56 protein-coding genes (1 of these 56 only partly in view) are annotated in these 55,248 nt (G+C 69.4%); 30 read left to right on the top strand and 26 right to left on the bottom strand.

Annotation, left to right across the window (positions count from 1 at the left end; translation table 11 throughout):
- On the bottom strand, positions 1 to 430 hold the 5' portion of the coding sequence (locus AB7I40_RS18875; protein WP_428346799.1) for a DNA polymerase IV. Its footprint begins 872 nt before the window's first position; only the first 430 of its 1,302 coding nucleotides appear in the window; its start codon is at positions 428 to 430; its stop codon lies beyond the left edge, outside the window.
- Between the two features lie 133 nt (positions 431 to 563).
- Here AB7I40_RS18875 and AB7I40_RS18870 point away from each other — a divergent pair, with 133 nt between their 5' ends.
- A complete protein-coding gene (locus AB7I40_RS18870; RefSeq protein WP_428346798.1) occupies positions 564 to 1,559 on the top strand; it encodes a DUF4192 domain-containing protein in 996 nt (331 codons plus the stop codon).
- Between the two features lie 37 nt (positions 1,560 to 1,596).
- The gene (locus AB7I40_RS18865; RefSeq protein WP_428346797.1) at positions 1,597 to 3,066 is read left to right on the top strand and encodes a glutamate--cysteine ligase; all 1,470 of its coding nucleotides are present in this window, start codon (positions 1,597 to 1,599) and stop codon (positions 3,064 to 3,066) included.
- Here the strand turns inward: AB7I40_RS18865 and AB7I40_RS18860 are convergent.
- Entirely contained in the window at positions 3,051 to 3,500 is a 450-nt protein-coding gene (locus AB7I40_RS18860; RefSeq protein ID WP_428346796.1) for a hypothetical protein, read from the bottom strand. The two genes, AB7I40_RS18865 and AB7I40_RS18860, sit on opposite strands and share 16 nt — an antisense overlap.
- 130 nt (positions 3,501 to 3,630) lie before the next feature.
- Between AB7I40_RS18860 and AB7I40_RS18855 the strand changes: the two genes are divergently transcribed.
- The 6 genes from AB7I40_RS18855 to menC all read left to right on the top strand — a co-directional run bounded on the left by AB7I40_RS18855 (position 3,631) and on the right by menC (position 8,897).
- Positions 3,631 to 4,035, top strand: coding sequence for a universal stress protein (locus AB7I40_RS18855; protein ID WP_428346795.1), 405 nt, complete (start codon positions 3,631 to 3,633; stop codon positions 4,033 to 4,035).
- 30 nt (positions 4,036 to 4,065) lie between these two features.
- Positions 4,066 to 4,629 carry an HhH-GPD-type base excision DNA repair protein gene (locus AB7I40_RS18850; RefSeq protein ID WP_428346794.1) on the top strand — a complete coding sequence of 188 codons (564 nt, stop codon included), beginning with the start codon at positions 4,066 to 4,068 and terminating at the stop codon, positions 4,627 to 4,629.
- A gap of 134 nt (positions 4,630 to 4,763) precedes the next feature.
- A complete protein-coding gene (locus tag AB7I40_RS18845; protein ID WP_428346793.1) occupies positions 4,764 to 6,254 on the top strand; it encodes an RNA polymerase sigma factor in 1,491 nt (496 codons plus the stop codon).
- 102 nt (positions 6,255 to 6,356) lie between these two features.
- A complete protein-coding gene (locus AB7I40_RS18840) occupies positions 6,357 to 6,911 on the top strand; it encodes a hypothetical protein (protein ID WP_428346792.1) in 555 nt (184 codons plus the stop codon).
- A 28-nt stretch (positions 6,912 to 6,939) separates the two neighbouring features.
- On the top strand, positions 6,940 to 7,794 hold the full coding sequence (locus AB7I40_RS18835; RefSeq protein WP_428346791.1) for a GNAT family N-acetyltransferase: 855 nt from the start codon (positions 6,940 to 6,942) through the stop codon (positions 7,792 to 7,794).
- Positions 7,791 to 8,897, top strand: coding sequence for an o-succinylbenzoate synthase (gene menC / locus AB7I40_RS18830; protein ID WP_428346790.1), 1,107 nt, complete (start codon positions 7,791 to 7,793; stop codon positions 8,895 to 8,897). The genes AB7I40_RS18835 and menC overlap by 4 nt, the downstream gene beginning before the upstream one ends.
- A gap of 1 nt (position 8,898) precedes the next feature.
- On the opposite strand, the gene AB7I40_RS18825 is transcribed toward menC, so the two are convergent.
- The 3 genes from AB7I40_RS18825 to AB7I40_RS18815 all read right to left on the bottom strand — a co-directional run bounded on the left by AB7I40_RS18825 (position 8,899) and on the right by AB7I40_RS18815 (position 10,517).
- On the bottom strand, positions 8,899 to 9,726 hold the full coding sequence (locus AB7I40_RS18825) for an EamA family transporter (RefSeq protein ID WP_428346788.1): 828 nt from the start codon (positions 9,724 to 9,726) through the stop codon (positions 8,899 to 8,901).
- Complete coding sequence (locus tag AB7I40_RS18820) at positions 9,726 to 10,202, bottom strand: DUF456 domain-containing protein (RefSeq protein ID WP_428346787.1); 477 nt, start codon at positions 10,200 to 10,202, stop codon at positions 9,726 to 9,728. Before AB7I40_RS18820 ends, AB7I40_RS18825 begins: the two co-directional genes overlap by 1 nt.
- Positions 10,203 to 10,298: 96 nt before the next feature.
- Positions 10,299 to 10,517: a DUF7455 domain-containing protein gene (locus tag AB7I40_RS18815; RefSeq protein ID WP_428346786.1), complete on the bottom strand. Its 219-nt coding sequence runs from the start codon at positions 10,515 to 10,517 to the stop codon at positions 10,299 to 10,301.
- Between the two features lie 296 nt (positions 10,518 to 10,813).
- On the opposite strand from AB7I40_RS18815, the gene AB7I40_RS18810 reads away from it, so the two are divergent.
- Positions 10,814 to 12,916, top strand: a complete 2,103-nt coding sequence (locus AB7I40_RS18810; RefSeq protein ID WP_428346785.1) for a DNA gyrase/topoisomerase IV subunit B — start codon at positions 10,814 to 10,816, stop codon at positions 12,914 to 12,916.
- 52 nt (positions 12,917 to 12,968) lie between these two features.
- On the opposite strand, the gene AB7I40_RS18805 is transcribed toward AB7I40_RS18810, so the two are convergent.
- Entirely contained in the window at positions 12,969 to 13,463 is a 495-nt protein-coding gene (locus AB7I40_RS18805) for a beta-class carbonic anhydrase (RefSeq protein ID WP_428346783.1), read from the bottom strand.
- A 78-nt stretch (positions 13,464 to 13,541) separates the two neighbouring features.
- Between AB7I40_RS18805 and AB7I40_RS18800 the strand changes: the two genes are divergently transcribed.
- On the top strand, positions 13,542 to 14,402 hold the full coding sequence (locus AB7I40_RS18800) for an alpha/beta hydrolase (protein ID WP_428346782.1): 861 nt from the start codon (positions 13,542 to 13,544) through the stop codon (positions 14,400 to 14,402).
- Here the strand turns inward: AB7I40_RS18800 and AB7I40_RS18795 are convergent.
- Genes AB7I40_RS18795 through AB7I40_RS18785 form a run of 3 tightly spaced genes read right to left on the bottom strand, consistent with a single transcriptional unit; the run spans position 14,382 to position 19,328 of the window.
- On the bottom strand, positions 14,382 to 16,148 hold the full coding sequence (locus AB7I40_RS18795; RefSeq protein WP_428346781.1) for an MFS transporter: 1,767 nt from the start codon (positions 16,146 to 16,148) through the stop codon (positions 14,382 to 14,384). The genes AB7I40_RS18800 and AB7I40_RS18795 overlap by 21 nt on opposite strands.
- Positions 16,145 to 16,846: an LppX_LprAFG lipoprotein gene (locus AB7I40_RS18790; RefSeq protein WP_428346780.1), complete on the bottom strand. Its 702-nt coding sequence runs from the start codon at positions 16,844 to 16,846 to the stop codon at positions 16,145 to 16,147. Before AB7I40_RS18790 ends, AB7I40_RS18795 begins: the two co-directional genes overlap by 4 nt.
- Positions 16,847 to 16,850: 4 nt before the next feature.
- A complete protein-coding gene (locus AB7I40_RS18785) occupies positions 16,851 to 19,328 on the bottom strand; it encodes a DNA gyrase/topoisomerase IV subunit A (RefSeq protein WP_428346779.1) in 2,478 nt (825 codons plus the stop codon).
- A gap of 96 nt (positions 19,329 to 19,424) precedes the next feature.
- On the opposite strand from AB7I40_RS18785, the gene AB7I40_RS18780 reads away from it, so the two are divergent.
- Genes AB7I40_RS18780 through AB7I40_RS18770 form a run of 3 tightly spaced genes read left to right on the top strand, consistent with a single transcriptional unit; the run spans position 19,425 to position 23,884 of the window.
- Entirely contained in the window at positions 19,425 to 22,139 is a 2,715-nt protein-coding gene (locus AB7I40_RS18780; RefSeq protein WP_428346778.1) for a GNAT family N-acetyltransferase, read from the top strand.
- Positions 22,140 to 22,157: 18 nt separating this feature from the next.
- Positions 22,158 to 22,754 (top strand): DUF5998 family protein, encoded by a 597-nt coding sequence (locus tag AB7I40_RS18775; RefSeq protein WP_428346777.1) that lies wholly within the window; start codon positions 22,158 to 22,160, stop codon positions 22,752 to 22,754.
- Entirely contained in the window at positions 22,751 to 23,884 is a 1,134-nt protein-coding gene (locus tag AB7I40_RS18770; RefSeq protein WP_428346776.1) for an alkaline phosphatase family protein, read from the top strand. Before AB7I40_RS18775 ends, AB7I40_RS18770 begins: the two co-directional genes overlap by 4 nt.
- An 11-nt stretch (positions 23,885 to 23,895) precedes the next feature.
- Here AB7I40_RS18770 and AB7I40_RS18765 read toward each other — a convergent pair whose 3' ends face one another.
- A complete protein-coding gene (locus AB7I40_RS18765; protein WP_428346775.1) occupies positions 23,896 to 24,555 on the bottom strand; it encodes a thymidine kinase in 660 nt (219 codons plus the stop codon).
- Positions 24,556 to 24,595: 40 nt separating this feature from the next.
- On the opposite strand from AB7I40_RS18765, the gene AB7I40_RS18760 reads away from it, so the two are divergent.
- Genes AB7I40_RS18760 through AB7I40_RS18750 form a run of 3 tightly spaced genes read left to right on the top strand, consistent with a single transcriptional unit; the run spans position 24,596 to position 27,053 of the window.
- Entirely contained in the window at positions 24,596 to 25,324 is a 729-nt protein-coding gene (locus AB7I40_RS18760) for a dihydrofolate reductase family protein (RefSeq protein WP_428346894.1), read from the top strand.
- Entirely contained in the window at positions 25,321 to 26,217 is an 897-nt protein-coding gene (locus AB7I40_RS18755) for a dihydropteroate synthase (RefSeq protein ID WP_428346774.1), read from the top strand. Before AB7I40_RS18760 ends, AB7I40_RS18755 begins: the two co-directional genes overlap by 4 nt.
- Complete coding sequence (locus AB7I40_RS18750; RefSeq protein WP_428346773.1) at positions 26,217 to 27,053, top strand: sulfurtransferase; 837 nt, start codon at positions 26,217 to 26,219, stop codon at positions 27,051 to 27,053. Before AB7I40_RS18755 ends, AB7I40_RS18750 begins: the two co-directional genes overlap by 1 nt.
- Here the strand turns inward: AB7I40_RS18750 and sepH are convergent.
- Positions 27,025 to 27,966: a septation protein SepH gene (sepH, locus tag AB7I40_RS18745; RefSeq protein ID WP_428346772.1), complete on the bottom strand. Its 942-nt coding sequence runs from the start codon at positions 27,964 to 27,966 to the stop codon at positions 27,025 to 27,027. The genes AB7I40_RS18750 and sepH overlap by 29 nt on opposite strands.
- A 106-nt stretch (positions 27,967 to 28,072) precedes the next feature.
- On the opposite strand from sepH, the gene AB7I40_RS18740 reads away from it, so the two are divergent.
- Entirely contained in the window at positions 28,073 to 28,693 is a 621-nt protein-coding gene (locus AB7I40_RS18740) for a trimeric intracellular cation channel family protein (RefSeq protein WP_428346771.1), read from the top strand.
- Position 28,694: 1 nt separating this feature from the next.
- On the opposite strand, the gene AB7I40_RS18735 is transcribed toward AB7I40_RS18740, so the two are convergent.
- Positions 28,695 to 29,999 (bottom strand): D-arabinono-1,4-lactone oxidase, encoded by a 1,305-nt coding sequence (locus AB7I40_RS18735; protein ID WP_428346770.1) that lies wholly within the window; start codon positions 29,997 to 29,999, stop codon positions 28,695 to 28,697.
- Positions 30,000 to 30,108: 109 nt separating this feature from the next.
- Between AB7I40_RS18735 and AB7I40_RS18730 the strand changes: the two genes are divergently transcribed.
- Genes AB7I40_RS18730 through AB7I40_RS18720 form a run of 3 tightly spaced genes read left to right on the top strand, consistent with a single transcriptional unit; the run spans position 30,109 to position 36,061 of the window.
- A complete protein-coding gene (locus AB7I40_RS18730; RefSeq protein ID WP_428346769.1) occupies positions 30,109 to 31,815 on the top strand; it encodes a thiamine pyrophosphate-binding protein in 1,707 nt (568 codons plus the stop codon).
- Entirely contained in the window at positions 31,815 to 34,685 is a 2,871-nt protein-coding gene (locus AB7I40_RS18725; RefSeq protein WP_428346768.1) for a peroxidase family protein, read from the top strand. Before AB7I40_RS18730 ends, AB7I40_RS18725 begins: the two co-directional genes overlap by 1 nt.
- Positions 34,685 to 36,061, top strand: coding sequence for a hypothetical protein (locus AB7I40_RS18720; RefSeq protein ID WP_428346767.1), 1,377 nt, complete (start codon positions 34,685 to 34,687; stop codon positions 36,059 to 36,061). Before AB7I40_RS18725 ends, AB7I40_RS18720 begins: the two co-directional genes overlap by 1 nt.
- Position 36,062: 1 nt before the next feature.
- Here the strand turns inward: AB7I40_RS18720 and AB7I40_RS18715 are convergent, their stop codons facing one another.
- A complete protein-coding gene (locus tag AB7I40_RS18715; protein WP_428346765.1) occupies positions 36,063 to 37,253 on the bottom strand; it encodes an MFS transporter in 1,191 nt (396 codons plus the stop codon).
- Positions 37,254 to 37,317: 64 nt separating this feature from the next.
- Between AB7I40_RS18715 and AB7I40_RS18710 the strand changes: the two genes are divergently transcribed.
- The 3 genes from AB7I40_RS18710 (at position 37,318) to AB7I40_RS18700 (ending at position 39,658) form a co-directional block, all read left to right on the top strand.
- Positions 37,318 to 38,397, top strand: coding sequence for a ferrochelatase (locus AB7I40_RS18710; RefSeq protein ID WP_428346764.1), 1,080 nt, complete (start codon positions 37,318 to 37,320; stop codon positions 38,395 to 38,397).
- Positions 38,394 to 39,197, top strand: coding sequence for an inositol monophosphatase family protein (locus AB7I40_RS18705; protein ID WP_428346763.1), 804 nt, complete (start codon positions 38,394 to 38,396; stop codon positions 39,195 to 39,197). Before AB7I40_RS18710 ends, AB7I40_RS18705 begins: the two co-directional genes overlap by 4 nt.
- A 170-nt stretch (positions 39,198 to 39,367) precedes the next feature.
- On the top strand, positions 39,368 to 39,658 hold the full coding sequence (locus AB7I40_RS18700; protein WP_428346762.1) for a DUF4193 domain-containing protein: 291 nt from the start codon (positions 39,368 to 39,370) through the stop codon (positions 39,656 to 39,658).
- Between the two features lie 60 nt (positions 39,659 to 39,718).
- Here the strand turns inward: AB7I40_RS18700 and AB7I40_RS18695 are convergent, their stop codons facing one another.
- Complete coding sequence (locus AB7I40_RS18695) at positions 39,719 to 40,006, bottom strand: DUF4235 domain-containing protein (protein ID WP_428346761.1); 288 nt, start codon at positions 40,004 to 40,006, stop codon at positions 39,719 to 39,721.
- A gap of 32 nt (positions 40,007 to 40,038) precedes the next feature.
- A complete protein-coding gene (locus AB7I40_RS18690) occupies positions 40,039 to 40,485 on the bottom strand; it encodes a DUF3093 domain-containing protein (RefSeq protein WP_428346760.1) in 447 nt (148 codons plus the stop codon).
- Between the two features lie 118 nt (positions 40,486 to 40,603).
- Between AB7I40_RS18690 and dut the strand changes: the two genes are divergently transcribed.
- Genes dut through AB7I40_RS18670 form a run of 4 tightly spaced genes read left to right on the top strand, consistent with a single transcriptional unit; the run spans position 40,604 to position 42,810 of the window.
- The gene (gene dut / locus AB7I40_RS18685) at positions 40,604 to 41,071 is read left to right on the top strand and encodes a dUTP diphosphatase (protein WP_428346893.1); all 468 of its coding nucleotides are present in this window, start codon (positions 40,604 to 40,606) and stop codon (positions 41,069 to 41,071) included.
- 5 nt (positions 41,072 to 41,076) lie between these two features.
- Positions 41,077 to 41,703: a DUF3710 domain-containing protein gene (locus tag AB7I40_RS18680; protein ID WP_428346759.1), complete on the top strand. Its 627-nt coding sequence runs from the start codon at positions 41,077 to 41,079 to the stop codon at positions 41,701 to 41,703.
- A gap of 26 nt (positions 41,704 to 41,729) precedes the next feature.
- Positions 41,730 to 42,098 carry an OB-fold nucleic acid binding domain-containing protein gene (locus AB7I40_RS18675; RefSeq protein ID WP_428346758.1) on the top strand — a complete coding sequence of 123 codons (369 nt, stop codon included), beginning with the start codon at positions 41,730 to 41,732 and terminating at the stop codon, positions 42,096 to 42,098.
- Between the two features lies 1 nt (position 42,099).
- A complete protein-coding gene (locus AB7I40_RS18670; protein WP_428346757.1) occupies positions 42,100 to 42,810 on the top strand; it encodes a DUF3159 domain-containing protein in 711 nt (236 codons plus the stop codon).
- 25 nt (positions 42,811 to 42,835) lie between these two features.
- On the opposite strand, the gene AB7I40_RS18665 is transcribed toward AB7I40_RS18670, so the two are convergent.
- Positions 42,836 to 43,507, bottom strand: a complete 672-nt coding sequence (locus AB7I40_RS18665) for a potassium channel family protein (protein ID WP_428346756.1) — start codon at positions 43,505 to 43,507, stop codon at positions 42,836 to 42,838.
- Positions 43,507 to 44,154, bottom strand: coding sequence for a potassium channel family protein (locus tag AB7I40_RS18660; RefSeq protein ID WP_428346892.1), 648 nt, complete (start codon positions 44,152 to 44,154; stop codon positions 43,507 to 43,509). Before AB7I40_RS18660 ends, AB7I40_RS18665 begins: the two co-directional genes overlap by 1 nt.
- Before the next feature lie 107 nt (positions 44,155 to 44,261).
- On the opposite strand from AB7I40_RS18660, the gene AB7I40_RS18655 reads away from it, so the two are divergent.
- Together AB7I40_RS18655 and AB7I40_RS18650 are read left to right on the top strand one after the other, a co-directional pair.
- The gene (locus AB7I40_RS18655) at positions 44,262 to 46,316 is read left to right on the top strand and encodes an APC family permease (RefSeq protein ID WP_428346755.1); all 2,055 of its coding nucleotides are present in this window, start codon (positions 44,262 to 44,264) and stop codon (positions 46,314 to 46,316) included.
- On the top strand, positions 46,316 to 47,494 hold the full coding sequence (locus AB7I40_RS18650) for a class I SAM-dependent RNA methyltransferase (protein ID WP_428346754.1): 1,179 nt from the start codon (positions 46,316 to 46,318) through the stop codon (positions 47,492 to 47,494). Before AB7I40_RS18655 ends, AB7I40_RS18650 begins: the two co-directional genes overlap by 1 nt.
- A gap of 185 nt (positions 47,495 to 47,679) precedes the next feature.
- Here the strand turns inward: AB7I40_RS18650 and AB7I40_RS18645 are convergent, their stop codons facing one another.
- The 6 genes from AB7I40_RS18645 to AB7I40_RS18620 form a co-directional block, all read right to left on the bottom strand.
- Complete coding sequence (locus AB7I40_RS18645; RefSeq protein ID WP_428346753.1) at positions 47,680 to 48,924, bottom strand: tyrosine-type recombinase/integrase; 1,245 nt, start codon at positions 48,922 to 48,924, stop codon at positions 47,680 to 47,682.
- 30 nt (positions 48,925 to 48,954) lie between these two features.
- A complete protein-coding gene (locus tag AB7I40_RS18640) occupies positions 48,955 to 49,272 on the bottom strand; it encodes a helix-turn-helix transcriptional regulator (protein ID WP_428346752.1) in 318 nt (105 codons plus the stop codon).
- Positions 49,273 to 49,324: 52 nt separating this feature from the next.
- The gene (locus AB7I40_RS18635; protein ID WP_428346751.1) at positions 49,325 to 50,641 is read right to left on the bottom strand and encodes a hypothetical protein; all 1,317 of its coding nucleotides are present in this window, start codon (positions 50,639 to 50,641) and stop codon (positions 49,325 to 49,327) included.
- Complete coding sequence (locus AB7I40_RS18630) at positions 50,641 to 50,949, bottom strand: hypothetical protein (protein ID WP_428346750.1); 309 nt, start codon at positions 50,947 to 50,949, stop codon at positions 50,641 to 50,643. Before AB7I40_RS18630 ends, AB7I40_RS18635 begins: the two co-directional genes overlap by 1 nt.
- Positions 50,950 to 51,078: 129 nt before the next feature.
- Positions 51,079 to 51,669, bottom strand: coding sequence for a hypothetical protein (locus AB7I40_RS18625; protein WP_428346749.1), 591 nt, complete (start codon positions 51,667 to 51,669; stop codon positions 51,079 to 51,081).
- A gap of 11 nt (positions 51,670 to 51,680) precedes the next feature.
- On the bottom strand, positions 51,681 to 52,109 hold the full coding sequence (locus AB7I40_RS18620; RefSeq protein ID WP_428346748.1) for a single-stranded DNA-binding protein: 429 nt from the start codon (positions 52,107 to 52,109) through the stop codon (positions 51,681 to 51,683).
- Positions 52,110 to 52,322: 213 nt separating this feature from the next.
- Between AB7I40_RS18620 and AB7I40_RS18615 the strand changes: the two genes are divergently transcribed.
- Positions 52,323 to 52,478, top strand: a complete 156-nt coding sequence (locus tag AB7I40_RS18615; protein WP_428346747.1) for a hypothetical protein — start codon at positions 52,323 to 52,325, stop codon at positions 52,476 to 52,478.
- A gap of 6 nt (positions 52,479 to 52,484) precedes the next feature.
- Here AB7I40_RS18615 and AB7I40_RS18610 read toward each other — a convergent pair whose 3' ends face one another.
- From AB7I40_RS18610 to AB7I40_RS18600, 3 genes are read right to left on the bottom strand one after another with little or no spacing between them, the layout of a single operon-like run.
- Positions 52,485 to 54,248 carry a type IV secretory system conjugative DNA transfer family protein gene (locus tag AB7I40_RS18610; RefSeq protein ID WP_428346746.1) on the bottom strand — a complete coding sequence of 588 codons (1,764 nt, stop codon included), beginning with the start codon at positions 54,246 to 54,248 and terminating at the stop codon, positions 52,485 to 52,487.
- The gene (locus AB7I40_RS18605) at positions 54,245 to 54,760 is read right to left on the bottom strand and encodes a hypothetical protein (protein WP_428346745.1); all 516 of its coding nucleotides are present in this window, start codon (positions 54,758 to 54,760) and stop codon (positions 54,245 to 54,247) included. The genes AB7I40_RS18610 and AB7I40_RS18605 overlap by 4 nt, the downstream gene beginning before the upstream one ends.
- Complete coding sequence (locus AB7I40_RS18600) at positions 54,757 to 55,113, bottom strand: hypothetical protein (protein WP_428346744.1); 357 nt, start codon at positions 55,111 to 55,113, stop codon at positions 54,757 to 54,759. Before AB7I40_RS18600 ends, AB7I40_RS18605 begins: the two co-directional genes overlap by 4 nt.
- Between the last annotated feature and the right edge of the window lie 135 nt (positions 55,114 to 55,248).

Below are 55,248 nucleotides of genomic sequence, written 5' to 3'. Positions count from 1 at the left end.
CGGTGAGTCCGCCGGTCACGTCGTAGACCTCACGTCTCAACGTGGCCCCGAACTCGGTGACACTGTCGACCCCGAGGTCGGGGAGGTCGGCCTGGGCGAGGTCGACGAAGGCCTCGTCCAGGGAGAGTGGCTCCACGAGTGGAGAGTGACTGCGCAACAGGGTCATCACCGCCGAGCTGGCAGCGTGGTAGGCGTGGAAGCGTCCCGAGAGGAACGCCGCGTTGGGGCAGCGGGACCTGGCCTCGCGCGTGGACATCGCCGAGCGCACGCCGAAGACGCGAGCCTCGTAGGACGCGGTGGAGACCACACCGCGCATGCCGACACCGCCGACGATGACCGGTTTGCCGCGCAGGGACGGCTTGTCGCGCTGCTCGACCGCTGCGAAGAAGGCATCGAGGTCGATGTGCAGGATCGAGGCGTCGGGTCTCACGGCAGCACGGTCCAGCCCATGTCGGGCAACGTACCCGAGGCCGCCGACACTTCGAGGACCGACCACGCCTCCGGTTGTCCACAGGCCCGCGAAGCCAGGTGTGAACCGGGCGTCCAGCGGGGAGGACCCCGCCATGACCACGCGCGACCACCAGCCCCCGACGATGACCGCTCGCACCCCGGAGGACCTGCTGGCCGTCGTGCCCGTGGTGCTGGGGTTCCACCCCGAGGACTCCATCGTGATGCTCACCTTCGGCTCACCGAGCGGGAGCTTCCACGCCCGCGTCGACCTACCCCCGCGGTTCAGCGTCGGCGCGGCGGTCGCGCCGCTGCTCGCCGCCTCCCAGCGCAACCGGGTCGACAGAGCAGCCTTCGTGATCTACTCCTGCGACGAGCCACTGGGCGTGTTCACGGCTGCGCAGATCCGCCGGGCCTTCCGCGGCGCCGGCATCGACGTCATCACCGTGCTGCGCGCGGATGGGGCGCGCTGGTTCGAGATCGACCCCCGGATCAATCCCGGCAAAGGGCGCTCCTATGACGTCTCGGCGCATCGGTTCGCCGCCCAGGCGGTGTTCGACGGGACTGTGACCCACCGCAGTCGTGCGGACCTGGCGGCCTCCTTGGTGCCGGTTCCCGACCAGGTCGCCGAGGTGGCGAGCCACCTCCCGGCGATCCTGTCGCAGCTCGGGTCCGTGCAGGTCTCGGCCGAGGCCGCGTGGGCCGCTGAGACCGTGGCGGCCGCGGTTCGCCGCACAGCGGGACCGGCGGTGCGCGCTGATGTCGTCGCCCGCCTGGCGGTGGCCCTGGTCGACGACCATGCGCGGGACCGGGTGTTGCTCACGCTGCGTCGCAGCAACGCGTCTGGACATGCTCGGCTCTGGTCGGAGGTCCTGCGCCGAGTGCCGGAGGAGTTCGTGGTCGCGCCCGCCGGTCTGCTCGCGGTGGCGGCCTGGCAGTCCGGGCAGGGCGCCCTGGCGTGGTGCGCGGTGGACCGGTGCCTCGAGATCGAGCCCGAGGACGGCGTCGCAGCCTGCGTCGCGGGGCTGCTCGAACACGCGGTGCCACCGAACGCCTGGGAGGCGTGGCTCACCGGCCCGTCGAGCTCGACTCCTGGCCCAGATGCTGGATGAGGTGCCGGGAGAGGAGCCTTGCCCTAGGCTTCCGGGCATGGGCGAAGAAGTCGCGGCACAGGAGTTCTCCCGGGCCGACAGAACCCGTCACCGGGAGAAGGTACGCCGCTGCCTCGATGTGTTCGCCCGCATGCTGCGCGAGGCGGCCTTCGACACCGACGACCCGATGACCGGGCTGGAGATCGAGTTCAACCTCGTCGACGACGACGGTCACCCGGCCCTGAAGAACGCCGAGGTCCTCGACGCGATCGCCGACCCTGACTTCCAGACCGAGTTGGGCCAGTTCAACATCGAGATCAACGTCCCCCCGGCCAAGCTGCGTGAGGGTGGGCTCACGACGTTCGAGGACAATCTGCGGCGCAGCCTCAACGACGCGGAGACCAAGTCCAACGCTCTCAGTGCGCACATGGTGATGATCGGGATCCTTCCCACGCTCGAGGAGCAGCACCTGTCTCCTTCCACCCTGAGTGCCAATCCGCGCTACAAGCTGCTGAGCGAGCAGATCCTCGAGGCCCGGGGCGAGGACATCGTCATCGACATCCGTGGCGCCGAGCGGCTGCAGACGACGGCCGACTCGATCATGCCCGAGGCCGCGTGCACCAGCACCCAGTTCCACGTCCAGACCTCGCCGGCCAACTTCGCCGACTACTGGAACGCCTCCCAGGCGATCTCAGCCGTCCAGCTCGCCGTGGGAGCCAACTCGCCCTACCTGCTGGGCAAGGAGCTGTGGCGCGAGACCCGGATCCCGTTGTTCGAGCAGGCCGCCGACACCCGCAGCGAGGAGCTCAAGGCGCAGGGTGTGCGTCCGAGGGTGTGGTTCGGGGAGCGCTGGATCACCTCGGTGTTCGACCTGTTCGAGGAGAACGTCCGCTACTTCCCGGCGCTGCTGCCCATCACCGAGGACGAGGATCCGCTGGAGGTCCTCGAAGCCGGAGGTACGCCGCGCCTGGGCGAGCTCCGGCTGCACAACGGCACCATCTACCGCTGGAACCGTCCGGTCTACGACATCTCCGGGGGAGTGCCGCACCTGCGGGTCGAGAACCGGGTCCTCGCAGCGGGCCCGACGGTCGCCGACACCATCGCCAACGCCGCGTTCTTCTTCGGCCTCGTGCGCAACCTGGCCGAGAGCGAGCGGCCGCTGTGGTCACAGATGTCGTTCAGTGCCGCCGAGGAGAACTTCCACACGGCCGCCCAACAGGGCATCGAGTCGCTGATCTACTGGCCCGGGGTCGGCCAGGTCCGGGCCACCGAGCTCACCTTGCGCCGCCTGCTGCCGATGGCCCACCAGGGCCTCGAGGCCTGGGGCGTGGAGTCCGAGGTCAAGGACAGGTTGCTCGGCATCATCGAGCAGCGGTGTCTGCTCGGCACCAACGGCGCCGAGTGGTTCACCCGCCGGGTGCATGAGCGCACGTCCGGCGGCACAGCCCGCAGCGAGGCGTTGCGTCAGACGCTCGTGGACTACCGCGAGCGGATGCACACCAACGAGCCTGTTCACGCCTGGGACTGAGCTCGGCTCCTGAGCCGCAGGCGTTTCCACTCCCTGCCGTCGCCTCCGGCCACGTCGCGCCAACCTCGTTTGGTGACGACGACCATGACCAGGGGCAGACCGGCCTCGCCGTACGCGGTCCTGGCCGCGGCGTACCACTCGAGGTCAAGATCCTCGGCCCCGAGCTCGCCGGCCCGGGTCAACCAGAACAGCGGTGCCGGCCGGTCGGTCAGCGTGCGACTCACGAGCGCTCCGGCGACCTCTGCACGCAGTGCATGGTCGAGGGGTTGGTCCGGCTCGAGCGTGAACCTGGCCTCGACGCCGCCCGGTGTGCCGGCGTGAACGGCAGCGGTGAACCACCTGCTCCGTTCCTCGTGTCGCAGGCGGGCAACCTCGAGCCGAAGTGATGCCCGCGGGATCGTGGGTGCGGGAAGGGCGCGCACCTGGGCTGGCATGGATTCAGCCTGACGCATCGCCGTCCGCGCCGCGCCCATCGTCCACAGGCCTGCCCAGATCACGTTTCATTCGATACCGTTCCCACACGGGCCGCAGCGGCCCGCGGAGTTTTCGAGGAGGGATCGGTCGATGGGGACCATCGTGGTTGGTTATGTGCCCAAGCCGGAAGGCGATGCGGCGCTCGACAAGGCGATTGCGGAGGCAGAGCTCCGCAAGGCGAAACTTGTCGTCGTCAACTCGCACCGCGGGGGCCATGACTTCGACCAGGTGGCTGCCGTGCAGGCCGAGGAGGACATCGCCAAGGTGCGCGCGAAGCTGGACGCCGCCGGGGTTTCCTACGACCTGCGCCAGCTCGTGCGTGGCTTCGAGCCGGCCGAGGACCTGATCAGCATCGCGGAGGCCAACTCTGCCGAGCTCATCGTGATCGGGCTGCGCCGTCGCACGCCGGTCGGGAAGCTGATCCTCGGGAGCAACGCCCAGCGCATCCTGCTCGACGCTCACTGCCCCGTGATGGCGGTCAAGGCCGAGGGCTGATCCGAACCGACGTGAGGCAAGATGGATGACATGGGCATCCACATCACCGGAGACGCAGACGCCGACCGGGTCCTGACCGACAGTCCGTTCGCCCTCCTGGTCGGCATGATGCTCGACCAGCAGTACCCGATGGAACACGCGTTCCGCGGACCCGCCAAGGTGCTGGCGCGCTTCGGGTCCATCGAGCCGGCTGCCATCGCGGCGGCTGATCCTGAGGAGTTCGCCGCCCTGTGCAGCACGACTCCGGCGATCCACCGGTTCCCCGGCTCCATGGCAGCCAGACTGCAGGAGCTTGCCGCCATCGTGGAGGAGCAGTACGGCGGCCACGCAGAGCGACTGTGGACCGAGGCCGAATCGGGAGCCCACCTGCTCAAGCGAATCATGGCGCTGCCCGGGTTCGGCAAGCAGAAGGCCCAGATCTTCGTCGCTCTCCTGGCCAAGCAGCTCGGCGTACGACCGACCGGCTGGGAGTCCGTGGTCGGCGACTACGCACACGACGGCTACCGGTCGGTGGCCGACGTGGTCGACCCCGTGTCGCTGCAGAAGGTGCGCGACTTCAAGAAGCAGAAGAAGGCCGCCGCCAAGGCGGGATGACGGTTGACCGGCGTCCGCTCACACCCCGGACACGTAGGGCAATGGTCGAGGGCTCACCATCGCCGTGGCAGAATATGAACAGCGGCTCTTGACGACACCGGCCTTTGCCGCGCCCGGATTGTGATTCACGAGAGGTGTTCGTGTCTTCGAACCCACGCAAGCTCCTGCCCGCAGAGGTGCTCACGCACCCCGCTGTCCTCGCCCTCGTCGAGGTCGGCGCCGCCTCCGGCATCATCAGTCCGGAGCAGGTCAGACAGGCCAGCGAGGAGGCGGCGGTCGAGCCGCGCCACCTCAAGGCCCTGTTGGTGCACCTGAGTGCCCAGGGCATCTCGGTGCAGGTGTCCGCCGAGTCGAGCCGCAGTGTGGCCGCCGCGTCGCCCCGCGCCGCGACGACCGCCACCACCGCGAAGAAGGCGCCGGCCAAGAAGGCGTCGGCTGCCCCTGCTGCTGAGGAGACGCCCGCCCCAGCGGCCAAGCGGGCACCGGCGAAGCGCGCGGCCAAGAAGGCCAGCGAGCCCGCGACCCCCGTCGTCCTCGACGACGTGGTCGTGGTGGGACCCGACGGCAAGAAGGTGCTGCCCGACATCGCCGACGAAGAGTTCGAGAAGGACGTCAAGACCGACCCGACCATCGTCGAGGACGAGAAGAAGGCCACGTTCGTGGTCTCCGCCGCCGACGAGACCGACGAGCCGGAGCAGCAGGTCATGGTCGCCGGCGCGACCGCCGACCCGGTCAAGGACTACCTGAAGCAGATCGGCAAGGTCCCCCTCCTCAACGCCGAGATGGAGGTCGAGCTCGCCAAGCGGATCGAGGCCGGCCTCTTCAGCGAGGAGAAGCTCGCCAAGGGCGGCAAGATCACCCCGAAGGCGCTCGACGAGCTCACCTGGATCTCCGAGGACGGCCGTCGGGCCAAGAACCACCTGCTCGAGGCCAACCTGCGCCTCGTGGTGTCGCTGGCCAAGCGCTACACCGGTCGCGGGATGCTGTTCCTCGACCTCATCCAGGAGGGCAACCTCGGCCTGATCCGTGCCGTCGAGAAGTTCGACTACACCAAGGGCTACAAGTTCTCGACCTACGCCACCTGGTGGATCCGCCAGGCCATCACCCGTGCCATGGCCGACCAGGCCCGGACCATCCGGATCCCGGTGCACATGGTCGAGGTCATCAACAAGCTGGCCCGGGTGCAGCGTCAGATGCTGCAGGATCTGGGCCGCGAGCCCACTCCGGAGGAGTTGGCCAAGGAACTCGACATGACCCCCGAGAAGGTCATCGAGGTGCAGAAGTACGGCCGTGAGCCCATCTCGCTGCACACCCCGCTCGGTGAGGACGGTGACTCCGAGTTCGGCGACCTGATCGAGGACTCCGAGGCCATCGTGCCGGCCGACGCGGTCAGCTTCACCCTCCTGCAGGAGCAGCTGCACGCCGTCCTCGACACCCTCTCCGAGCGCGAGGCAGGCGTGGTGAGCATGCGTTTCGGCCTCACCGACGGCCAGCCCAAGACACTCGACGAGATCGGCAAGGTCTACGGCGTGACCCGCGAGCGGATCCGCCAGATCGAGTCGAAGACCATGTCGAAACTGCGTCACCCGAGCCGCTCGCAGGTGCTGCGCGACTACCTCGACTGAGAAGCTCGGGTATCCGCGAGGCCCCTGCAACCTCCTGATGGTCGACCGCGTCTTAGCGACGTAGGGCGTCGAATCGGCGCCATCGACTTCAGGGGGACTCCCATGGCACACCTCAGGACCCGACTCGGCCTGGCCGCAGTCGCACTCACCACCATCGGCACCGGTCTCCTCGCGAGCCCCGCCTCGGCGCAGGTCGTCAGCATCGTCGACGGACCCGACGCCAGTGGCTCGCTGGGTGACATCTTGAACGTCCGCATCAACCACGCACCGAACCGCGTCATCGTCACCACCGAGGTGGCAGACCTACGCGCCACCTCCGCGGCAGGCCCGTCCGGGCTGAACATCTGGCTGGACACCGACCCCGCGACGGCCGGGCCGGACTTCGTCTTCCGCACCGGCCTGCAGGCCGGCCAGGACTTCACGCTGCAACGCACCAACGGCTGGAAGCCGAAGGGCAACCCCATGACCTGTGACCACCGGGCGGTCTTCGACCGGGCCGCGGACACGGTGAAGTTCAACGTGGCCAGGCGCTGTCTCGCCAACCCCGAGAAGGTCCGGATCGCCGAGCGGATGCGGGACGACTTCGATGGCTCCCACCCCATCACCGACTGGCTGAAGGGCACCCGCCACCTGACCCGATGGGTCGCGCACCCCTGACCCGCCGCGCTGCAGTACCGTCCCGGGGGTGAGCACTCGACTCCTCCAGGCAGCCGAACAGGACGCCGCCCGAGCCTCCACGAACAGTGGCGTCACCCTGCGCGAGCTGTCCGGGCTGGAGGAGTGCCAGGCCGCCGAAGCCGTGTGCAACCAGGTGTTCTCCCCAGATGCTGGCACCGCCGCCGTGACGGTCGAATGGCTGCGCGTGCTGGCGAAGACGGGCAACTACGTCGGCGGCGCCTTCGAGGGGGACCAGCTCGTCGCCATGGCCGTCGGAGTCAGGTCGGGGCCGACCGGCGCATCCCTGCACAGCCACGTCGCCGCCGTACTCGGCGAACGGGCCGGGCGCGGGATCGGTTTCGCGCTCAAGCTGCATCAGCGCGCATGGGCGCTGCGCAAGGAGATGCCGTCCATCACCTGGACCTTCGACCCGCTCGTGCGCCGCAACGCCCACCTCAACCTGGTGAAGCTCGCAGCGCGCCCGACGGACTATCTCCCCAACTTCTACGGCCCCCTGCGCGACGCCATCAACGGCGACGACGAAACCGATCGCCTCCTGCTCGACTGGCCGCTGCAGGACGAGCGTGTCCAAGCGGTCGCCCGTGGCGAGCGGTGCGCGCCTCCAGAGATCACAGCGGAGGAATCGCTGCTGCTCGAGGTCGGCGACGACGGGAGCCCCAGACAGAGGCAGACGGCGGCTCCGCTGCTCGGCATCGCGATTCCCGCCGACATCGAGTCGCTGCGAGCCACCCACCCGCAGCTCGCGCGAGACTGGCGCCTTGCCCTGCGCGACACCCTCGGGACCCTGATGAACGACGGCTACCGCTACCGGGGCTTCCGCTCCGAGGGCGTCTACCTGCTGGCGCGAGGAGACGGATCGTGAAGATCGACCGGGTCGAGCTCGTGCGCGTGGCCCTGCCCCTGGTGTCACCGTTCCGGACGTCGTTCGGCATCGAGACGACACGAGACGCCCTGCTCGTCCGGGTGCTCACCGCCGAGGCGGAAGGGTGGGGTGAATGCGTGGCCATGACCGAGCCCGTCTACTCCTCGGAGTACGTCGACGGCTGCATCGACGTCATCCGGCGCTTCTTCCTGCCGGTCCTCAGCGCCCACGACGACCTCCGCGCGAGCGGCGTCGCGCCCGCACTGGCCCACCTGCACGGACATCGCATGGCCAAGGCGGCCCTGGAGATGGCGGTACTGGACGCCGAGCTCCGAGCCGCCGGCCGCTCGTTCGCCACCGAACTCGGGGGAGTGCGCGACCGCGTGGCCTGCGGGGTCTCGGTGGGCATCATGGACACGATTCCCGAACTGCTCGACGCGGTGGACGGCTACCTGGCCGAGGGTTACGTCCGGATCAAGCTGAAGATCGAGCCGGGTTGGGACCTCGCCCCGGTCCGGGCGGTGCGCGAGCGGTACGGCGACGACCTGATGCTGCAGGTGGACGCCAACACGGCCTACACCAGGGCCGACACCGCGCTGCTCGGGAGGCTGGACGAGTTCGGCCTGCTCCTCATCGAGCAACCACTCGACGAGGAGGACCTGCACGGCCACGCGCTGCTCGCCGCAGCCGTCACGACCCCGATCTGCCTCGACGAGTCGGTGACGTCGGCGCGATCTGCCCGCGACGCCATCGAGATGGGCGCCTGCTCGGTGGTGAACATCAAACCCGGACGGGTGGGCGGCTACCTGGAGGCGAAGGAGATCCACGACGTCTGCGTGGAGCTCGAGGTCCCCGTCTGGTGCGGTGGGATGGTCGAGACGGGTCTCGGCCGGGCCGCCAACGTGGCCCTGGCCTCGCTGCCCGGCTTCACGCTCCCCGGCGACACGTCATCCTCGTCGCGGTTCTTCGCCCAGGACATCACGGCGCCCTTGTCCGTCGACCAGGACGGGCACATGACGGTGCCGACAGGGCCAGGGCTCGGTGTCGACGTGCTGCCGGACGTCCTCGAGGACCTGCTCGTCTCGCGTGAGTGGGTCGGCTGACTCAGCCGAGGGCCACCAGCACGACGGCGCCGGCGCAGAGCGCCAGCCCGAGGCTCTGGGCGCGGTGCACGCGCTCGTTGAGGATCACGGCGGCCAGCAGGATCGTGACCGCGGGATACAGGGACGTGATCACCGCGGACGCCGTCAGCAGTCCGGTCTGGGTGGCCAGCAGGAAGGCGAACACCGCGACGGTGGCCAGCACCCCGGCAGGGAGGCCCCAGAGCTCGGAGCGGGCCCGGGGCACCCACCTCACTCTCAGCGCCGTGGCCACCCCGACGATCGCGACGAGGCCGAGGACCTGCGCGGCGACGAGCGGCCAGTAGCCGGCTCCCTCGGGCACCTGCCCCATGGCCGCGAAGAGGACGCCGAAGCCGAGCCCGGCCAGCACACCGTCGACCAGGCCATCGGCCAGACCGGCTGAGTCGCCGGGTTCGCGCGAGACCATCCAGATGCCCGGGAAGGCGACGGCGATCCCCAGCCACACGACCGGCATCGGGCGTTCGCCACCGACCAGGCCGGCCACCACCGGCACGACCGCCGATCCGACGGCAGAGACTGGCCCCACGACCCCCATCCGCCCGGTGGACATGCCGCGGTAGAGGAACGCTCCGCCGATCCCACCGCCGGCTCCGGCCAGGGAGCCCCACAGGAGGTCGCTCTGGGTGGGCTGTCCGGTGATGGCGACGGCGAGCACCAGGGCTCCGAGCAGCGCACCGAGATCAGCCAGGAGCGCGACCGGCCACGGCGACGTACGGCGCGAGGCCAGCCCGCCGATGAAGTCGGACAGGCCGTAGGCGATCGCGGCCAGCAACGAGAGGACGATGCCCATCAGGTCGCGATGACCCCGACGGTCCAGGTCATGGTGGCCAGCACCGCCGCGGTCAGCTCGATCAGGATGCTGATCCCGACGGCCTTCAGGGCGTGCTTCGTCGATGGCCAGGCCTCGCGCGATCCGACGCGCTGGTACTCGGCGAGGTAGATCCCACCGACGAAGCCGATGAACAGCCCGACGTAGGGGATGACGAAGAACCCGATGAGCCCGGCGACCGCACCCAGCACCATCGTCGAGGTCGGGACCCCGGCGTCCTTCATCCGGGTGCGTGGCACGGTGTACTTCACGATGCTGCCGATCACCAGGAAGGTCGCGGCCACGGCGAACACCACCCAGGCGGCCGGCGAGGGCGACTCCAGGGTCCACACCAGGATCGCGCCCAGGATCAGCAGCGTGCCGGGCAGGACGGGAACGATGATCCCCGCGATGCCGATCAGGATGGCCACAGCCACGGCGAGATCGGTCCAGGTCACGGGCGACAGCCTGTCACAAATGCCCGTTGCCCCAGACCTGTGGTCCGGGGCAACGAGGAGGTTCGGCTGAGCCCGGCCGCGGCCGGGTCAGATGTGTCAGGCGAGCTTGTGCGTCTCGTCGATGACCGTCACGGCCACCTCACGAAGCTTGTCGCCGTGCTCGCGCGCGTGGTGAGCACAGAAGAGTAGTTCGCCACCGGTCTGGAGCTCTACGCGCAGGTAGGCCTGGGCTCCACATCGGTCGCATCGGTCAGCCGCGGTCAGCGCGGCGCTGGGGGCAACTGCAGTAGTCACATCGGCCTCATTTCTGTCCATGTGTCTGTCTCAACGTAACTGGCCACCCAAGGATTCCCCTGTGCGACCCAACCCCCACGTGTGTCGAGACACATCTGCTGGTCCACCATCCAATCACGAAGACCCAACCCGCGCGGCGTTAGCCACGTTCTGCGCTGATCGTTTCCACTTCGTGACCTCACCAACCGCCACCCGCTCCTCGCCATTCCCTCGGCAGGCGAGTCGTCACCGTGCAGGCGCTGAGTCGCGGGTAGATTCGTCTCACCGGACAGGAGTCCTCGACTCCATCGTGAATACCCGGGCTAGACAGGAAGACCGTGACCCAGGCCCCGACCCGACGCACCCGCAAGGACAGCACCATCGACAACACCTACAACGCCCAGCACCTCCTGGTCCTGGAGGGACTCGAGGCGGTGCGCAAACGCCCCGGGATGTACATCGGGTCCACCGACACCCGAGGCCTGATGCACTGCGTCTGGGAGATCATCGACAACGGTGTCGACGAGGCGTTGGCCGGTGCGGCGAAGCGGATCGACATCACCCTGCACGCCGACGACTCCGTCGAGGTGTACGACGACGGTCGCGGCATCCCGGTGGACAAGGAGCCCAAGACCGGTCTCCCGGGCGTCGAGGTGATCTTCACCAAGCTCCACGCCGGTGGGAAGTTCGGAGGTGGCTCCTACGTGGCCACCGGTGGACTGCACGGCGTCGGCGCCTCCGTCGTCAACGCGCTCTCCTCACGCCTCGACGTCGACGTCGACCGGACGCCCTCGCAGCAGGGCATGTCCTTCCAGCGCGGTTTCCCCGGCGTGTTCAGCGGCGAGGGTCCCGGCGCGAAGTTCGAACCGAGGTCGGGCCTGACCCGCAAGGGCAAGCGGGTCGCCAAGGGTCGGACGGGCACCCGGGTCCGGTTCTGGCCGGACCGGCAGATCTTCACGCGCGACGCGACGTACGTCTTCGACGAGCTGGTCACGCGGGCGCGCCAGACCTCCTTCATCGTGCCCGGCCTGGAGCTGGTGATCCGCGACGAACGCGGTCCCGAGCCGGTCGTCGAGAGCTTCCGCCACGACGGTGGCATCGCGGAGTTCGCCCAGTTCCTGGCCGCGGACGAACCCGTCACCGACGTCTTGCGCCTGCAGGGCATGGACTCGTTCACCGAGACCGTGCCGCTGCTCGACGAGCAGGGGCACATGACCCCGCGGGAGGTCGAGCGGGAGCTGTTCGTCGACGTCGCCCTGCGATGGGGCACCGGCTACGACACCGAGCTGCGCTCCTTCGTCAACGTCATCGCCACGCCCAAGGGCGGCACGCACGTGAGTGGCTTCGAGCAGGCCGTCACCAAGACCTTCAACGAGGTGATGCGCCAGACCAAGGCGCTCAAGGTCAACGACGCCGACGTCATCAAGGACGACGTGCTCGAGGGGCTGACCGCGGTCGTCACCGTGCGGCTGGCCGAACCGCAGTTCGAAGGACAGACCAAGGAGATCCTGGGCACGCCTGCGGCCCGCAACGTGGTCCGCAAGGTGGTGGCCGCCGAGCTGAAGTCGTTCCTGACCTCGACCAAGCGCGGGGAGAAGGCCCAGGCCAAGCTGGTCATGGAGAAGGTCGTCGGCGCATCCAAGACCCGGATCGCGGCGCGCCAGCACAAGGAGACCCAGCGCCGCAAGAACGCGCTGGAGTCCTCGGCGCTCCCGGCGAAGCTGGCCGACTGCCGGGCCACCGACAACGACCGCACCGAGCTGTTCATCGTCGAAGGTGACTCCGCCCTCGGCACCGCGAAGCTGGCGCGCAACTCCGAGTTCCAGGCCCTGCTGCCGATCCGGGGCAAGATCCTCAACGTCCAGAAGGCCTCGGTCGGCGACATGCTGAAGAACACCGAGTGCGCCTCCATCATCCAGGTGGTGGGCGCCGGTTCGGGACGCACGTTCGACCTGGAGGCCACTCGCTACGGGCGGATCATCTTCATGGCGGACGCCGATTCCGACGGGGCCCACATCCGCTGCCTGCTGGCCACGCTGTTCTTCAAGTACATGCCTGACCTCATCGCGGATGGCCGCGTGTTCAGCGCCGTGCCACCCCTGCATCGCATCGAGCTGTCCAACCCCAAGAAGGGGATGGAGAAGTACACCTACACGTATTCCGACGACGAGCTCCAGCGCAAGCTCGCCGACCTCACCAAACGTGGGGTGAAGTGGAAGGACCCGATCCAGCGCTACAAGGGGCTGGGTGAGATGGACGCCAAGCAGCTGGCTGAGACCACCATGGATCCCCGCCATCGCACACTGCGTCGGATCACCGTCGACGACGCCCTCGTCGCCGCTGACGTGTTCGAGCTCCTGATGGGCTCCGAGGTGGCGCCGCGCAAGGAGTTCATCGTGCAGGGCGCCTACGACGTGGACGTGGAGTCACTCGACGCCTGACCTCGCAACGCTCGCCCTGACCACCCACCACGCTGACGTCGGGCGGGTGGGGTCAGAACTTCTGGTCGAGCAGCCCGGAGTCGACGGAGTAGAGGAACCCGCCGATCTTGACGCTGGCCGGGATGAGGGGGTGCGAGCGCACCTTGCGCACGTCCTCCTCCAGCGAGGCGATCTGGTCGTCGATCACGTGGAACGGGTGCCAGGAGGCGTCCTGACCGGCCGACTCACCGATCTTGACCTGCAGCTCCTTCTCGGTGTGGGAGGCCATCGCGCAGCGGGTGTGGGGGATGATCAGGATCCGCTCGACACCGAGCAGGTGCACCCCGAGCACCAGGGCCTCGAGGGCCTGGGCCGTGATCCGGCCACCGGGGTTGCGGAAGATCTTGGCGTCGCCGGGCGCGAGCCCCACCATGCGCAGCGGATCGATGCGCGAGTCCATGCAGGTGACGATCGCGACGCCCGCGTGCGCCACACCGTCGAAGCCGCCGAGTGAGAAGGTCGTCGCGAAACGCTGGTTCGCGGTGATCAGGTCGTCGAAGTCGCCCACGCACCCCACCGTAGCGGAGCCGCGGTGGGCGTTCCGCACAGCTCCCGGGCAGTGGAACGGCTCGCCTAGGGTGGACCCATGGGGGTGACCAGGCGGGCGCTGCTCACGGGCGGCCTGCTCGGGGTTGGAGGAGTCGTCGGGGTGGGCGCCCTCGTCGAGTACGACGTCCTGCCCGGGCGCACCTCGGCGTACGACACCCTGGGACTCAACGGCGAGCCGGGGGTGATCCCCGACGTCCAGGGCGGCCCGGTGCGCACGGGCACCCTGAGGGGGGCGGCGTGGCGGCTCTTCGAACCGCCGGACCCCGAGCCCGGGCTGCCGGTCGTGGTCGCTTTGCACGGCGCCTACGGCAGCTCCTCGTCGCTGCAGTCGACGCTCGGTCTCGACCGGTTCCTGGCCGCCAGTGGACATCGTTTCGTGATCGCCGGGATCGACGGTGGACCGTCGTCCTACTGGCATCCCCGCGACGACGGATCCGACACCGGGGCGCTGGTCCTCGACTCGTTCCTGCCGTTGCTGGGCCAGCAGGGGTACGACGTCGCCCGGCCCGCCTTCCTGGGCTGGTCCATGGGTGGCTACGGCGCCATGCTCCTGGCCACGCGGCTGGTCGAGCAGGGGGCGCCGGTCGGTCCGGTGGCCGCCACCAGCCCGGCGGTCTGGGAGCACCTCGACGATGCGGCCCCGGGGGCCTTCGACGGCCCGGACGACTTCGCCGAAGCCGGCATGTTCCAGCGCCGGGACCTGCTGGCCGGCGTACCGCTCCGCATCGACTGCGGGCGCGGCGACCCGTTCTATCGCAGCGTCGCGGACTTCGCCGACGACCTGGACGCCGAGGTCCACTTCGAGGCCGGCGCCCACGACGCCGACTACTGGACCCGGGTGCTCCCAGCGCAGCTGGACTGGTTGGCCGTGGGGCTGTCAGCCGCGGGCGCGCAGTAGGTCGCGGGTCTCAAGACCCCGGGTCGGCGCACCGCGGAACAGGACGACCGCCAGGACTGCCGCCACGACCGCGCAGATCGCCGCCCCGGTGAACACCGTCTGCTCCTGGGCGATCCCGGCGACCTTGAGCAGGTGGGTGAACTCCGCGCACCGGCTCTTGCCGTCGCAGACCTCGCGCACGCTCGGCATCCCGTCCTGCTCGGAGTAGTAGCGGCTGAGCCCCAGGGTGGTGAGCGCAGAGATGCCCACCAGCATGCCCACCATGCGCGCCACCACCACGAACGCACTCGTCAGGCCGTGGACCGCGCTCTCAGTCGTGGACAGCACCGCCGCATTGACCGGCGCCAGCGCGAGGCCGAACCCGAAGCCACCGACCACCAGCGCCACCGACGACGACGCGTCCTCGAGGCTGGTCAGGCCCCACCGGCTCATCAGCACGAAACCGACGGCGGCCAGCAGCATCCCGACCGCGGTGACGACGCCGGCCGGCAGGGACCGGGTCAGGTAGCCACCGATCACTGCTCCGACCGGGAGGGCGATGAGGAAGCGCACCAGGACCAGTGCTGCGAGCAGTTGCGAGTCGGGGTAGACGGTCGTGCGCGCGAAGATCGGGATGTCGATGAGGGCGGCGATCAGTGCAGCCCCGATGAAGAAGCTCACCAGCAGCGACCCCCAGGCGGGACGCATCGCGAGCGCTCCTCGGGGGACCAGGGGAGCAGAGCTGCGACGCAGATGCACCGCGAAGGCGATCGCCGCGATCAGGGACCCGATGAGGTAGTAGATGCCGCGGTCGGAGAACACCTCGACCCGCGGGTCCGCGGTGGCGAACGCCAGGATCACGCCGCTGAGGCTGAGCGCCAGCAGCGCGGCACCGACCAGGTCGGCCTCGCGCAGGCTGGCCCACCAGCCCTTGAGGTCGACCAGCGGGCGTGCCGCGAGGAGGCAGCGCACGAACAGGGCTGCCCACACGCCCACCGCGGTGAGGCCGACCGGTGTGAACCAGCGACCGTCTCCGGCGTAGGGCACGAACATGCTGCCGAGGGTGATGTCCTGCTTGAGAGCCGTGGGCTGCAGCATCGTGAGTGCCGTCGCACCGCCGGCGACCACGAGCAGCAGCAGGCCGAGCAGATCCGGGACCCGACGCACGGGGACGGTCCCGGACAGACCGCGGATCGCGGCGGCCAGCACGAGCCCGACAGCGAGGTTGATGGCGAAGATCATCCGCCAGTCGGCCACGGCCAGCACCACCGCCCCGAACAGCGGCCCGATCACGCTGCCGATCTCCTGCACAGCCGACACGACCCCCAGGGGTACGCCGCGCCGTTCGGCCGGGTAGAGGTCAGCGACCAGGGCGAGGGTCGCGGGGACCAGCCCGCCCCCGCCGACACCCTGGAGGAACCGGCCGGTGACCATGCTGGGCAGGTCGTAGGCCAGGGCCGTCACCGCCGAGCCGATCGCGAAGAGCACCAGTGCCATGACCAGCACCGGGACGCGCCCGCGGAGGTCCGCGATCCGGCCGATCAGCGGCAGCATCGCCACGTAGCCCAGCAGGAAGCCGGAGATGATGGGAGCCGCCCGCTGGAGCTCGTCGAGTGGGACGCCGGCCGCCCTCATCATCTCGGGCAGTGCCAGCACCACGACGTAGGTGTCTGCCGCCGCGAAGGCGACGGCCACAGCGGCCAGGCCCAGCAGGAGTCGGCTCTGGTGGGTGACCGGTGCCCGGGACCCGCCCACGCCACCGCTCACGGTGCGGTGATCTCCTTGGTGGTGCCGTAGTTCTGGAAGGTGACGGTGTAGGTCATCTCCGGGGAACCGTCGTAGAAGATCCCGGTGAGGTCGGCCTGACGCAGCTCGCCGTTGTCGGCGATCTGGTAGGTGGCCTCGAAGTTGCCCTCCGGCACGCTGGGGATGATCGCGGACATGGCCTCGCTCGGGACGGTGCCGGTGTATTCGGTCAGGATCTCGTCGTTGTCCTTGCCGCCGCGCACGCTCTCCCCGGCCTCGAGGTCGGTGGTGGCGGCAAGCATCGCGGAGAACCCCTTGTCAGGGCTCACGAGGTCGGCTGGCTCGGGGGCGCCGTACTCCCCGGGGTCGACGTCTGACCAGACCGGCACCAGCGGCAGCTGTGCGTAGGTCTTGCCGTCCACCGCCACCACGGGCACGCCGAAGGACTTGCCCGACAGTACGACGGTGAGCTCACCTTCGAAGGCCGGGGCGTTGGTGGCGACGCCCTCGGCGCCGGAGATCCCGCTCACGTCGTCGGGCAGGTTGTGGGTGACCAGGTCGAGATCGAGGCCCGTGGTCTCGTCGAGCGTCGTCTTGGCGGTGGCGATCACGTCCTCGGGCGACTTGCCCGCGCCGGCTGCCTCCCCGGAGTCGGAGCACCCGGCGAGCGGCAGACCCAGCAGGGCGACGGCGACGATGAGCTGGCGTGACGAGAACATGCCCTCAGCCTTCCACAACGACGTCCGCAGCCACCCGGCCCGCCACCGGTCCGGCACAGGCCAGGATCGGTTGGGATCCCGGAGTGCCGGAGCCGTCACGTCGCCCCGTCGCTTCGGGCAGGTCGATCGGGGCCCCGCTCGCAGCGGCCGCCCGGGCGGGTGCCAGGCCGGCCCACGCGAAGACCAGGGTGTCCTCGCCCTTGAGGAAGCGGTGGCAGCGGACTCCGCCGGTGCCGCGCCCCTTGGCGGGGTATTCGGCGAACGGAGCCACCTTGACCGCACCGGGCTCGGTGCCCGGGAGTGCGGTCGACGAGCCCGAAGCCGTGACGACGACGGCAGTCTCGGGATCGACGGCGCCGAACCACGCCACATGCTCACCCGCGGTCAGCCGGATGCCGGCGATGCCGCCCCCGGCCCGCCCCTGCGGGCGGACGGCGTCCGCGCCGAACTGCAGGAGCTGGGCGTCGCTGGTGATGAAGCACAAGGTCTCGGATCCGGTGCCGAGCTCGAGGGCGCCGACCACCTCGTCGCCGTCCTTGAGGGAGATCACCTCCCACTCGTCACGGCTCAGCACCTCGGGGTTGACCCGTTTCACGATGCCGTGGCGGGTGCCGAGGGCGAGCCCGGGTCCTTCGGTGGTCAGGGAGACGAGCGACAGGGCTCGCTCCCCGGCGTCCAGGGAGAGCACCTCGCTCAGCGGCAGCCCGCCTTGCAGGTTGGGGTCGTTGGCCGAGGCCGGGATCGTGGGCAGGTCCAGGACGCCGAGCCTGAGCAATCGGCCCCGGCTGGTCAGGACGCCCACCTCGCCGCGGGCGCTGGTGCGCACGACCGACACCACCACGTCGTGGTTGGTGCGCGCACCACCGGAGCCCGGCGGGTCAGCGGTCGAGGACCGGGCCAGCAGCCCACTGGAGGACAGGAACGCGAAGCACGGGTCGTCGGAGACCTCGAGGGGGACCGACGCCGCGGTGACCGTGGTGCCGGCCGACTCGAGCAGGACCGTGCGTCGTGGCGTGCCGTAGGTCTTGGCCACCTCCGCCAGCTCCTCGGAGATCACCTTCGCCAGCAGCTTGGGGTCGGCCAGGATCGCGTCGAGGCCGTCGATGGTGGCCTGGAGCTCGGACCTCTCCTGCTCGAGCTCGATGCGGGAGAACTTCGTCAGCCGGCGCAGCGGCATCTCGAGGATGTAGTTGGTCTGGGTCTCGGTCAGGTCGAACACCTGGATCAGGCGTTCGCGGGCCATGGCGGTGTCGTCGCTGGTGCGGATCAGCTGGATCACCTCGTCGATGTCGATGATGGCCACCAGCAGGCCGTCGACCAGGTGCAGCCGCTCGGCGGCCTTGCCGCGTCGGTAGGCCGTGCGGCGGCGCACGACATCGAAACGGTGGGCGAGGAAGACCTCCAGCAGCTGCTTGAGGCCCAGGGTCCGGGGCTGACCGTCGACCAGCGCGACGTTGTTGATCCCGAAGGAGTCCTCCAGCGGGGTCTGGCGGTAGAGCTGCTCGAGCAGCGCCTCGGGCACGAAGCCGTTCTTGACCTCGATGACCAGGCGCAGACCGTGACTGCGGTCGGTGAGGTCCTTGATGTCGGCGATGCCGAGCAGCTTCTTGGACTGCACCAGGGTCTTGATCCGTTCAACGATCTTCTCGGTCCCGACCCCGTAGGGCAGCTCGGTGACCACGATGCCCTTGCGCCGTGCGGTGACCGACTCGATCCGGGCGGTGGCCCGCATCCGGAAGACGCCGCGGCCGGTCTCGTAGGCGTCGCGGACGCCGTCAAGCCCCACGATCTTGCCGCCCGTGGGCAGGTCCGGGCCGGGGATGAAGCGCATCAGGTCGTCGAGGGTGGCCTTCGGGTGTCCGATCAGGTGCCGCAGCGCCTGGACCACCTCGACGAGGTTGTGCGGGGCCATGTTGGTGGCCATGCCCACCGCGATCCCGGTCGAGCCGTTGACCACCAGGTTGGGGATGGCCGAGGGCAGCACCGACGGCTCGAACTCGCGGCTGTCGTAGTTCGGCTTGAAGTCGACGGTCTCCTCGTCGATCGAGGCCGTCATCGCCATCGCGGCCGGGGCCATGCGGCACTCGGTGTAGCGCATGGCGGCCGGCGGGTCGTCGGGCGATCCGAAGTTGCCGTGCCCGTCGATGAAGGGCAGTCGCAGCGACCAGGGCTGGGCCATGCGGACCAGGGCGTCGTAGATCGCTCCGTCGCCGTGCGGGTGCAGCCGCCCCATCACCTCACCGACGACGCGGGCGCTCTTCACGTGGCCCCGGTCGGGCCGCAGCCCCATGTCGTTCATCGTGTAGAGGATCCGGCGCTGGACCGGCTTGAGTCCGTCGCGGGCATCGGGCAGGGCCCGGGAGTAGATCACCGAATAGGCGTACTCCAGGAAGGACGAGCGCATCTCGTCGCCGACGTCGATGTCGAGGATGTGCTCCTCGAAGTCCTCGGGCGGTGGTTCGGTGGTCTTGCGGGCTGCCATGACAGGCATTCTCCCTGTCGGCGCCGACGGGGGAGCGCGGGCACGCCGATGGGTCTCGACAAGCTCGGCCGACGAGGGGCACGCTAGATTTTCGCCATGACCTCCGACGAGCCGAGCACTGCAGAGCCCGTCCATCCGCCCCCGAAGCACTGGGAGGCCGACGTCGTCCTGCGTGACGGGCGGACGGCGCACATCCGACCGATCCGCGGCGAGGACGCCGACCTGCTCGTCGAGTTCTACGCACGGGTGTCGGCGGAGTCCAAGTACTACCGGTTCTTCACCCCGATGCCGATGCTGTCGGACCGCGACGTCCAGCGCTTCACCCATGTCGACCATGTGGACCGGGTCGCCTTCGTGCTCACCGTGGCCAAGAAGCTCATCGCGGTCGGTCGCTATGACGTGGTCGAGGCGGGTGAGGCAGAGGTCGCCTTCCTGGTCGAGGACGAGCACCAGGGCCGCGGCATCGCCCAGCTGCTCCTCGAGCACCTGGCCCAGGCCGGCCGCGAGCGCGGGGTCGAGAGGTTCGTCGCCGAGGTGCTGCCCGACAACCAGCGGATGATCCAGATCTTCCGCGACGCCGGCTACCGGGTGGCGGGAGGCTACTCCGACGGTGTGATGATGCTGGAGTTCCCGATCGACACCACCGACACCGCCATGGGCGTGATGTCGGACCGGGAGCACCGCGCCGAGTCAGCCTCGATCGAAGCCTTCTTCAACGCCAAGTCGGTGGCCGTCATCGGTGCCTCGCGTCGCCAGGACACCATCGGCGCTGCCCTGGTGCGCAACCTCGTCCTGGGTGACTACACCGGGCGGGTCTACGTGGTGAACCAGTCCGCGACCGCGGTCTCCGGGATGCCGGCCTACGCCAATGTCGGCGACATCCCCGACCAGGTCGACGTGGCCATCGTCGCAGTGCCGGCCGATGCTGTGCAGGACGTCGTCCTGGACTGTGCCGCCAAGGGCGTCCACGGACTGGTGGTGATCTCGTCGGGGTTCGCCGAGACCGGGGAGGAGGGCCGGCAGCGGCAACGCAGGCTGGTCGGCCTGGCCCGCTCCTATGGCCTGCGACTCATCGGACCCAACTGCCTGGGCGTCATCAACACCGATCCGGACGTCCAGCTCAACGCCTCCCTGTCGCCGAACATCCCGCCGCGCGGACGGGCCGGGTTCTTCTGCCAGTCCGGCGCGCTGGGCACCGCGATCCTGGAGAAGGTCGGCAACCGAGGGTTGGGGCTCTCGACCTTCGTCAGCGCCGGCAACCGTGCCGACGTCTCCGGCAACGACCTGCTCCAGTACTGGGAGGAGGATGACTCCACCGAGGTCGTCCTGCTCTACCTGGAGTCCATCGGAAACCCGCGCAAGTTCTCCCGCATCGCGCGCCGGGTCTCCAAGCGCAAGCCGATCATCGCGGTTCGGTCGGGGCGCACCACGCAGGGCGTGCCGATGGGACACGCGGTCCGGCACATCGCCGCACCACCCCAAGCCGTCGATGCGATGTTCCGGCAGGCCGGGGTCATCCAGGTCGACACCCTCGACGAGATGTTCGACGTCGCCCAACTGGTGGCTCACCAACCCCTGCCCAACGGAAACCGGGTGGCCGTCGTCGGCAACTCCGATGCCCTCGGGCTGCTCGCTGCCGATGCCGCGGCGTCGGTCGGGCTCGTGGTCGCCAAGTCCGTGGCCCTCGGCGCGGAGGCGACCGCCGAGGACTTCGAGGACGCCCTCGACGACGCCATCGACGACCCCGGCGTGGACTCGGTCGTGGCTGTCTACATCCCACCCCTGAACGTCACCGGCGAGGAGGTCGCCAACGTCCTGGCCGCCGTGGGGGAGCAGTCCGACAAACCACTGGTCTCCACCTTCCTCGGCGCCGAGGGAGTCCCCGAGCTGTTGCGGGTGCCCGACGTCGCGGGTGCCACCGCCGGACGTGGCTCGGTGCCGTCGTACCCCGCGGTCGAGGCGGCCGTGCGCGCCCTGGCCCGGGTCGTGGAGTACGCCGTGTGGCTGCGTGCCCCCGACGGGGAGACAGCCGACAAGCTGGAGGTCGACGCGGCGGCAGGCAAGCGGTTGGTCAACGAGATCCTGATGCGCTCACCCGAGGGCCGCGACCTCGAGTTCGTCGAGCTGCGGGACCTGCTCGCGGCGTACGGCGTCGACCTGTGGGAGACCCGGCCCGTACGCAACCAGAAGGAGGCCATCGCCGCCGGCCGTGCCCTGGGCTGGGACGTCGTCCTCAAGGGCACCGCAGATCACCTGCGGCACCGCCCCGACCTGGCTCACGTGTGGCGCAACGTGGACTCCGCAGCCGAGATGCGGGACGCGTGGAACTCGCTGGGGGAGTTGATCACCGATCCGGCCCAGGCCGGGTTCGTGGTGCAGCGCAACGCTCCGCCGGGCGTGCCGATCCGGATCGGCAGCCTGGAGGACCCCCTCTTCGGTCCGGTGGTGTCCTTCGGGCTCAGCGGGCCGCTCACCGAGCTGCTCCAGGACAAGTCCTACCGGATCCCTCCACTGGAGGAACGCGATGCCGGGGCCATGGTGCGCGAGATCAAGTCGGCGCCCGTGCTCTTCGGCTACCGCGGCGCCGAGCCGGTCGACGCGGAGGCGGTCGAGCGACTGATCCGACTCATCGCCCAGTTGAAGAACGACCTGCCCCAGGTCCGTCAGCTCGACCTCTCCCTCGTCCTGGCCGGCACGGAGGGTGTCTCGGTCCTGACCGCGACCGGACGGGTTGCGCCGGTGGCGGATCCGCGCTCGGACTGGTTCGTGCGCCGGTTGACCACCATGGCGTCCGACACGTACCCCGACTGAGCGTGACAGACTGCTGGCATGCACAGATTTGCCATGGCCGACGACGGGGCCAAGGGCCTGCGGACCGCCATCGAGAACACCGGCTACTACCCGGAGATCGTCACTGACGGTGTCGCCAGCGCCGTGGCCGGTGAGCAGGTGGTGTCGTTCTACGTGCACCACGAGCCCACCATCGAGGGGGACGAGGTCCGCCGCCACATCACCGTGGTGGTGCTCACCCCCAGTCGGCTGATCCTGGCGCACACCGACGAGCACACGGGCGATGACCTGCTGCCCGAGCCCTACACGTCCACCTCCACCGAGGCGATCTCGCTGAGCGCGGTGCGCTCGGTCGTGGTGACGCGCATGGTGGCCAACCCCACGTCAGGCCCCCAGCCCGCCGCCGAGGCGGTGCTGACCATCGGATGGGGTGGCGTGGGCCGGATCGACCTCGAGCCCGCCGGGTGCAGTGACCCCCAGTGCGAGGCGGACCACGGCTACACCGGGGTCCTGGCCTCCGACGACTTCTCCCTGCGGGTCTCGGCTGCTGCCGACGGTGGCGACGCGGTCGGTGGACTGCTGGAGTTCGCCACCTCGCTCTCGGCTGCCACCCAGGTCATCGCCCCTTCGGCGTGAGCGCGTCCACACCGGGTTTCATCGAACCGGCGTACCACCAGCACTCACTGTCCGACGTCGTCCCCGCGGTCGCCTCCGCACTGGGGGTCGAGAGCCTGATCCGCGACCTGGGCGGGTCCTCGCTGCGGTTGCCCGACGCCGCGGCGTACGTCGTGTTCCTGGTGGACGGACTGGGCGCCGAGCTGCTCAGCCGATTTCGCCACGCAGCGCCGTTCCTGTCCTCGCTGGTCTCGACACCGGGCACCTGCGGGGTGCCCTCGACGACGGCCACCTCCCTCACCTCGCTCGGCACCGGTCTGACGCCCGGCCAGCACGGGCTGGTGGGGTTCACCTCCCGGATCCCCGGCACCGAGACACTCCTCAACCACCTCCTCTGGGACCGGTCCGTGGACCCCCTCGAGTGGCAGCCGCACCAGACCGCTTTCGGCCTGCTCGCCGGCGAAGGGGTCCGCGTCACCACCGTCAACAAGCGGGAGTTCGCGGGCACCGGACTCACTGTCGCCTCGGCGCGTGGGGCGGAGTTCGTGGGGGCCGACAAGGTCGGCGAGCGGATCGCCGCCGTGCTCGCCGCGACCCGCGGAGGTCCGTCCCTGACCTACCTCTACGACGGTGACCTCGACTGGACCGGCCACAAGCACGGTGTGGCCTCGACCGCCTGGCTGCAGCAGCTGGCCATGATCGATGCCGAGGCCGAGCAGCTGCGCGAGGCGTTGCCGTCCTCGGTGCGCCTGGTCGTGGTCGCCGACCACGGGATGGTCGACAGCCCGATGGCCGCCCGGATCGACGTGGACGAACGTCTCGAGCTGCGCGACGGGGTGAGCCTGGTCGGCGGAGAAGCACGCTTCCGACACCTCTACTGCCGACGCGGAGCCACCGACGAGGTGGCGCAGACCTGGCGTGAGGTCCTCGGCGACCGCGCGACGGTCCTGACCCGCGAGCAGGCGGGCGCACGCGGCTGGTTCGGCCCGATCGACGCCGCGGTGAGCCTGCGCATCGGCGACGTCATCGTCGCCTGCCACGGCGACAGCGCGGTGATGTCCACCCGGGACTTCCCCTACGAGAACACGCTGGTGGGACTGCACGGGTCGCTCACGCCCGACGAGATGCTGATCCCGATCCTGATCGCCTGAGGTCGAGGCCCTCAGCCGAAGGGAAGCGGCTCGGCAGCCAAGGAGACCGCACGAGCCCGTGCGGCGGTGAGGCGACGCCGGTGATGCTGGCGACAGAGCACCTCGTAGGCCACGTCGACCTCGCTGGTGTCGAGCTCGTGGGCATCGACATCGCCCACCACGACGACCTCGCCCTCGGTCACCATGGCGCCGTCCTCGGTGCGGGCGTTGTGGGTCGCCCGCTTGCCGCACCAGCACAGCGCCTCGACCTGCAGCACGTTCATCCGGTCGGCCAGTTCGACGAGCCGGGCGCTGCCGGGGAAGAGCCGGGTGCGGAAGTCGGTGAGGATGCCGAACGCGAAGACGTCGATCTGGAGCTCGTCGACGATCTTGGCCAGCTGGTCGATCTGGTCGGCGGCGTAGAACTGCGCCTCGTCGCAGATGATGTAGTCGATCCGGCCACCGGCGGTGAGGGAGCGGACGACGTAGGTCCAGAAGTCGAACCCCTCCGGCACCTCGATGGCCTCGTGGGTCAGTCCCAGGCGGCTGCTCAGGGTGGCGACCCCGGCCCGGTCGTGCGCCGTGAAGATCCGCCCCTCCCGGCCCCGTGCGGCGTGGTTGTGGTTCGTCTGGAGCGCCAAAGTGCTCTTGCCCGAATCCATCGTGCCGGTGAAGAAGTGAAGTTCAGCCACGGGGCGCAATGATGCCACGGCTAGGTTTGGCGGCGTGCAGATGATCACGGGGCCCCGAACCGGTCCGCTCGACGCCGACCAGGTGCTGGAGGCCTACCCCTGGCCGGCCGCCGGACGCTGGGTCCGGGCGATGATGGTGACCACCCTCGACGGGGCCGCAGCCGGGCCCGACGGACTCAGTGGCTCGATCTCCTCCGACGTCGACAAGGCCGTCTTCAACGCCGTACGGCGCCTGGCTGACGTCGTGCTCGTCGGCGCCGGGACCATCCGGGCCGAGCGCTACGGTCCGATGGTGGCCAAGCCCGAGGACGCCGATGCCCGAGCGGCCCAGGGCAGCGCGCCCGCGCCCGTCCTGGCGGTGGTCAGCCCCTCGCTCGACCTGCCGTGGGAGGAGCCCATGTTCGCGGAGTCCACGAGCCGGCCGATCGTGATCACGCTGTCGAGTGCCGACTCCCAGCGACTGGACGTCGCGCGGGAGCACGCCGAGGTGGTGGTGCTGGGGGACAGCCTCGACGTGGCGAGGCTGCTCGATCTTCTTGAGCAGCGGGGCCTGCGTCGCATCGTCTGCGAAGGTGGCCCGACCCTGCTCGCGTCGATCGCCTCCGAGGGTCTGCTCGACGAGGCCGACATCACCGTGTCGCCGATGTTCGCCGGGGGAGCGCACACCTCGCCCACTCCCGTCTTCACCAGCCCTGCCAGGTTCGACCTCGCCCACGTCATCATGGGCGACGGCTTCCTGATGAACCGCTACCTGAGGACCACCCGATGATCTCGCTGTCCGCGCTCGCACGGCTGGCTGCCGCGCACCCTGACGATCTCGAGCTGCCGGTCGCACCACTGCTGATCGGCGACCGCGTCTTCGACACCGACGACAGGCCGGTGGTCATGGGCACCGTCAACCTGTCGCGCGACTCGACCTACCGCGAGAGCGTCGCGATCTCCACGACCTCCGCCATCCGCAAGGCTCGCGTGCAGGCGGCCCAGGGTGCCGACCTCGTCGACGTCGGTGCGGAGTCCTCGACCGCGCGAGCCGCCCGGGTGGACCCCAGTGACCAGATCAAGGCCCTGGTGCCGGTGGTCGAGGCGCTGGCCGCCGACGACATCCTGGTGTCGGCGGAGAGCTATGCGCCGCCGGTCGTGCGGGCGACGTTGGAGGCGGGTGCGTCGGTGATCAACCTCACCGGTTCGGCCGACGACGTGGACATGTTCGACCTGGCGGCGGAGTTCGGCGCCACTGTGCTGATCTGCTTCGTCAAGGGATCCAACGTGCGCGAGATCACCTCGGCCACGGTCGACAACGACCCGTTCCCCGAGATGCTCGAGCAGTTCACCCGTCGCCTGGCCCTTGCCCGGGCGCGCGGGGTGGAACGGATCGTGATCGACCCCGGGATGGGGTTCTACTACGGCAACCTGACCGACCCCCTGACCCGGGCTCGCCACCAGGGCATGGTCATCCTCAACACCTTCCGGCTGCGCCGGCTGGGTGTGCCGATCTGTCACGCCATGCCGCACGCCTTCGATCTCTTCGAGGACGAGTTCCGCACCGCGGAGAGCTTCTTCGCGGTGCTGGCCAGTCTCGGCGGCACCGGAGTCTTCCGCACCCACGAGGTGCCGCGGGTGGCCGCTGTCCTCACCGCGATGCGCGAGCTCCAGGTCGGCTGATGGCCGCCTCGTCCGCCGGGCCGCTGGTGACTGCCGAGGCCCTCACACGGCTTCTCGGCGACGTGTCCGTGCTCGATGTCCGCTACCGGCTCGGTGGTCCTGCTGGACCCGAGGAGTTCGCGAGCGGTCACGTGCCGGGAGCAGCCTTCGTCGACCTGGACCGCGACCTCGCCGGCCCACCCGGCGCCGGCGGCCGGCACCCGCTCCCCGCGGTGGGCGCCTTCCAGGCGGCGATGCGCCGGGCCGGGGTCTGCAACGACCGACCCGTCGTGGTGTACGACGACTGGGCCGGTCACGCGGCCGCCCGCGCGTGGTGGTTGTTGCGGCACCACGGGCACCGCGACGTCCGGGTGCTCGACGGTGCCTGGTCAGGCTGGCGCGCGCTCGGGCTGGCGGTCGAGACCGGTCCCGGGTCGGTGCCGGGCGGTGACTTCAGTGCTGGCCCGGGCACGAGTGCCATGGTCGATGCGGCGGCGGTGCAGCGCGTGGGGGTGCTGATCGACGCTCGTGCGCCTGAGCGCTTCCGGGGTGAGACCGAACCCGTCGACCCGGTCGCTGGACACATCCCGGGAGCGGTGAACGTGCCGACGTCTCGCAACCTGACCGATCAGGGTCTCTTCAGGTCCGCCGAGGAACTGCGTGCCGTCTACGCCGAGGTGGGCGCGGTGCCAGGGGCGGACGTGGCGGCCTACTGCGGCTCCGGAGTGACGGCGGCCCATGACGTACTCGCCCTGGAGATCGCCGGGGTGCCGGCAGCGCTCTACCCCGGCAGCTGGAGCGAGTGGATCACTGATCCGACCCGACCCGTCAGTCCTGCTTCCCGCCGCCGAACATGATCTCGTCCCAGCTCGGCACGGACGCCCGGCCCTTCTTCTTGGCAGGACGCGGTGCAGGCTCGGGTTCGTCGGACACCGACGCCTCGTGGCCCAGGAGGTCGTCGGACAGGCTCACCTCGTGCTCGGCCGGCTCGTCGGCGAGCGGCTCGGGGGTGGCCTCGAGGTCGGAGTCGACGACCGGGTCCTCGCTGACCAGGCTCAAGGCGTCGCTGCCCAGTTCGTCGTCGGCCTCGGCGCTCAGCTCCCCGCCCAGGGGCAGCTGGTCCTCGGCGACCGACTGGAGCCGGCGCTGACGCGCCCGCTGGAGGTCGTCCTTGGCCCGTGGTGCCGCCTTGGCCACCGCCTCGCCCACGAGCCACTTGGCGTCCTCGTTGTCGAGAGTGACGTAGTTGCCCGGGGCATCGAAGGTGAAGGTGGCGGTGCCCTTGCGCTTGGGGGCCTCGAACACGCCCACCAGGGCCCACCGGCCGTCCTCACGGCGCCAGGCATCCCACTCGACGCTTGCCGGGTCGACGTTCTGGCTGCGCAACATCGCGGCGACGGCGTCGCCGAGGGTGCGGGCCCCACCGGCGTCGCCCGACGGGCGGCGTACCGAGGAGCGCTGTGCCCGCGAGGCCACATGGGCGCGTTCGGCGAGCACGGGGTTGGCGTAGGGCAGGATCCTGTCGACGGTGGTCTGGGCGGCTTGCGCCACCGCGTCGGGGCTCTCACCGGCCCGGATGCGTGCCTGGATGTCACGGGGGCGGAGTGCGCTGTCCATCTGAATCTCCAACTGGCCGAGTCGTGCATGTTCGCCGCGCAGCGCGGCCCGAAGTTTCGCATCGATGGCGAGGGAGAACTCCTCGCCCGCATCGCTGACCAGCAGAAGCCGCCTGTTGTCCTCGCTCAGCCCTGCGAGCGTGAGGTGCAACATCGGCGTCCTGTCCCTGATCGTCAAGCTTCCGGTGGGCCCGAGACTACGCCAGCAGCGGGACCCGGGGATGGAGCATTCGCGGCGCGCCAACCGATAACCTCCGAGCATGCCGTCGATGCTGGTCGTCCTCGATCTCGTGGGCATCTTCGTCTTCGCGATCTCGGGGGCCCTGGTGGCGGTGCGCAAGGACTACGACGTCTTCGGCGTCCTCTTCCTGGCCACCACCACCGGCCTGGGTGGCGGGTTCGTCCGTGACGTCCTGATCGGCGCCACCCCGCCGGCGGCACTGGCGGACTGGCGCTACCTGCTGGTGCCGATCGCCGCGGGACTGGTGACCTTCGCCTTCCACTCCGGACTGGGGCGCCAGGAGCGCCTGATCAACGTGTTCGACGCCTTCGGGCTGTCGCTGTTCTGTGTGACCGGTGCGCTGAAGGCCGTCGACTACGGGCTGGGTCCGGTGCCCGCGGCCCTGCTCGGCATGGTGACCGCCATCGGCGGCGGGGTGGCCCGCGACGTGTTGGCCAGCCGGGCGCCGGTGGTGTTCCGCAGCGAGCTCTACGCCACCCCCGCCCTCATCGGGGCGTCGATCGCGGTGGTCGGCGTCCGCCTGGAGCTTCCCTTGGGGCTGGTCGTCACGGTGGCTGCGACCAGTTGTCTCGTGCTCCGCCTGTTGGCCATGTGGCGAGACTGGCACGCACCCCTGCCCACGGGCTCCTCCAGCGTGTGAGTCAGTCGCCGAGCACCCGGCGCAGGTAGGGGTTGGTGAAGAGCCGGTCGGGGTCCAACCGGTCGCGCAACGCCTGGAAGTCGCCGAAGCGCGGGTAGGTCGCGGCGAGGTCCTCGGCTGTCCGGGTGTGCAGCTTCCCCCAGTGCGGACGGCCCCCGTGCTCCACCATCACCTGCTCGACCGCCCGGAAGTACGCCTCGTGGTCGGCGTCGCGGTGCACGTGGAAGGCCAGGTAGACGGAGTCCTGACCCTGGGCGGTGGACAGGGCGACGTCCTCCGCCGGGGCGCACCGGATCTCCACGGGGAAGCTGATCTTCCAGTCCGACGCGTCGATCACCCGGCGGGCCTCGCGCAACGCTGCCATCCCGGCGGCCCGTGGGACGGCGTACTCCATCTCGCGGAACACCACCGTTCGTCGTGCGACGAAGACGCGGTGGGCGGTGTCGCTGTAGGTGCGCGCGGTCAGGGCCCGCGCCGCGACCTCGTTGGCGCGGGGGATGGCTGCCGGCGCCAGGTTCAGGACCCGGGTCAGGGCGCCGAAGAAGGTGTTGGACAGGAAGTCGTCATCGAGCCAGCCGCGCCACCGCGACAGGGGCTCTGCCTCGCCGAGCGGCACGTCGAGCCGGTTGTTGGCCTTGATCAGCATCCGGTCGGTGTGGGGGAACCAGTAGAGGTCGACGTGATGGTTGGCATCGACGAGCTCGTCGTACGACGCGATCGTCTGCTCCCACGTGCCGGGCCGCTCGTCGGCCTCGAGAACGAAGAGCGGCTCGACCTGGAACGTCAGCGTGGTCAGGATGCCGAGAGCTCCGAGTCCGACGCGCGCCAGGTCGAACACGTCCGCGTTCTCGGTGGGGGAGGCGGCGATGACCTCTCCGGTGCCGGTCACGAGCTCGAGGGCCGCGAGCTGGGCGGCGAGCCCGGAGACCACCCCGCCGGTGCCGTGCGTGCCGGTTGAGACCGCACCCGCGAGGGTCTGCTCGGCGATGTCGCCCATGTTGTGCAGGCTCAGGCCGAGCCGTTCGAGCTCCGCGTTGAGGGTCTTGAGCTGGGTGCCGGCCAGGGCTGTCACCGTCATCGCCGTGCGATCCACCGCGACGATCCCGCCGAGATGGGTGGGGCGCAGCATCGTGTGCTCAGGAGCGGAGATCGCGGTGAAGCTGTGCCCGGTGCCGATCATCTTCACCGGCTGACCCAGCTCGCGGGCTGCCAGAACCGCGGTCACGATCTCGTCGGTGCTGCGCGGTTCGAGGGTACGGCGGGGGCTTGCCGTCTCCAGCCCTGCCCAGTTCTTCCACTCCGTCACGGGGCCGAGCCTAGATCCCGCAGGTGCGTATCAACCACGGGGTCTGCCTCCTCGTCTGGACAACGGGATGTCACAAACCGGACAATCTCACTCAGGCGGGAAGTCAAAGATGCGCGTCTACGAAGCACTTGTCCGAGGGCTGGAGAGCCTGGGAGTCGGGGCTGCCTTCGGCGGTGCCGGCGAGAACGCCGCGGGCCTGATGCTCGCGCTGAAGGACTCCGACACGATCCGGCCGGTCATCACCCGGCACGAGCAGGCAGCCTCGTTCATGGCCTGCGGCTATGCGATGTACACCGACCAGCTGGGGGTCTGCTTCGCCACTGCGGGACCGGGAGCCTTCAACCTGTTCTCGGGGCTGGGGATGGCGATGTCCGACTCCTACCCGGTGCTGGCCATCTCCGGCTATGCCGCCATGGAGTGGAGGGGCCGGGGGTCGCTGAACGAGACCTCGGGGCTCAATCGCACACCGGACTCGCAGGCGATGTTCGCCGCCACCACCAAGGGCTCCTTCCTGCTGACCGAGATCGACCGCACGATCGACGTGCTCGAGGAAGCGGTCAACCTGGCCTTCGAGGGCCGGCCCGGACCGGTCCACCTGCACGTGCCGGAGAACCTGACCCACCGTGGTCAGAGCGTCGAGAACTACCGCGACCCGCGACTCGACGTCGCTCCTGTGGTCGCGGACCCGACGGCGGTGCTGGCGGCCGCGGACACCCTCGCCACCGCGCTTGAGCGAGGCCAGCGGGTCGTCGTGCTCGCCGGGTTCGGCGCGATCCGCAGCCACGCCGGAGCCGAGGTCCGCCGGTTCATCGAACGCTTCCAGCTTCCGTTGGTCACCACGCTCGACGGGAAGGGGATCGTGTCCGAGGGTCATCCGCTGTCGGTGGGGGTCTTCAGCGACAGCGGCCATGCCAGCGCGTGGAAGGCCTTTCGCGAGGCCGACGTGGTGCTCGCCATCGGCAACGCGTTCAACCAGCACGCCACGTTCAACTACCGCGACGACCTGTTCACCGACAAGCTCCTCATCCACGTGAACATCTCCGCCAGTGAGATCGACAAGGCCTACAAGGCCGACCACGCGCTGGTCTCCGATGCCCGCACCGCCGTTGCCGCCCTCCACGCCGCCCTCGACTCCCGAGTCGGACCCCGGACGAAGATCGAGGTGGACGGACAGGACTGGGAGGCCAGGCGGGTCCCTCGGCTGCCCGGCAAGCTCCATCCCGGCCAGCTGGCCCAGGCGATCGGTCGGATGCTGCCGCCCGGAGGAGTCCTGCTCGGGGATGCAGGCGCACACTCGGCCTGGCTGGGCTACTACGTCGAGCTCGAGGAGGGCCAGAACTTCCGGAAAGCTGGGGAGTTCGGCCCCATGGCCGGCCACACCAACGGCGCTCTCGGCCTGCAGGTGGCCCACCCCGACCGCACCGTGGTCGTCGGCTGCGGCGACGGCTGCTACAACCTCTCGGGGTTCGAGCTGATGACCGCCGTGGAGCACGACCTGCCGGTGATCTGGGTCATCTTCGACGACCGCGAGTTCAAGCTCATCAAGATCTACCAGCTCGGCACCTACCTCGACTCCGGGCTCGTGGAGTTCGAGAACCCGGACTACGCCGCCTACGCCCGAGCCTGCGGTGCGGACGGCTACACCGTCGACAGCCTCGAGGAGTTCGAGGAGGCGTTCGCTGCGGCGCTCGCAGCCCGACGCCCGGCTCTGATCGACGCCCGGATCACCCGGTGGGCGATCCCGCACTACAGCCCATCACCGGACGGGGTCGTCGACGGCTTGGTCGAGACCCTGGAAGCGAGGTTCCGAGACTGATGACCATCCCCTCACCGACGCCCGACGGCGCAGCCTGGGCAGAGACCTACGCCGGCGGGAGCGCCGAGGCCGAACGCGCACAGTTCGAGCGGTTCGCGCGCCGGATCATGGCGGCGCAGGCCACGGCCAGGAAGAAGGCCAGCAGCCACGGCGTACCCCATGCACCGGCTCGGACCCTGCACGCGAAGGCCACCCTCGCCGTCGATGACGCCGAGCTGGTCTTCCGCGACGACCTTCCCCAGGACCTCTGCCACGGCTTCGCCCGACCAGGCGCGAGCTATCGGGCCACCGTCCGGTTCTCCAACGCATCCGGCACCGGTCAGCCCGACTTCGAGCCTGACCTGCGCGGGCTGGCGGTCCGGGTGCACGTCGATGAGACGACCGTCCATGACCTGTTGATGACGAACTTCCCCGTCTCGCACGCCCGCGACGCGCACCAGTTCGTGGAGTTCGCCGCGGCCACCGCCGGGGGCTCGCTGGGCCGGGCCCTCGGGATCCTGCACCTGACCCGCACCTTCGGGATCCGAGAAACCGTGCGGATGCTGCGCAACGTGACAACCGGACGGCGCCATCGGGTCGGCAGCATCGCCACGGAGACCTACTGGAGTCGCGGAGCCATGCGGTGGGGGCCGACGTTGGCGGTCCGCTACCTGGCCCGACCCGCCGCCGGAGCCCCACCGGCCCCGCCACCGTCCTCGACGGACCCGGCGTACCTGTCCCACGAGGCCGCGGGGCGCATCGCCGCCGGCGGCCTGGCGATGGAGCTGTGTGTCCAGCGCTACGTCGACCCTGTCGTCACTCCGATCGAGGACACCTCGGTGGAGTGGGCCGAACAGCGGACGCCGGCAGAGCCAGTGGCCGTGCTGCGGATCGCGCAGGGCTCGGTGACCTCCGTGGAGGCTCAGACCACAGCGGCGGCCATCGAGTCCTTGGCCTTCAACCCGTGGAACACCACCGACCTGTTCCGCCCGCTGGGCAATCTCAACCGGGCCCGCAAGGCGGCGTACGACGCCAGTGCAGCGGTGCGTGGCGGCCTGCGGTGGCACACGGAGGTCCCGGTGCGCAACGAGATCCTCGGGGCGGGGGCGCGCGCGGTCTTCTCGGTGGTCAACCGCTGGGTCCCGTGGCACCGGCTGCCCGTCCGGCTCGCCGTCCTCAACCTCGAGGCGTACCGGCACGTGCTGCGCCGCGACAACCTCATCGACACCGAACCACGTGAGGCGCCGCCGGCGCCGCGCTCCGTGGCGGGCGCACCCGCGGAGTCCTCTCGCCTGGCGCGCACCTGGGACGGTCGCGACAACGACCTGTCAGCGCCCGCGATGGGAGCGGTGGGGGCGGCCTTCGGTCGCAATCTCCCAGCCGACTACCGGCCCGACCTGTTCGACGAGCCGAACCCGGTCACGGTCAGCGACGTGCTGCTGACCCGCAACGAGTTCCTCCCGGCCCGCTCCCTGAACCTGCTGGCCGCCGCCTGGATCCAGTTCCAGGTCCACGACTGGGTCAACCATGCCCGCCATCCGTTGGGCGTCGCTGACGTGGAGGTGCCTCTGCCCGGGGACCGGACCTGGCACAACACCCCCGGCGGGCCTCCCGAACGACGGATGCGCATCGCTGGAAACCAGGCGCTGGCCACCGATGCCGACGGCACGCAGCGGCTCTTCGCCGACGCCGCCTCGCACTGGTGGGACGGCTCGGAGGTGTACGGCGCGGACGAGGCGAAGGCCAACCTGCTGCGCGAGGGTGCGAAGCTGCGGCTCACCGATCACGGCTACCTGCCCGAGGACAGCTCGGGCATGGAGGTCACCGGCTTCAACGAGAGCTGGTGGCTGGGCCTGAGCGGGCTGCACACCCTCTTCGCGCGTGAGCACAACGTGATCTGTGACGAGCTGCGCGCGCACTACCGGGGCTGGAGCGACGAGCGGGTCTACCAGACCGCCCGCCTGGTGGTCTCGGCCCTCATCGCCAAGATCCACACCGTCGAATGGACCCCGGCCATCCTGGCCACCGAGGCCATCGACCTGGGGCTCAAGGCCAACTGGAACGGGCCACCGTCGGCGGACTGGCTCACCAAGCTCGGCATCTGGCTGCTGGACTCCCATGCCAGCGTCGGGATTCCGGCCACCACCCCGGACCACCACGGAGTGCCCTACTCCCTCACCGAGGACTTCGTGACCGTGTACCGGCTGCACCCGCTGATCCCCGACGACTACCGACTGCTCGACCACAGCACCGGCAGTCTGCTGGGCGATCGGTCGTTCCTCGACATCGCCGGGACCCGGGCGGATGAGGAGCTGCGCTCGATGGGACTGGAGAACCTCCTGTACTCGTTCGGGGTCGCCCATCCCGGGGCGATCACGCTCAACAACTACCCGCGCGCCCTGCAGGGCTTCGAGCGCAACGGGGAGCGCATCGACCTGTCGGTGGTGGACCTCGTGCGCTCGCGGCGCCGCGGCATCCCGCGCTACAACGATTTCAGGACCGGGCTGCACAAGCCGCGCCTGAGGTCCTTCGACGAGCTGTCGGACGACCCCGAGACGGTACGTCGGCTGCGCGAGGTCTACCGCCACGTCGACGAGGTCGACACCATGGTGGGGCTGTTCGCCGAGACTCCTCCGGAAGGATTCGGCTTCTCCGACACGGCGTTCCGGATCTTCATCCTGATGGCGTCACGACGGCTGCAGAGCGACCGGTTCCTCACGGTGGACTTCCGCCCGGAGATCTACTCCCCGCTGGGGATGGACTGGGTCGCCACGAACACGATGAGCAGCATCATCCTGCGCCACTGCCCGGACGTGGCCACCCTGCTGCCGCGCAACCAGAGCCCGTTCGCACCCTGGCGCATGCGGGTGCCGACCGATCGGAGGCCGTGATGGTCCAGCACGACGCCCAGCCGCACGCGGGCCTGGAGGCACTGAGCTCCCGGCCGCTGGTGAGCTCGATCTGGCAGCGGCGGACCCACCGGGTGAGTCGGGGCAGCTCAGTGGACGCCGGCTCGATGAGCTACGCGTCCCAGGAGCCGCGCACGCCCCTGACCGAGCTCGAGGAGGCGATCCTGATCTCGCTCACGGGCTGCACGGGACTGACCATGCCGGACCGGCCGTTCGCAGATCCGCGTGACCACAAGCCGATCATGGCCAAACCCAACCTCACCATGGCCGGTCGGACCGCTGGGAGCCCCGACAACGCCCAGGGCACGCACTTCCTGATGATCAACGACAGTGGCACCTACTACCTGCGCAAGCTGCCCCCGGCCGAGGACGGCGCGTCGGTCTGGGACGCCGACGCACTGCTGGCCCGGGCGGCTCAGGCGAAGGTGAAGCTCCTGGGGCATCGCATCGACGTGCCCGACGGCAACCGGGACTTCCCGGCGTACCTGGACTCGAACCGCTTCTTGTCGAACCTGCCCGGAACCACCCTCCTCTTTCCGGTCGTGGACCTGTCGCGGCAGTACATCAACGGACTGATGTATCTGCTCACGCAACCGGAGGGTGCCCGTCCCACCATCGTGGACGACCGCAACTTCTACCGGATGGCCGGCGTGAAGTCGTGGGTGCGCAATGGCTTCCTGAACGAGGACCTGAAGCTGCCGCTGGGCACCCTGTGGGCGATGCGCACCCAGATCGAGGCCGACCTGCTGCTGCAGAACCTGATGCTCACCGCCGACGCGATGGGGCTGGGCGCGTGGATCCACGCCTCCCTGGCGCCCCCGGTGCTGCTCGGGGACCCGAAGTTCCGCAAGCGCTACGGCGCCATGCTCGGCTTCGACTGGGTGACCCCGCGATGGAAGCCGATCGATGCCCTGCGCTGGCAGGTCCCGGTGCCGTGGCACGCCGACCTGCGCGCGCATCCCGTCGGCCTGCGGCACCAGGGTGAGCACCTGATCAAGGCGATGTGTCCCCCCAACTACCCGTCGATGAACGAGGCTGTCGACGCCGTGGTGGCCGACAAGTTCGGCCCGCGGGGCATCTATGCCGACGAGGCGCTGTTCGCGCGGATCTATCGCGGGGAGTTCGGGGCCCGCTACCTGGAGGAGGCCAGCAACTACACCGAGGACGTGATCGCGTGCACCCGCGACATCTGCACCTACATCCACCAGACCCATGGCCGCTTCCCGGCTCACACCGAGGCCATCCACGTGCCCGGGGTCTGGCTGCAGGCCCATCACGTCGAGGAGGCCTACTACGAGAAGTTCTTCCGCGCCGGACTCACCGACGCCCATCGCTCCCACAACAGCACCTGGCACTGAGTCAGGAAGGTGGCCGCTCGCGCTCGGCCGGCAGCAGCACGCCGAACAGGGCGCCGAGGACCCCGCCGCCGACGGTGACCAGGTAGGCCGTCGAGGATCCGAGCTCGTCGATCACCACGCCGGCCAGCGCCGCGCCCAGGGCCACGCCGGCGGCGATGCCGGTCTGCAGCACCGACATGCCCTCGGTGAGCCGGGGCCGGGGGAGCACGTGCTCGGCCAGCGACATGGTGGCGATCAGGGTCGGCGAGATCGCGAAACCGGCCAGGAACAGCACCGGGGCGAGCAGCCAGAAGGTGCCGATCACCACCATGGGGACCATCAGCACGGTGAGGGCCATCATGCCGACCTGGAGCCGCCGCGTCATCGACGACTTCCACACGATCGCTCCCGAGATCAGCCCCGACAGCAGGCTCCCGAAGGCCCACAGTGCCAGGAGCACCCCGGCGAGCGCCTTGTGCCCGAGGTCCTCGCTGACCGCGACCGTGACCACTTCGGCGGATCCGAACAGCACCCCCAAGGCGAAGATCGCTCCCGTGAGCGGGGCCAGGGTGCGCCACGGCAGGGCGCTGCGCGGGCCCTCGACGACGCTGTGACGTCCTGCCGGCGGTTCGGTACGCCGCTGGCTGGCCAGGCTCAGGGTGCCCACCAGGCCGGCCAGGGTCGCCGTGGCGAGGCCGGCCACCGGGTGCCAGCTGGTGGCCAGCAGCGTGACGACGGTGGGTCCCAGCACGAAGCAGGACTCGTCGACCACGGCCTCGAGGGAGAAGGCCGTGTGGAGCTCCTGCTCGTCGTCGAGCAGGTGGGACCAGCGGGCCCGCACGCAGGAGCCGACCGGAGGCATCGAGGCTCCGGCGAGGGCGGCGAAGACATGGGGGAGCGGCACGGTCCAGTCCGCCTCCACGGCCCAGGCCATGAGCGCGATCGAGATCGCGGAGACGGTGATCGCGGCCGACAGCATCCGGTGTTGGCCGAAGTGGTCGATGAGCCGGCCCTGCACGATCGCGACCACTGCGTTGGCCAGCACGTAGGCCGCCGAGACCGATCCGGCCAGCGAGTAGGACCCACTCTGCGCGGAGACCTGGAGGACGATGCCCAGACCGATCATGGACATCGGCAACCGGCCCAGGAAGCCGCTGGAACTGAAGGCCACGGCACCCGGGTGCGCGAGCACCCGGCGGTAGGTCTGCAGCATGTCCGGATCCTCGCAGTGCGCGGCCGCCGACGGCCAATCACCGCCCCCTTCCTAGGATGAGTGCATGTCCGAAACCTCCCCGTACGACGCCGTGTTGCTGGTCTCCTTCGGAGGTCCCGAGAAGCCCGAGGACGTGGTGCCGTTCCTGGAGAACGTGACCCGCGGTCGGGGCATCCCGCGCGAGCGGCTCGAACAGGTGGGGGAGCACTACTTCCTGTTCGGTGGGCGATCGCCGATCAACGACCAGAACCGTGAGTTCCTGGCGGCACTGCGTGAGGACCTGTCCGGAGCCGGGATCGACCTCCCGGTCTACTGGGGCAACCGCAACTGGGACCCCTACCTCGCCGAGACCGTGCAGCAGATGGCCGACGACGGCATCACCAGGGCCGCGGTCTTCGCGACCAGCGCGTACTCGTCGTACTCCTCGTGCCGGCAGTACCGCGAGAACCTGTACGACGCCACCGTTGCCGTCCAGGGAGCCCCGGTCCTCGACAAGCTGCGCACCTACTTCAACCACCCCGGCTTCGTCGAGCCTTCGGTCGACGCCACCCTGGCGTCCCTGGCCGCCCTGCCGGAGGCGGTCCGCGACGAGGCCCACCTGGCCTTCGTCACCCACTCCATCCCCACGTCGATGAACGACGGCAGCGGTGGTGAGGATGGCGGCGCCTACGTGGAGCAGCACCGGAGCGTGATGGCGGAGGTCGTGGAGCGCGTGCGCCAGGAGACCGGCCAGCGCCACGACCACGCCCTGGTCTACTGCTCGCGCTCGGGAGCGCCACACATCCCCTGGCTCGAGCCCGACATCAACGACCACCTCAAGGGACTCACCGCACCGGCGGTCGTGGTGGTCCCCATCGGTTTCGTCTCCGACCACATGGAGGTCGTCTACGACCTCGACACCGAAGCCGCGGCCACCGCTGCGGAGCTCGGGCTGCCGTTCGAGCGCGCGGCCACCGCGGGACTGGATCCCCGCTTCGTGGCCGTCGTGCGCGACCTGCTCCTCGAACGTGCCGCCGTCGAACGCGGCGAGCCGGTGTCCCGGGCCACCGTGGGCGGGCTTCCGCCGCGACCCGACCTGTGCTTCGTGGGGTGCTGTCCCAACCCACGCAGCGAGCGTCCGGCCCTGTGCGGAGCGGGGCGATGAGCACCGCGGCTGCCCGGCCCGGCGACCTGCGCGACCTCGCACTGGACGTGGCGCGCCAGGCCGCCGAGCTGGCGCGCGGTCGCAGGGCGGCCGGCGTCGAGGTGGCGGCCACCAAGACCTCCGCCACCGACGTCGTCACCGAGGCGGACCGAGCCACCGAACTGCTGATCCGCGAGCTCATCGCCCGACAACGCCCCGACGACGCCTTCCTCGGCGAGGAGGGTGACGATGTGGCCGGCTCCTCCGGGGTGCGCTGGATCGTGGATCCGATCGACGGCACCGTCAACTTCCTGTACGGCATGCCCCACTACGCCGTGTCGATCGCGGCCGAGGTGGAGGGCGAGGTGGTGGCCGGCGTGGTCCTCAACGCCCACACCGGCACCGAGTACGTGGCCGTGCGTGGCGAGGGAGCCACCCGCGACGGCACGCCACTGCGGGTGCGGGACAAGGCGCCCCTGACGCACCGCCTGCTGGGCACGGGGTTCTCCTACATCATCGAGGCGCGCGTGCTCCAGGCCGAGGCGCTGGTCCGGCTGCTGCCGCGGATCCGCGACGTACGCCGCTACGGCTCCAGCGCCCTCGACGTGTGCATGGTCGCCGAGGGGAGGGCCGACGGCTACTACGAGGAAGGCGTCCACCACTGGGACTACGCCGCGTCGGTGCTCATCGCCACCGAGGCCGGGGCCGCCCATCGACTCACCGAGGGTCGTTGGGGCGGGAAGGCGCTGGTCTGTGCCCCCGCCGACGGGTTCGACGAACTCGTCACACTGCTCGACGAAGTCGGCATGTTTGGGGAATAGCGAGAGCCTCTGCACCGTTTGGGCGACACGGCATGTGGACGGCGCGTGCAGAAAGCGCGCGGATGGTGCACAATCGCGGCGCCGTCACGACGCGATTCGACGCCCGGGCAGACGTGCACAACGCAGTGAGACAGACGTGACGGACGGGATCGCCCCGCTGAAGGAGAAAAATGGCAACTGACTACGACGCACCGCGCAAGAACGACGACGACCAGGGCGAAGAGAGCATTGAAGAACTGAAGGCTCGCCGCCACGACAAGAACTCGGGCAAGGTCGACGAGGACGAGGCCGAAGCGGCTGAATCCTTCGAGCTGCCCGGTGCCGACCTGTCCCACGAGGAGCTGGCCGTCACGGTCATGCCTCGACAGGACGACGAATTCACCTGCATGAGCTGCTTCCTGGTGCACCACCGCAGTCAGCTGGCTGACGCCGACAAGCTGATCTGCAAGGACTGTGCCTGAGAGCACCGCAACACAAGAAGGCCGCATCCGTTCCTCGGATGCGGCCTTTCTCGTTGGTGCTCAGGCGTCGGCCTGCAGGTCCGGTGGGAGCTTGCCGGTGGACTTGGCGTAGTAGTTGGCGGCCTTGCGCGTCGCCAACATCCGGGCCAGCGCGATCAGGGTGCCGCTGACGGCGGCCCAGGTCACCGCCTCCCACAGGTCGACGTCCGGGTCGGCAGGGTTGGCCGGAGGTTGCTTGCCGGTGGTGGCCTTCCAGGTCGAGGTGACCACCTTCTTGGCAACGGCCGCGGCCGCAAGGGCCGAGATGAGCGAGAAGATCGACCAGACCTTCGATGAATCCGATGCCATTGAGTCCTCCTTGTTGGCCAACAGCACAAACCCTACCCAGCAGTCGTGCCCTGCAGCGCCGCCGCCAAACGTTCGGGCTGACGCGTGGACACCAGCCAGTAGGGAGCGGGGTCGGCCGGGTCGAGGATCTCCACCCGGACCGATCGCTTCAGATAAGGCCGGAGCAGCAGGAACGCTCGGGCGTCCGCGTCCCGTCCGGCCGTACGCCGGGTCCCTTCCGCGTCCAGGGCGACGATCTCGCCCACCAGGTGGAGGCTGATGTGGGCCGGCCCGGCACGGAACTCACCGTCGACGACGCTGACCCGCACTCCGCCGTACGACACGAAGCCGGCCACCAGCAACAGCATCGCCACGCCGGCCACCGCGCCGGCGATCACCGGGCCAGCAGCCACGACGACGGCGAGCCAGAGGGTCGCGATGAGCATCGTCCCCTGCACCCACCACCGCAGCGGGACGGAGAGGCGTTCGGTGTACTGCACCCGCCAAGCCTGTCACCTGCCGGTGTGCGGGGGACCGGTAGGGTCGCGCAACGTGCCACCTGACAATCACCCCATCGCACGCCCCGACGACCAGCCCCGTGATGACCCCGGCCTCGAGATCCTCCTTGTCCGTCTCGATCCGGGGCTTCCGCCGCCTGCCTACGCACACCCCGGCGATGCTGGCGCCGACCTGCGCACCACCGTCGATGTGACCCTGGCGCCGTTCGAGCGCCGGCTGGTGCCCACCGGCATCGCTCTAGCGCTCCCGCTGGGCTGCGTCGGTCTCGTGCACCCTCGCTCCGGCCTTGCCGCGAAGCATGGCCTGTCGATCGTCAACGCGCCCGGTACGATCGATGCGGGCTACCGGGGCGAGATCCAGGTCTGCCTGATCAATCTCGACCCGCACACCCCGATCCAGCTCCAGCGCGGGGACCGCATCGCCCAGCTGGTCGTTCAGCGTCATGAACGCGCGGTGTTCATCGAGGTCGACGACCTTTCTGCCTCGGAGCGCGGCACCGGGGGCTACGGTTCTACTGGAGGGTTCGGCGACCGGTCCGGGTCGTCGTCGGAGGTCAAGGAGAGTTGAAGGCGATGTTCCGTCGAAAGCAGGCTGCCGAGGTCGAGGGCTCGCTCGGGCCCACGCCCGAGGAGATGCCGGGGTTCGACCTCAGCGCCGGACCCTGGGACGTCAGCGAGATCGACCTCGAGGACGGTGTCGAACGGGTCGACCTCGGTGGACTCCTGGTCGCTCCCAGCCCGGGACGTGAACTGCGGCTTCAGGTCGACGAGGCGACGCAGACGGTGCAGTCGGTCCTGATCGCCAACGATGACGGTGCCATCGAGCTGCGTCCGTTCGCGGCGCCCCGCAACGGCGACCTGTGGAGCGACATCCGCCCGCAGATCGCTGAGGACATGGAGCGCCGAGGCGGACAGGTCACCGAGCGCGAGGGCGCGCTCGGGGTGGAGCTCGTCGGTTGGGTCCCGGTCCAGGTGGCCGAGGGCCAGGTCGCTGAACAGCCTTCCCGGATCGTCGGCATCAACGGGGAGCGGTGGTTGTTGCGCGCGACGTTCCTGGGTGAGCCGGCCACCAACCCGGACGACTCGGCCGACTGGGAGGCTGTGCTCGGCAGCGTCATCGTGCGTCGTGGCAGTGCTGCCATGCCCGTGGGCGATCCCTTGCCGTTGGTCCTGCCGCCGCAGGCCCGCCGGCAGGCCTGAGCGTCCAGGACGAGGCAGGAGTACCCATGGCAGACGACAACCGCAGCAAGCTCCGCAAGAGCATCAGCAAGTGGGCCAACACCAGCCACCAGGATGCCCGGGACATGCGCGCGACGTACCGCGACGACAGCTGCGTCTCGATCGCCGACGCACCCGACCGGGAGCGGGTCCGCCTGCGCGGCACCCTGCGCACGGTCACGCTGAGCCCGCGTGGTGGTGCTCCGGCGCTGGAGGCCGAGCTCTTCGACGGCACCGGGGTGCTGACGGTGATCTGGCTCGGACGCCGTCGGATCGGCGGCATCGCGCCCGGATCGTCACTGCAGATCGAGGGGCGCATCGGCGTGCACGACAAGACGCGGGTCATGTACAACCCCCGCTACGAGCTCAGGTCCTGACTTGGCCGACCCAGTGCCCGAGGACCGACACGCCACCGTCCAGACCGTGGAGCACGTGGTCCGGGCCCAGATGTCCAGTGCTCTCGGGGGACGGCGCGGCATGCTCGAGGCGGCCGTGCCCACCCTGCTCTTCACGATCACCTTCCTGACGACCAAGACGCTGCCCCTGGCCCTGGGACTCAGTGTCGCTGCGGCAGCAACGCTGCTCGTCGTCCGGTTGGTGCAACGCTCGACCCCGCAGTTCGCGCTCAACGCCTTGTTCGGCATCGGTCTGGGCTGGTTCTTCGTCCACCTCTCCCAGCGCTCAGGTGGCGACGCCAACGACCAGGCCCTGGCCTACTTCCTGCCCGGGTTGATCTACAACACCGGCTACGCAGTGCTGCTGAGTCTGTCCTGCGTGCTTCGCTGGCCGCTGGTCGGCTTCATGGTCGGCAGCGTGGCAGGAGACGCCCTGGAGTGGCACCGCGACCGCGGCATCGTCAAGCTCTGCACCAGGTTGACCTGGGCGCTGGCGGCCCCGTGCCTGTTGCGGGTGGTCGTGCAGTGGCCGATCTGGCTCGGTGCCAAGAACGGTGCCGTGGACGAGGACGCCGCCATCGCGGCCCTGGGCGTGCTCAAGGTGGCGATGGGGTGGCCGCTGCAGCTGGCGGCCATCGCGGTCATGGTGTGGCTGTTGTCGCAGAACCGGACCCCGGTCAGCCGGGCCGAGTGACCCGAGGCGTTCCGCCTGGCTGGGCTCAGCCCCCGTGGGTGCCGGGCGCCAGCATCCGCTCGAGCTGGTCCTCGAGGTCGGCTGGTACGACGAAGAGGAGCTCGTCCCCGGCCTCGACGGGCTGTTCCGCGTCAGGGGTGTAGACCTGACCGTCACGCAGGATCGTGACGAGGGCGCAGTTGTCGGGAAACGGGATCAGCCCACTGGGCTTGCCCACGAACGGCGAGTCCTCCGGGAGTGTGAGCTCGACCAGGTTGGCGTTGCCCTGACGGAAGGTGAACAGGCGCACCAGGTCACCGACGGTGACCGCCTCCTCCACCAGCGCCGACATGATCCGTGGCGTCGACACGTTGACGTCGACGCCCCAGGCCTCGGTGAACAGCCACTCGTTGTTGGGGTGGTTGACGCGGCCGACGGTGCGCGGCACCCCGAACTCGGTCTTGGCCAGGAGCGAGGTGACGAGGTTGGCCTTGTCGTCACCGGTCGCCGCGATCACCACGTCGCAGTGCTGGAGCCGGGCCTCCTCGAGGGAGGACAGCTCACACGAGTCGGCCAGCAGCCACTCGGCGTTGGGCACCCGCTCGGGCTTGATCGAGTCGGGGTCCTTGTCGATGAGCAGGACCTCGTGGCCGTTGCCGATGAGCTCCCGGGCGACCGAGCGCCCGACGGCACCGGCTCCGGCGATGGCGACGCGCATCAGTCGTCCTCCGGTCCCTGTTCGATGATGGTGTAGGCGCGGGCGGCGTTCTCCTCGCGCATCACCAGGTGGAGCAGGTCGCCCTCCTGGATGACCGACTCGCGGGTCGGCAGCATGCCCTCGCCCAGTCGGTCGATCCACGCGATCCGGCTGCGTGTCTCCTCCTGGAAGCGCACCGTGCGGTGTCCGATCCACTGGTCGGGCACCGTGATGTGGTCGAGCCGGATGGTGCCCGACGGGTCTCGGTAGTCCGGCTCCGCCCCGGCCGGCAGCAGCCGGCGCAGGACCTGGTCGGCGGTCCACTTGACGGTGGCCACGGTGGTGATGCCCAGACGCTGGTAGACCTCGGCCCGGCCGGGGTCGTAGATGCGGGCCACGACCTGCTGGATCCCGAAGGACTCCCGGGCGACCCGCGCCGCGATGATGTTGGAGTTGTCACCGCTGGACACGGCGGCGAACGAGTCGGCCCGCGCGATCCCCGCTTTGGTGAGCACCGCCTGGTCGAAGCCGTAGCCGGTCACCTTGTCCCCGTTGAACGAGGGCCCGAGCCGGCGGAAGGCATCGGGATTGCTGTCGATGATCGACACGGTGTGGTTTCGGTCCTCGAGGCTTCGCGCGAGCGTCGAACCGACGCGCCCACAACCCATGATCACGACATGCACGTTGCAGACGCTACCGCAGCCAGGACGGCGTCCAGCGCCGGTGTCACGGGGGATGAACCACTCGGGACACGATTGGTCTAGCCTTTCTGCTCGTGGGCGTCGGCGATGTATCCAAGCGGATCCTGCTGGGCCGCAAGCTTCGGAGTTCCCAGCTGGGTGAGACGCTGCTTCCCAAGCGCATCGCGCTCCCGGTGTTCGCCAGCGACGCGCTCTCCTCGGTGGCCTACGCCCCTGACGAGGTCTTCATCATGCTGTCGTTGGCCGGCGCCTCGGCCTACGTCTGGTCCTGGAAGATCGGCATCGCGGTCGCGCTGGTCATGACGGCTGTCGTGATGTCCTACCGCCAGACCGTGCACGCCTATCCCAGTGGTGGCGGTGACTACGAGGTCGCCACCGTGAACCTGGGTCGCCGTGCCGGAGTCACCGTGGCAAGTGCGCTGCTGGTCGACTACGTGCTCACCGTGGCGGTGTCCATCTCGTCCGGGGCGCAGTACGCCGCGTCCGCGATCCCCGCCCTCCAGGATCACGAAGCCACGGTGGCGACCCTGCTCGTGGTGCTGCTGACGACCCTCAACCTTCGCGGGATCCGTGAGTCGGGGAGCCTGTTCGCGATCCCGACGTACGCCTTCATGTTCGCGATCCTGGGCATGTGCGCCTACGGGCTCATCCGTCTGGCCCTCAACGACCTGCCCCAGGTGGCCAGCGCCTCCATGAACATCGAGCCGGCACCCGGGCATGGCGACTCGATGACGACCTTCGCGCTGCTGTTCCTGCTCGCCCGGGCGTTCTCGTCGGGCTGTGCGGCGCTGACGGGAGTCGAGGCGATCTCCAACGGGGTTCCCGCCTTCCGCAAGCCCAAGAGCAAGAACGCCGCCACCACGTTGCTCCTGCTCGGCATGATCGCGATCACGATGATGATCAGCATCATCGTCCTGGCCAAGCAGATGGGTCTCAAGCTGGTCGACCCGCTGGACTTCGAGCGTCTCACGATGGCCGACGGCACGCCGCTGCCGGCCGACTTCCACCAGGCCGCCGCGATCGCGCAGATCGCGGAGGCGGTCTTCAACCACTTCACGCCGGGCTTCTACTTCGTCGTCACGGTCACCGGGCTCATCCTGGTCCTGGCCGCCAACACCGCCTTCAACGGATTCCCGGTGCTGGGCTCGATCCTGGCGCAGGACGGCTTCGCGCCACGCGCGCTGGGCGCCCGTGGCGACCGGCTGGCCTACAGCAACGGCATCGTGTTCCTGGCGGTCATGGCCATCGTCCTGATCGTCGCGTTCGACGCCCAGCCGACCAAGCTGATCCAGCTCTACATCGTCGGCGTGTTCGTCTCCTTCAACCTCAGCCAGCTGGGGATGATCCTGCACTGGACGCGGCACCTGAAGGACGAGACCGATCCGGCGGCGCGTCGACACATGATGCGCTCGCGGACGATCAACGCCGTGGGCCTGTCGTTCACCGCGGTCGTCCTGGTGATCGTGCTCATCACGAAGTTCCTCGCCGGTGCCTGGATCACGATCCTGGCGATGGTCATCTTCTACTGGATCATGATGTCGATCCGGAAGCACTACGACCGGGTCTCGGAGGAGCTGGCCGCCGACGACCAGGACAAGGTGCTGCCGACCCGGGTGCACGCCATTGTGCTGGTCTCCAAGCTGCACAAGCCGACGCTGCGCGCGCTGGCCTATGCCAAGGCGAGTCGTCCCAACGTCCTCGAGGCGATCTACGTGAGCACCGATGCGGAGTCGACCGACAACCTCCTGCAGGAGTGGGACGACCGGGGCATCGACATCCCGCTGAAGGTGCTGCACTCGCCGTACCGCGAGCTGGTCAAGCCGATCGTCGACTACGCGGTGACGATCCGGCAGGCCAACCCGCGCGGGGTGGTCGCGGTCTACATCCCCGAGTACGTCGTGGGTCGCTGGTGGGAGCAGCTGCTGCACAACCAGACCGCCCTGCGGCTCAAGGGCCGGCTCCTGTTCACCCCGGGCGTCATGGTGACCTCGGTGCCCTATCAGCTGCGCTCCTCCCAGATCGCGCGCGAGCGCACCGAGTGGGAGCAGACCCGGCTTCGTCCCGGCGACGTACGCCGTGGCCAGATCATCGAAAGCCCCACCGACAAAGGACGCAGGACTCCCCGCTGATGTCACGCCGCCAACCCCGCCAACGCCAGGCAAAGGGGGCCTCGGTCGTCGGCCAGCGTTTCACCGCCACGGTCGGCCCCGTCGCCCACGGCGGTCATTGCATCGTCCGCCTCCCCGAGCCGCAGAGCCGCGTGGTGTTCACCCGGCATGCCCTGCCCGGCGAGAAGGTGATCGTCGAGATCACCGAAGGCACCGAGGGCGACCGCTTCTGGCGCGGTGACGCGGTCGAGGTCCTCACCGCGGCCCCGGACCGGGTCCCCGCGCCCTGCCAGTACGCCGGCCCCGATCTGTGCGGTGGCTGCGACTTCCAGCATGTGGCGCTGCCCGCCCAGCGCGACCTCAAGGCCACCGTGATCCGCGAGCAGCTCGTCCGCCTGGCCGGGATGTCGCCCGAGGACCCCCGCGTGGCCGGGCTCGTCGTCGAGGGGGTGCCCACGGGGGCTTCGGACGCCCTCGACGGTCTGCACTGGCGCACCCGCATGCAGTACGTCGACCTGCCCGGTGGCACGCACGGCCTGAGGGTGCACCGGTCCCGGGACGTCGTGGAGATCGACGAGTGCCTGATCGCCCACCCCGATGCCCGCGAACCGTCAGCCGCGCTGGTCTCCGAGCAGGTGCACGGGCGGGACTTCACCGTCGCGGCCGACGGTTTCTGGCAGGTCCACCCCGGCGCACCCGAGACGCTCGTCGACACGGTGCTCGCACTGCTGGATCCTCAGCCAGGCGAGAAGGCGCTGGACCTCTACAGCGGGGTCGGCCTGTTCGCCGCCTTCCTCGCCGAACGCGTGGGGGAGTCGGGCCGGGTCGTCGCCGTGGAGGGCGACCGCCGGGCCGCCGAGCACGCCAAGGCCAACCTGCGCGAGTTCCGACGCGCCACCGTCGAGGCCGGGTCGGTCGACCGGGTGCTGGTGCAGTCCTTCGACGAGCCCTTCGACCTGGTGGTCCTCGATCCGCCCCGCGAGGGGGCCCGCCGCAAGGTCGTGGAGCAGATCGTCGACCGCGCCCCGCGCGGGGTCGCCTACGTCGCCTGCGACCCGGCAGCCCTCGCTCGCGACGTGGCGATCTTCGCTGAGCACGGCTACGCGCTCAGCAGCCTGCGCGCCTTCGACCTGTTCCCGATGACGCACCACGTGGAATGCGTCGCTCTGCTCACGAAAAGTGGCTCTGACCTGCGGTGATGCAAATCGGGGTGTTGGCGCCGATGTCGAGAATCCGGCCTTAGGGCGCACTTTGGGCGCACTTTGAGTTCAACACAGCCTCCGAGACAGCCCGTGAGAAGCCCCGAGAACGCGCAGAACGGCCCGTAGGCCGCCGCGCAGTGCGAGGACGGACTCTCGGGCCGTTCGGAGGGTCTGAGGGGTTCTCAGAGCCCGAGCGCCGGACCGTCTGTGGGATTGGAACGGGGCGCGAGCCGCTCGGTGGCCGCTCGGTAGTCCGGCACCACGAGCCGGCGGTTGATGTAGTGCCGCTCGGTGACCGTCTTGGAGGTGTGCCCAAGCTGATCCTTGGCGGCTTCGGCGTCGTAGACCTCGTCGATCTCCGTGGCCACCGTCCGACGGAACGAGTGGGGCGAGACATCGCGGAGCGCAGCAATGTCGGCGTACTCGTCGAGTTGGCGGATGTGCCACAGCCGGCTCTGGACATTTCCGGGGAAGTGCCAGGTCCCATTGCGGCTGACGAAGACCGCGTCGAGGTCGTTCGGCGGCTGCGCGACCTTGCGCCGCCGCAGGAGGGCGACGGCCCAGTCGGGAAGTGCGATCGGACGGATCGCGGCGTGGGTCTTGCCGTAGTCGACCCGCTTTCCCTTGGAGGTGATCTGGCCATTCACCATCAGCCACGGGAACCAGGTCTCGTCGTTGCGGCGTTCGGGCGGGGCGGTCAGCTCGATGTCAGACCATCGCAGCGCGAGCAGTTCACCGATCCGCATGCCGGTGGCGATGAGCATGTCGACGATGTCGGGCAGGTCCGCGCTCTTGGGCCCGTTGCGCCTCTCGGCGTTCGCCCACTCACGGATGGCCGCACGCACCGCGTCGAGGTCCTCCACTGCCACCGGCTTCTTCTTGACCTTCGGAACCGGGACGGAGGGGACGGCCGTGGCGGGGTTGCCGTTGAGCGCCTCATGGAAGATCGCCATGTTGAACGCGCGCACGAGAACGCTGCGTATCCGCTTGCGCATGTCCGCCGAGACTCCGGCACTGTCCAGGGCCGCCTGGATGATCACTGGCCGGATGTGTCGCAGTTGATAGGCCCCGAGCGGGTGCTCGGTCTTGTCGCTGTCGAGCACCCAGCGCATGTGGTAGCGGTAGCGCTCCAGGGTTTCTGAGTTGGGACCGCCGTCGGCCTTCTCCATCTTGGCGAACCAGAGGTCGAGCAGTTGCTGAACCGTGTCGTCGGGAGCGATGGCGCCGTCGCCGAATGTGCCCGTGTGCTCGACGAAGAACGCCTTGAGGTTGGCCCTCGCCTTGTTCTTGGTCTCGCCACTCTTGCGGTACTCGCGGACGACTCCGTCCACGTCGCAGTACCGGGCACGCGCCAACCATGTGCCGTTTGCACGTTTCGTGCAGTTGATGTCGCCGTAGGTGCCAACCATCAGTTTCTGTCGGGCCACCTTCTCGCTCCTTTCGTGTATCTGACCCGGTCAGGGCTGTGCTGGCCGGAGGGCTCCTCCGCGTACCCGGCTGACGCGGTTGCGGGTGCGGACCTGATTTGTCCCGCCTGAGCTGGAGCCGACTTCTTCGCTTTCGCTGTCGACTGCGAACGACTCCTCATGGTCGCGGAGCCAGCGGTCGAGCTCGGAGAGTCGGTACTTGAGTCGCCCGCCGGCCTTGACCGCGCGTGGGCCGTAACCGGGTCGGCGAACTCGCCAGGTGAGCAGGGTTGCCTTCGGGACACCGAGGTAGCCGCAGGCGTCGTCGGTGTTGAGGAACGGGTCCTGGACCATCTGAATCGCGGTCACGTTCTCTCCTCGGTCGGGATCGCGGGGTTCGCGATGCTGGGTGGGTGGGGGATCAGATCGACGTGACATCTGGCAGCGCTCCTCTCGGTGATGGTCGGTGATTGATGGCGGCCTCGAAGTCGAGGCGGCTCTGGGCGGCGCCCGGGGGCGGGTGCAGACGGGCCGGCTCAGGGCGAAGCTCCTGTCGCACGATCGGAACGAGGTTGGTCTGCACAGGCGACGTGATGGGGATGTACTTGCGTCGGGTAACGCGCAGGAGTTGGCCGTCGCGTTCGTCGAGGCCTGGAACGCTGACCCGCAGGAAGTAGAGACGCTCCTTGACGCCGTGTTCGACCGCGGCGCACACGCGTTCGTCGATCCGGGCGAAGAGGCGGTCGAGTTGGTGCCACTGCTTGGTGTCGATCAGTGGCTCTCGGTCGAGCTTCTGCGCACGGCTCGCGGCGATGGACCCGTCGCCGGCGGCGTTGCCTTTGCCGAGCAGGCCGCCGAGGTCGCGGGTCTCGTGGACGAGCTTGATGTAGGTCTCCTTGCGGGTCGTCCACTTGGCGGCGAGGTTGGGCTCGACGTCGGTGATGCGGTCGGCGGCTTCGTGGGCGACAATGCGCTGGGAGTCCATAACGAGGCGCAGGCTGTGGGCATCGGGGAACTCGTGGAGGTGGAGCAGCAGGTTGTACTGGGCCTGCATGACGCCGGCGAGTCCCGGCATCGGTGGCCCGTCGAGGAGTCGTGGTTCGGGTTGCCAGCCGAGGCGGTCGACGGTGTAGTCCGGTTCGTCGTATCCGGCGTGGGCGGCGCACGCTTCGGCTGCGCGGCCGAGCCGGCCTTGGTTGTGCAGCTTCTCCCAGCCGGGGATGCCTTCGTAGCGGCGGTCCAGGGCGACCAGTCCGCGTACGACGTCGGCGGCGTCCTTGAGAACGGTCATGCACTGCTGCTCGCTGAGCCTGCCGTAGCCGACGCCGGCGGCGAAGTCGTGCTCACCGAGCGCGGCGGCGCGACCTACGAGCCGCCACGATTCCACGGTGGCGAACGCTTGCTCGTCAACCAGCTCGTCGCCGTTGGCGAGGGTGGCGGTGGACGCGGCCAGGGCCTCGGTGAGTCGGTAGCGCAGCTCCTCGGCGGGGCCGCGGCTGCGGCCGGTGGTGCCTTCGAGGTTGATGCGTGGGTTGGCGGCGCGGACGGCTTGAAGGCTCCAGGTCAGGACGCACTGGCGGTAGCGCCGGATCTGCTTGCCGAGTTCTTCGCGCTCGGCGACGGTCGTGGTCTCGGGCAGGGTGTGGATGCCTTTGCCGCCGAGTCGGTGTTGGATGCGGTGCTCGCGCAGCAGGACGCCGAGGGCGTCCCTGAGTTGGCCGCTGGTCTCGCCGTACATCAAGGCACGTCCCCGGCGAGTTCCTTCTCCCGCGCCACTTCCAGCATGTCGAGTAGCAGTTCGACCGAGAGCAGGTCGATGCCGTGCTCGGCCAGCTCCTCGATCGCGGCGTAGGCGACGTCGAAGAGGACGTCGCGGCTGTAGGCGGGGACGCGGGAGATGCCGGGGATGAAGTCCCCGTGCAGGTAGTCGACCTGGAGCAGGACGCGCTCGTACTCGACCGAGGCGTCGAAGCTCAGGGCCTGGTCGGCCAGGGCAGCGAGGTAGGAGCGCGCCTCGGCGAGGGTGACAGCGTGGGCAAGCAACATCGTGGTTCCTCTCGAAGAGTTCGGCTGTGTCGTCCACAGTCCGACTGGCATCCCGGATCGCCGAGGACGTGGTGGTGGAGTTGTGGACAACTCGGCGGATCGACGACCGGTGAACAGTCAGGTCATGGGTCAAGGCGCCCTCACGGTGGCGCGTGCCTGCTGCTCGATACGGCGGCGAACGGCGACGTCTTCGGCGACCCAAGCGAGGAAGTCAGCGTCCCGGTCCTCGATCAGCACCTCGGCATAGGTGTCGGCCGGTTCCTCCCCGGGCCATGTCGTGATCCGGGTGGGCCGATCACGGTCGAGCTTGGTGCCCGAGGTCGAGACCCACTCACGGAGTCGATTGCGGGCGTCGGCGAAGTCGCGATGCCACGCCAGCGGCGCCGACGGGCTGCCCTCCGGGTCGTAGGCGTTGAGCCAGTGCGTGTGGAGAGCAGACAGCTCCCAGACCAGCTCGTCGTGGCGGTGCCAGTACGGCGGAACCACGGTCGGCGGCAACCCGTAGGTCCTCGTGAGCGCCTTGACCCACCTGTCGAGGTCGAACCACTCGAACTCAGCCTCGTCTGCGGTGAGCAGGTACCAGTTGATCGGATGTGGCGGCTGGTCGCCCGGGTCGGCAGCCCCCTGGAAGTCGGGGCCGCCGAGCCGGTGATCGCCACCGACGACGTAGTCGTCAGGCTCCATCAGCGCGAGCTGGGCCTGCTCGGTGTCGGTGGTCATCGCGGGTCGCCTCAGAGCCCGACGACCGGAGCCCGTTCCTTGCCCGCCGGCAGATCCGCGCTCGGCGGGTCGGGTTGCCGCGACGGGGCGCGGTCGACCTCGTACCTAGTGCGGGCGAGGTCGTGACCGATCCGGCGTGCCACGAACTCCTCGCGTGCCTCGGCCTGGCCGTGCCGGTCGAGCTCGTACTCGTTGATGTAGCCCGAGGCGACGAAGTTATCGCCGACCCTGAACTTGGCGTAGGCGCGCTCAGCGGTCTTGGCGTAGGCGACGAGGTCGTGGAACGTCGGCTCCATCTTGGTGAAGCTGCCGTCGGTCTCCTTGCGGAAGTGCTCGACCCCGACGCGGGCGTAGAACCGGGCTCCGCCGTTGCTGGTGAAGTTGATCTGCGGCGCAGCAGCGATGAACCCGTGCAGGCTCATCTGGATGGGAATCGTCATGGTGACTCCTGATGTCGTGCGGTGCCTCGACTGGCAGCCGCTCTCAGGAGTCAGGTGTGCTGGCGCCGCCGCGCTGTTAGCCTTGAGGCGTCCCTCCGGCTCTGTGGACCTTGGAATGCGGGTGAGCCGGGCGCATCAGCGCAACCGCCGTCGTGCCGTTCGTCGATAGAGGCGAGGCGTCACTCCAATCAGTCACTTCTGTTGGAGGTCGCCATGTGCACCAAGATCCCGTATCGGAACCGCTGGCTCGCGGCACAAGCAGCAAAGAAGCTGCGTGCGTCAGGTCGTCGCGAGCGGGGCGTCCACCCCTGCTTCACCGATCATCCCGGACGCTGGCACGTCACCAGCAAAAAGACGAAGGCGTGGTGACTGCGTCTACCGCCGTCGCAGAGCCGCTTCGACTTCGGTGCGGTGCGTGCGGAGATGGTCGGCGTTCTTGCGGTCGGTCCAGGGCCGCAGGTCCGTGACCAGCGGTGGGGCGCTGCGGAGCAGGACGAGAGCGGTGCCGAAGGGCAGGGTGCGGATGGTCTCGGGCGGCATGACGGGCACGCGGCGGGTGGAGCGCTGGAGGGATCGGGAGCCGTAGTCGCCGACGGAGATGGTGTCGGTCTTCTCGTCACGCTCGCCGATCAGCGCGGAGAGGTCCTGGAGGTCCTTGGCCGAGGAGGTGCCGCCGAGAATGACCTTGACGATGCTGGCGTCCCAGATCGCGCCGGCCGCGTGATCGCCCCACTTGTCACGCGCCTGCGACAGCGATTGAAGGACCGGCATGGTCGTGATTCCGGTGCCGCCACCCTCCGCCATGAGGACCGGCAGCGACGGGAGCGGGGAAAGGTTGCCGATCTCGTCGAGCGCCAGAAGCAACGGTGGGTCGAGGCGAGCACCAGGCGATTCAGCTGCGAGGTGTCGTGCTGTTTCGACGAGGTCTTCGATGAAGGCCGCGACCAGGGACCAGGAGGCTCCGGCGCCTGCTCCGGTGGCGAGCAGGTAGAGGGTGCCGTTGTTGATGAGGAAGTCGATGGGGTCGAAGTGCTCGCCGGGCTTGGGTGAGACGGCGTCGAGGACGCGCGGGTCTGCGAGGCAGGTGAGGGCGAGGGAGACGCCCATCCAGATCGAGTCGCGAGTACGAGGATCGGAGTGGATCATCGACTCCAGTGAGTCGGCCCAACCTTGCGCAGCCTTCGGGCTGCTGGACAGGATCGCCACGGCGTCGGCAGCGGCCGACGGGGAGAGTGTCCAGCCGAACAGCTCGCGCGGTGATCGGTGGTCGAGTGCCGCGGCATGGAGCAGGGCTTGGAGCGCGGTGCGGGTCTTGCCCTCCCAGAACCCGCCGGACTCGACGCCGCCGGTCGAGAGGCCGGTCGCGGACGCGAGGCCGGTGGCGCGGATCATCGCGGTCAGCGGGTCCTCACAGCCTCGCACGGGTGACCAGCGCAGCCCAGAAGGCAGGCCCTCGGCGAGACGTTGCGGATCGAACACGGCGACCGGACCGCGCTCTTGGCGGACGGTGAGGGTGGCAGCGATGTTGTCGGGCCGGGTTGCAGTGGTGATGACCGCGCCCGGTGCGTCGAGGATCGCGTTGATGACGACGTGCAGGCCCTTGCCAGACCTAGGTGGCCCGAGCAGCAGAATCGAGTCTTCGACCGACGCCCACACGCCTTGCCCACGGGAGCGGCCGAGCAGGTAGCCGATGTCGGACGGCTCGGGCTTGTCGAGCGATGGCCGCAGCGTCCGTCCACGCGACACGAGTGCCTTCCGTGAGGCGACGGCTCGTACGTCGCGGCCGGTGGCGACACCGGCCAGTCGTCGCGGGTCGTGGGTGGTCCTGTGCTTCATCGACCCGATCCGTCGCCACAGCACCAGCGCAGCGGTGACGACGCCCGCAACCATCAGGATCAGCACGAGCCAGTAGACCCACGCCGCCAACCCGTCAGCGCCGAGGGCCGATGCCGGGTTGCCCGGGCGGCTGAGCACTCGGAAGCCCGCCTCCCAGCCACCGGTCGGCTGCGGAGAACCTGAGACGAACGCGGCGACCGAGCCCGCGAGTCGCAGGATCGCCGCGATGACGCCGACGGCGGCGATGAGGACGAGACCGAGGTTGACCAGGTCGTCGTCGACGCCCTGGCCGCGCGGGTTCATGCTGCTCCCTCGCTCAGCGCGAGGGCGCCCGACGTACGCCCCACCAGCACGACCTCTGGATGTTTGGCCAGCAGGGCGGGAGGAAGGCGAAGCTGCGCCGTTCCGTCCTCATCGGCGATCTGTCGGGCAACGACGACGCACACTTCCACCTGCTCTCCTGCGGTGAAGCCGCCGCCCGAGATCCCGAATGCCGACGCCCATGCCTTGCCGGTGGCCGCGGCCGGCTCGGCCTGTGGCCGCCTGGGCAGGACGTAGTCGGTGAAGACTGCGCCGTCTGCCTCGTGCACCTCGACACGGATGGGAGTCGAGAGGTCTGTGGCGATCGAGTCGAGTAGCGACTGGAGATCGTCGCGCCGCAGGGCGCCGTCGGCCGAGTAGGGCTCCCGATCCAGGGCGACCGTCAGGTATCCCTGTTCATCGACGGCGACCTCGACAAGCGGCATCACCACAGGCACCCGGACCGTCGAACGGTCGTCGCGACGGTACGGCGCGGCAGCGTTGATCATGCTCATAGTCCGATCGGCTCCACCTGTCGCTGCGCGACTGTCTGCACCGGCGCCGCGCCGCGCCCCATAGCGAGTGCCCCGCGGTCGAGTCCGGGCGGGTTGCCGTCGCCGATCTTCGGGGTGTCGAGGTTGTCGAGGATCGTCACGGCCGCCCCGCGCACACGTTCGGCGGTGGACTGCACGACCTCGACGGGCGTCTTGCCGGGCACGCTCGATGCCCACGAGGCGACGTACGGGATCGTGTAGTCGTCTGTCGCCAACCCGTGCGCGGCACCGACCATGAGCGCGACCGACTCGGCTTCGACCTCGGCGATGCCCCGATGCATCGCGGCGTCGGCGTTGTCGGGGCCGTGCAGCATGACGTGACCGAGCTCTTTTCTGCACCAGAGCCGAAGGTCTATCGCAGAGCCTGTTGTCATAGCTGTTAGGTGTGCGTGTCGTGTCGCTGGCCCTTTGGGCGTGACGCCCTGTCCAAAGGCGGGCTGGTGAGGAGC

Origin of the sequence: Nocardioides sp., assembly GCF_050246775.1 — a bacterium.
Lineage (GTDB): Bacteria > Actinomycetota > Actinomycetes > Propionibacteriales > Nocardioidaceae > Nocardioides.
The sequence above is the reverse complement of the archived record's forward strand: the minus strand, read 5'-3'. Positions and strand labels throughout refer to the sequence as shown.

Excerpts from the sequence above, each read along its gene's own strand:
- AB7I40_RS18870 (WP_428346798.1), top strand. The coding sequence starts at position 564 with ATGACCACGCGCGACCACCAGCCCCCGACGATGACCGCTCGCACCCCG.
- AB7I40_RS18865 (WP_428346797.1), top strand. The coding sequence starts at position 1,597 with ATGGGCGAAGAAGTCGCGGCACAGGAGTTCTCCCGGGCCGACAGAACC.
- AB7I40_RS18860 (WP_428346796.1), bottom strand. The coding sequence starts at position 3,500 with ATGCCAGCCCAGGTGCGCGCCCTTCCCGCACCCACGATCCCGCGGGCA.
- AB7I40_RS18855 (WP_428346795.1), top strand. The coding sequence starts at position 3,631 with ATGGGGACCATCGTGGTTGGTTATGTGCCCAAGCCGGAAGGCGATGCG.
- AB7I40_RS18850 (WP_428346794.1), top strand. The coding sequence starts at position 4,066 with ATGGGCATCCACATCACCGGAGACGCAGACGCCGACCGGGTCCTGACC.
- AB7I40_RS18840 (WP_428346792.1), top strand. The coding sequence starts at position 6,357 with ATGGCACACCTCAGGACCCGACTCGGCCTGGCCGCAGTCGCACTCACC.
- AB7I40_RS18825 (WP_428346788.1), bottom strand. The coding sequence starts at position 9,726 with ATGGGCATCGTCCTCTCGTTGCTGGCCGCGATCGCCTACGGCCTGTCC.
- AB7I40_RS18815 (WP_428346786.1), bottom strand. The coding sequence starts at position 10,517 with ATGGACAGAAATGAGGCCGATGTGACTACTGCAGTTGCCCCCAGCGCC.
- AB7I40_RS18800 (WP_428346782.1), top strand. The coding sequence starts at position 13,542 with ATGGGGGTGACCAGGCGGGCGCTGCTCACGGGCGGCCTGCTCGGGGTT.
- AB7I40_RS18790 (WP_428346780.1), bottom strand. The coding sequence starts at position 16,846 with ATGTTCTCGTCACGCCAGCTCATCGTCGCCGTCGCCCTGCTGGGTCTG.
- AB7I40_RS18785 (WP_428346779.1), bottom strand. The coding sequence starts at position 19,328 with ATGGCAGCCCGCAAGACCACCGAACCACCGCCCGAGGACTTCGAGGAG.
- AB7I40_RS18780 (WP_428346778.1), top strand. The coding sequence starts at position 19,425 with ATGACCTCCGACGAGCCGAGCACTGCAGAGCCCGTCCATCCGCCCCCG.
- AB7I40_RS18775 (WP_428346777.1), top strand. The coding sequence starts at position 22,158 with ATGCACAGATTTGCCATGGCCGACGACGGGGCCAAGGGCCTGCGGACC.
- AB7I40_RS18760 (WP_428346894.1), top strand. The coding sequence starts at position 24,596 with ATGATCACGGGGCCCCGAACCGGTCCGCTCGACGCCGACCAGGTGCTG.
- AB7I40_RS18755 (WP_428346774.1), top strand. The coding sequence starts at position 25,321 with ATGATCTCGCTGTCCGCGCTCGCACGGCTGGCTGCCGCGCACCCTGAC.
- AB7I40_RS18750 (WP_428346773.1), top strand. The coding sequence starts at position 26,217 with ATGGCCGCCTCGTCCGCCGGGCCGCTGGTGACTGCCGAGGCCCTCACA.
- sepH (WP_428346772.1), bottom strand. The coding sequence starts at position 27,966 with ATGTTGCACCTCACGCTCGCAGGGCTGAGCGAGGACAACAGGCGGCTT.
- AB7I40_RS18740 (WP_428346771.1), top strand. The coding sequence starts at position 28,073 with ATGCCGTCGATGCTGGTCGTCCTCGATCTCGTGGGCATCTTCGTCTTC.
- AB7I40_RS18730 (WP_428346769.1), top strand. The coding sequence starts at position 30,109 with ATGCGCGTCTACGAAGCACTTGTCCGAGGGCTGGAGAGCCTGGGAGTC.
- AB7I40_RS18725 (WP_428346768.1), top strand. The coding sequence starts at position 31,815 with ATGACCATCCCCTCACCGACGCCCGACGGCGCAGCCTGGGCAGAGACC.
- AB7I40_RS18720 (WP_428346767.1), top strand. The coding sequence starts at position 34,685 with ATGGTCCAGCACGACGCCCAGCCGCACGCGGGCCTGGAGGCACTGAGC.
- AB7I40_RS18715 (WP_428346765.1), bottom strand. The coding sequence starts at position 37,253 with ATGCTGCAGACCTACCGCCGGGTGCTCGCGCACCCGGGTGCCGTGGCC.
- AB7I40_RS18710 (WP_428346764.1), top strand. The coding sequence starts at position 37,318 with ATGTCCGAAACCTCCCCGTACGACGCCGTGTTGCTGGTCTCCTTCGGA.
- AB7I40_RS18705 (WP_428346763.1), top strand. The coding sequence starts at position 38,394 with ATGAGCACCGCGGCTGCCCGGCCCGGCGACCTGCGCGACCTCGCACTG.
- AB7I40_RS18700 (WP_428346762.1), top strand. The coding sequence starts at position 39,368 with ATGGCAACTGACTACGACGCACCGCGCAAGAACGACGACGACCAGGGC.
- AB7I40_RS18695 (WP_428346761.1), bottom strand. The coding sequence starts at position 40,006 with ATGGCATCGGATTCATCGAAGGTCTGGTCGATCTTCTCGCTCATCTCG.
- AB7I40_RS18680 (WP_428346759.1), top strand. The coding sequence starts at position 41,077 with ATGTTCCGTCGAAAGCAGGCTGCCGAGGTCGAGGGCTCGCTCGGGCCC.
- AB7I40_RS18675 (WP_428346758.1), top strand. The coding sequence starts at position 41,730 with ATGGCAGACGACAACCGCAGCAAGCTCCGCAAGAGCATCAGCAAGTGG.
- AB7I40_RS18665 (WP_428346756.1), bottom strand. The coding sequence starts at position 43,507 with ATGCGCGTCGCCATCGCCGGAGCCGGTGCCGTCGGGCGCTCGGTCGCC.
- AB7I40_RS18660 (WP_428346892.1), bottom strand. The coding sequence starts at position 44,154 with ATGGGTTGTGGGCGCGTCGGTTCGACGCTCGCGCGAAGCCTCGAGGAC.
- AB7I40_RS18650 (WP_428346754.1), top strand. The coding sequence starts at position 46,316 with ATGTCACGCCGCCAACCCCGCCAACGCCAGGCAAAGGGGGCCTCGGTC.
- AB7I40_RS18635 (WP_428346751.1), bottom strand. The coding sequence starts at position 50,641 with ATGTACGGCGAGACCAGCGGCCAACTCAGGGACGCCCTCGGCGTCCTG.
- AB7I40_RS18630 (WP_428346750.1), bottom strand. The coding sequence starts at position 50,949 with ATGTTGCTTGCCCACGCTGTCACCCTCGCCGAGGCGCGCTCCTACCTC.
- AB7I40_RS18625 (WP_428346749.1), bottom strand. The coding sequence starts at position 51,669 with ATGACCACCGACACCGAGCAGGCCCAGCTCGCGCTGATGGAGCCTGAC.
- AB7I40_RS18620 (WP_428346748.1), bottom strand. The coding sequence starts at position 52,109 with ATGACGATTCCCATCCAGATGAGCCTGCACGGGTTCATCGCTGCTGCG.
- AB7I40_RS18615 (WP_428346747.1), top strand. The coding sequence starts at position 52,323 with ATGTGCACCAAGATCCCGTATCGGAACCGCTGGCTCGCGGCACAAGCA.
- AB7I40_RS18610 (WP_428346746.1), bottom strand. The coding sequence starts at position 54,248 with ATGAACCCGCGCGGCCAGGGCGTCGACGACGACCTGGTCAACCTCGGT.
- AB7I40_RS18605 (WP_428346745.1), bottom strand. The coding sequence starts at position 54,760 with ATGAGCATGATCAACGCTGCCGCGCCGTACCGTCGCGACGACCGTTCG.
- AB7I40_RS18600 (WP_428346744.1), bottom strand. The coding sequence starts at position 55,113 with ATGCTGCACGGCCCCGACAACGCCGACGCCGCGATGCATCGGGGCATC.